The organism is Nocardioides flavescens, assembly GCF_009823805.1.
Classification (GTDB): Bacteria; Actinomycetota; Actinomycetes; order Propionibacteriales; family Nocardioidaceae; genus Nocardioides; species Nocardioides flavescens.
Genome location: NZ_WUEK01000003.1, coordinates 226,903 through 282,448 on the forward strand (window position 1 = coordinate 226,903; position 55,546 = coordinate 282,448).

Sequence of the window (55,546 nt, forward strand, 5' to 3'; positions counted from 1 at the left end):
GAGCACGAGGTTGAGGTGCTCGGGCGAGTGCGTCATGGTCAGCCCCAGCACCAGGGTGCGGAGGAACTCCGACTTGCCCGAGCCGGTGGCGCCGATCGCGAGGCCGTGGGGGCCCATGCCCTGCTGGGCGGACTCCTTGATGTCGAGGTGGACGAGCGCGCCGCCGTCGCCGGTGCCGATCGGCACCCTCAGGCGGTCGCGGGCGGGGCGACCGACCCAGGCCTGCTCGGGGTCGAAACGGCGCACGTCGCCCAGGGCGAGCAGGTCCATGAAGTCGACCTCGCCGACCGGCTCGCTGCTGCCCGTGGACTCGACGGCGCCGCTGACGGTGTGCAGCGGGGTGAGCCGGCGGGCGAACGCCTCGGCCGTGGCCAGCGAGCACTGGTCGACCTTGCCGCGGATCACCTCGTCGCGCAGGCGCTGGGCCTGGACCGGGTGGCGCCCGTCCACGGGGTCGCCGCCCTCGAACTGCAGGCGCAGACGGCTCGGGTCGACCAGCTCGTCCCAGCGCACCGGCAGGTCGAGCACGGTCACTCCGTGGACGCCGTCCGAGGGCAGCACGTGGCTGCCGGGGGGCACCTCGACGCCGTCGACGACGAAGAGGACGTGCGGGACGGCCGGGCGCTCGTCGGCGCCGAAGCGCGGGCGCTCGCTGAGCTCGCCGGGCAGCATCGCCTCGAGCTCGTCGAGCGAGGTCGAGACCATCCGCCGCGGGCCGACGGCGTCGGTCTGCTGGGCGCTCTGGGCGTGCGGCAGCCACTTCACCCAGTCCCAGTGGGCGAGGTTCTGCTCGGAGGCGAGCACCGCCACGACGAGCTGCTCCGGGGAGTGGAACGCCGTGGCCTGGCACAGCATCGCCCGCGCCGCCGAGCGGACCTCGTCCTCGGGACCGCAGACCTCGATGCGGTCGAAGGCGCGCAGGTCGACCGAGGCGGGCAGGTCCGGCTGCAGCCGATGGACGACGAGGAGCCGGTGCAGCGCGGACGCGGCGGCGGGGTCGACCTGGTCGATGGGGGCGCTCTCCGGCGGCACCAGCTCCAGCGAGAGCGGCTGGTGACACACGCCGTAGCGGACCTGGAGGAACTCGGGATCGCCCGAGCCCTGCTCCCAGATCCGGGTGCGGTCCTCGGCCAGCGCGGGGAGCGCGCTCGGCTCGGGGTGGTTCCAGGTAAGCGCGCGGCGCTGCTGGTCGGCGGCCTCGCGGGCGATCTGGCGGACGTTGGCGAGGTAGCGGAGGTACTCCGTGCGGGTGCCCGTCACCTGCTGGATGCGCTGCTTGCGCTGGCGGTCGATCTGCACGATGACGAAGCCGAGCGTCGCGAAGAGGAACATGCCCGCCGCGATGTACTGCCGTCCGCCGGTGCTGGCGCCGCTCATCGTCGCGACCAGCACGATCGAGCCGAGCGAGCCGAGCATCGGGATGGCGTTCATCAGCACGCCGCTGGCGCCCTCGGACTGCTCGATCTGCGGCGGGGGCTGCAGCTGGAGCTGGCCGCCCGGCATCTCGGGCTCGTCGAGGCGGCCGCCGCGCCGGGTCGTCACCGTGGCCGCGGAGCCCTGCAGCGCCCCCTGGCTCGAGCCGAGGGGGGCGATCCCCGGAGCGGTGCGGGGGGCGTCGGTCGTCGTCACTGCGCTCCTCGGGGCCGGACAGGGGAATCGGCTCGATGATAGGTCTGCCCCTTCGTCGGGGAACTAGTCTTCGCGAAGTCGCCTGTGGAGAGCAGCTGGACGAGCGGACGGTGTGGGGTGGACGAGGTCAGACGGGTCGCCGGCACCCTGGCGCTCACCGTGCACGGACCCTCGGGGGTCGTCGACCTCGTCGTGCCGCCCGAGGCCCAGGTCGACGACGTCGCGCGCGAGTACGCCGCGCAGTGCCGCCTGCAGTTCGCCCCGGTGCTCCACAGGCGCGACGGCGCGGAGCTCGCGGCCGACCGCTCGCTGGCCGAGCTCGGGGTGCGCGCCGGGGAGGTGCTCGCCGCGGGAGGCGCGATCCGCGGCAGCGCGCTGACCGAGCGACCGGGACCGCCCGAGGTCGTCGCGCCGGGCGCCTCGTCCGCGGCGTGGTTCTGCGCCGCCGTGGGCGTCGCCGCGCTCGCCGGCTGGTTCGCCGCCCACGAGGGTGGTCCGGACAGCCAGCAGGGGCAGCTGACCATCGGCCTGCTGGCGCTCTCGACCGTGCTGGGCGTGCTCCCGGTCGGTCGGTTCAGCGCCCACCGCACGGTCGCGGCCCCGGCGTTCGCCGCCGCGGCGGCGTTCGCGGTCCTCTACTCGCCCGAGCCGGTCCGGCTGCCGACCGTCGTCGGCGTGACCGCGCTCGTCGCCGCCGTGACCGCCGCGGTCGCCCGGGCCCTCGACGTCGAGGGTGACGAGGCACTGCGCGTGTGGATCCTGGTCGGCGTCGGGCTGTTCCTCGTCACCGGGGCGGGGGCGCTGCTGCGCGCCTCGCCCGAGCTGGTGTGGGGCGTGCTGCTGGTCGCCGCCGTGCTGGCCGCTCGCATCGTGCCCGGCCTGGCGGTCGACGTGCCCGACCAGTACCTCCTCGACATCGAGCGGCTCGCCGTCAGCGCCTGGTCGGCGCGGGAGCGACCGGTCGGGCGCCGCGGCCGGATGGTGGTGCCGCCCGGCGCCGTCGCCACCGTCGCGGGACGCGGAGCACGGATCATCACCGCCTCGTCGGCCGGCGTCTGGGCCGTCGTCGCGGTCTCCGCGCCGATGCTGCTCGCGACCGCGACCCTGCCGGTCGACCGCATCGGCGCCCGCGTCATGGTCGGCCTCGCCGGGGCGGCGCTCCTGCTGGCGGCGCGCAGCTACCGCCACCCGGCGGCCCGCACGATGCTCCGCGGCGCCGGTCTGACCTGCTGGGCCGCTCTCCTGGTCGTCGTGCTGGGGTTCGTCAGCGCGTCGTGGACCGTCGCCATCGGGCTGGTCGGCATCGTGCTCGCCGTGGTCCTCGTGGTCGTCGCGGTGGCCACCGGGCGCGGCTGGCGCTCCGCCTGGTGGGCCCGTCGGGCCGAGGTCGCGGAGGGGCTCGCGGGCGCCGGGACCATCGCCGCACTCGTCGTCGCGTCCGGTCTGTTCCGGGCCCTGTGGGAAATCAAGTTCCGCGTTTAGCGCCGATCGCCTCGGGTAGACCGCTCGTTGTCCGGATCACACGACGCCGCCGCGCGGCGTACGACGGGTCCGGCCGGCAAGCAGACAAACGACTCGGGTGGCCTCTGACGCCGCCGCGAAGGGATTGAGCGAGATGACTCAGCAGTCCGGCGAGATGAAGGCAGGCGAGGGCACACTCAAGGCCGCCGCCGAGATGGTCGACAAGGCGCGCTCCAAGTTCATGACCGACTCGGGGAAGCTCTCCAACGACATCGAGTCGCTCCAGGCCAAGTGGCAGGGCCAGGGCGGCACGGCGTTCTTCAACCTCCAGCGGGCCTGGAAGGAGAAGCACGAGAAGATCGTCGGCGCCCTCTCCGAGTTCGAGGCGTCGCTGCGCTCCACCGAGAAGGACAACGTCACGACCGACCAGTCGCAGTCGGACTACATGGCCAAGAACAACGCCCGCCTCGGCGGCGTGCAGTCGTACTGACGACGACGCACCCGCGACCACACCCAGAGACTGAGGAGACACCCTGATGAGCGGATTCGACGGACTCGTCGTCAACCACGCCGGCCTCGACGAGGCCAGCGAGCGCCTGAGCAGCGCCGTCAAGACCATCGGCTCGGACCTCGACCAGCTCGAGGCCGACCTGAAGCCCCTGCAGCACGAGTGGTCGGGTCAGGCGCAGGCTGCCTACGCCCAGGCCAAGGCCAAGTGGGACGGTGCCATCGCCGAGATGGTGCAGCTGCTGAACGACACCTCCAACACCGTGTCGCAGTCCAACCAGGACTACCACGCCGCCGACGTGCGCGGCGCGAACTCGTTCCAGATCTGAGGCCAGGTCTGAGCCTCGTCCTGACGCCCAGGACCTGAGCACCTCGAGAGGACCGGCGCACGGCGCCGGTCCTCTCTGCACGTCTTCCGCCCGGCCCTCGGGCACCGCGTCCCGGCGCTGTGCGGTTCCGCCTCGTCGCGTCGGTGCGCTGTCGTAGCATCGCGGCGCGGGCGGAGCCCTCGTCAGCCCCCTCGGACCAGCCAGGAGACCCCCATGAGCCAGGCCCCGGTGAGCGCGACGGGACTCGTCCGCGTGACGGTGTCGTCCGGCACGCGCCGCGTCGACCTGGTGCTGCCCGGGTCGGTGCCGGTCGCCGAGCTCGTGCCCGAGCTCGCCCGCTCCGTCGGCCTGCTCGACGCGTCCACCGTCTACGGCGGCTACAGGGTGGTCAGCGCCGAAGGGCGCGAGCTCGTCGCCGAGGCCGGCCTGATCAACCAGGGCATCACCGACGGCGGGCTGCTCACCGTGTCGGCGGGTGTCGACGAGGCGCCCCCGCGCGTCTACGACGACGTCGTCGAGGCGATGACCGACGTCGTCGAGCGCGACCTGCGACCGTGGGCGCCAGCCTCGGGTCGGCGTACGGCGCTCACCGCGGCGGGGCTGATGATGACCCTCGGCGCCGTCGCGCTGCTCGTGCAGTACACCTCCCTGCTCGCCGGCGTCGCTGCGTGCGTGGTCGCCGTGGCCCTCGTGGCCGGCGCCATCGTGCTCTCGCGCGCCCAGGACGAGCCCGAGGCCGCGGTGGCCGTGGCCTGGATGGGCTGCGTCTACGCCGCCCTCGGCGGGCTGATGCTGGTCCTGCGCCAGGGCGAGCCGTTCTTCGGGCTGCCGGTCGCGGCCGCCGGCGGTGCCGCCCTGCTGGCCGGGCTGGTCTGCGTGGTCGGGGTCGGGGAGGGCCGCACGCTCGCGCTGCCGCCCGCCGTGGTAGGTGCAGTGTTCCTGGCCGCCGGGCTGCTGACCCGCGCCGGCTCCCTCGACCCCGCGGTCGTGCTGACGACCGCGCTCGCCGTCGTCGTCCTGGCGGGCAGCGTCTTCCCCTGGCTCGCGCTCGGCGCGACCAGCACGCACGTCGACCAGCTCTTCGCCCCCGCTGACATCACCGCCGACCCGAGCGAGGTCGACCCGGCCCGGGTCGGCGCGGACGCCCGGGTCGCCCACCAGATCCTGGTCGCGATCAGTGCCACGGTCGGTCTGCTGCTGGTGCTGGTCTCGCCGCTCGCGGTGAGCCTGGGGCTGTCCGGCACGCTGCTCGCCATCGTCGCCTGCCTCGTCGTGATGCTGCGCACCCGGCAGTACCGCACCGGCAACGAGGTGCTCGTCGGTCTCGGCTCGGGGATCCTCGGCCTGGTCTCGGTGGCGGTGTCGCTGCTGTTCATGCACCCCGACTGGCGTCCCACCGTCGCGGTCACGCTGGCGGCCACCGGCGCGGTGCTGCTCGCGGTGACCCTCGTGCCGGGCACCCCCTCGCTGCGTCGCGGCCGCCTCGGCGACCTCGCCGAGACGCTCTCGCTGCTCGCGCTGCTGCCGCTCGTCGTGCTCGCCACCGGCATCTTCGACGCGGTCCGGAGCTGAGCGGGTGGCGACCAAGAAGGACCTCGTCGAGGCCTACGCGTTCTCGCGCCGCCGTCTCGTCACGGCGTTCCTCTCCGGCGCCCCGGGCGGACGCGAGGTCGAGCCGTCGCGCCCCGGGCGCACGGTGGTCGGCGGCCTCGCCCTGGCCGTCCTGCTCGTCGCCGGCGCGGCGATCGCCTCGGTCCTGGCCTCGCGCACCGAGGAGGACTGGAACCAGGTCGGCCTGGTCGTCAGTCGGCAGCAGGCCGCGCCCTACGTCATCCTCGAGAAGTCCTCGCAGCCCCAGCTGATCCCGGTCATCAACATCACCTCCGCCCAGCTGATCCTCGGCGCGGACCTCGCCCCGACGTACGTCGACCAGGACGTCATCGAGGACCAGACGCCCGGCGAGCCGATCGGGATCGCCGGCGCGCCGCAGACCTTGCCGCGACCGCAGCAGTTCATCGAGTCCGGGTGGACCGCGTGCACCGACGACGGTCGCGGCATCGCGGTCACGGTCTCCGAGGACCCCCACGTCACCGTCGCCGACGGCGGCGGCGTCGTGGTGCAGAGCGAGGGCCAGTTCTGGGTCGTCGCAAAGTCGTCGTCCGACTACGACCTCGACCAGGCCCGTGCCCACCGTTACCTGCTGCCGCAGAGCGAGACCAACGACCTGCTGCTCGGCGCCCTGGGGCTTCAGAGCGAGGTCGACGCCCCGACCGTGCCGCAGGAGTGGCTCGGGCTCTTCCCCGAGGGCGCCGAGCTCAGCCTCGCGTCGTTCGCCGTGGACGGCTTCGGCGAGCCCCTCGACAACCCCGACCTGCCCGCGGGCGCCAAGGTCGGCGACTACGTCGTCGACCCGTCCGGCGACGGTGGCGCCTACTTCACCGCCGACGGCAAGGCCGTGCCGCTCGATGCGTTCGCGCTGCAGGTCTACGCCAACAGCCCGGTGCCCGGGCGCCCCGACGCGGTCCCCGAGGAGCTCCAGACCGAGCGCCCACCCATCCCCAGTGCGACCCTGCCCTACCGCGACGCCCACTGGCCCAGCACCACGCTCGAGGAGGTCCGCGGTCAGGTCTGCGCCCGCCTCGACGCCCGCCACGCCGACGTGCCGCTCGTCGACCTCGCCGGAGACCCCGACGAGACCGCGGCCGTCGGCGACGACGTCGACGCCGGTCTCAAGAGCGTCGACATCGACCGCGGGCGGGGCGCCTTCGTCCGCTCGGGCGACTGGGACGAGACCACCAGCTCCTCGGCCTACGTCATCGACCCGCGCGGTCAGTCCTACGCCCTCGTCGGCGGCGACACCGTCGCCAAGCTCGGCTACGACGACACCGAGGAGTCGTTCGTGCCCGACTCGTGGCTCAAGCTGTTCTCCGAGGGGGTCGCCCTGTCGACCTCCCGCGCGCTCTGCCCACCGGCCGGCCCGGGCGATGCCGCCGCGTCGGCCGCCCCGACCCCGACCCCGTCGCCGACCGACCCGAGCGCCTCGGCCGGGCCGGTGGACAACGGCGCACCCGCCGGTTGCCAGCAGCTCGCGGAGACGCAGTGACGCGTCGGCGCCGCCTCGGCGCCGGTGCGCTCGCCGGGGCCGCCCTGACCGCAGCTCTCGGCACCGGGGCCGGCCTGGGCACCGCCGTGCCGGCGTACGCCGCGGAGGTGGAGGCCGACTGCAGCCAGCTGTCCGCCGACGTGTCCAGCACCGACACCTACGCCGCGACCCGGCCGAGCGAGCCGCTCGAGGCGATGGGCGTGCCCGAGGCGACGGCCGAGCTCGAGGCCATGGGCCGGGTGCCGGGGCAGGGGGTCACCGTCGCCGTGCTCGACTCGGGCATCCCCGACGGTCTCGGCTTCACCGTGCAGCACAGCCCCGTGCCGGGCGTGAAGCAGCCGCCGACCTATTACCACGGCACCGCCGTGGCCGGGCTGATCGCCGGTCCCGCCCGACCGGAGGAGGCCGGCGGCGCCGTCGGCATCGCGCCGGGCGCGCAGCTGCTCGACGTCCAGGTCTACGACGACCCGGCCGCGCAGGCCGAGGACGCCGACGTCTCCGGCATCACCCTGCAGAACGTCCTCGACGGCCTCGACGTCGTCATCGCGCGGGCGCGCGAGCTCAACATCAAGGTCGCGACGATCGCCCTCGCGCTGCCGTTCGACGACCGCGGGATCCAGAAGCGGATCGCGCGGCTGTGGAAGCTCGGCGTCGTCGTGGTGGCCCCGACCGGCAACCGCCCCAACGAGGACACCGACACCTCCTACCTCGTCGACGACTTCTCGGTGCACCGGCCGGGGGAGGACGCGAAGGATGTCGTCCACCCGGCCGACTTCAGGCGGGTGCTGGCGGTCAACGCCTCGATGACGGGCCTGCCGGACGGCACCGACCCCTACACCTACGTCCTCGAGAACTCCGCGACGATGATCGCCGCGCCCACCGCCGGGGCCGTCTCCTACGCCGCGGTCGGCGGCACCTGCACCCTGGAGGCGCCCGCGACGTCGTGGGCCACGGCCTCGGTGAGCGGCGCGCTCGCCCTGCTGCAGTCCTACTACGACGAGTCGCCCGGGCGGGCCGTCTCGCGGCTGCTCCACACCGCCAACGGGCGCACCGACGTCCCGAACACCCTCCTGGGGGCCGGCGAGGTCCAGGTCGACGAGGCCCTCAGCCGACCGCTCACCATGGACGAGCAGGGCACCGTGCTCGGCGACGACGGGGTCATCGAGCAGCAGCAGCAGGTCTCGGCGCCGGAGGACCCGCCGGACCTGCTCGCCTCGACCCGGGCCAACGCCGTGTGGTGGGGGCTGGTCGGCGGCGGCGCGCTGCTCCTGGCGCTGATCCTGCGCCCGGTGCTGGCCCGGCGACGGCGTACTGTCTCGGGCTTGTGACCCCAGCCCCCAGCCGCTCCAGTCGTCCCGTCCGCGCCCGCCGCGCCACCCGTCCCCGCCCGGCCGACATGGCCGCACCCGAGGGCGCCCGCGAGGTGTTCACCGACGGCGCGTGCTCGGGCAACCCCGGCCCGGGCGGCTGGGCGTGGGCGCTGTCGCAGGACGCCTTCGACTCCGGTCGCGAGGCCCCGTCGACCAACCAGCGCATGGAGGTCCGTGCCGCGCTCGAGGCGGTGCGCTCGCTCGACGGACCGCTGGTGGTCGTCTCCGACTCGACCTACGTCGTCAACTGCTTCCGCGACCGGTGGTACGCCGGCTGGCTGGCCCGCGGCTGGACCAACTCCTCGCGTCAGCCCGTCGCCAACCGCGACCTGTGGGAGCCGCTGGTGACCCTGGTCGTCGAGCGTGGCGACGTGGCGTTCCGCTGGGTCAAGGGCCACTCGGGCCACACCATGAACGACTTCGTCGACCAGCTCGCCGTCGAGGCTGCCCGCGGCTGAGGCGGGCCCTGCGTCCGGGACACGATGCGGGTCGGGCCCGCGGGCCCGTGAAGAGAGTGGCGGAGGATAGGGGATTCGAACCCCTGAGGGCTGTTAACCCAACCCGCTTTCCAAGCGAGCGCCATAGGCCACTAGGCGAATCCTCCGCCGGAGAATGTACAAGCCCCGCGCGGGCGCCGACGAATCGGGACCGGCGTTGGAGCCCGTCCACCGCCTCACCTACACTCGGGGCAACCCCCCGTGTGGCGGCACCTCACCCAACTCCCCCAGGGCCGGAAGGCAGCAAGGGTCAGTGGGCTCTGCCGGGTACGCGGGGGGCCTCTTCGTCTCCGGGGACGTGCGGGTGGGCCCGACGTCCACGCGCCTCCCGACTGTCGGAGCCGCCGACTAGGGTCGTGACCGTGGAGCCCCACCTCGCGCTGTACCGGCGCTACCGGCCCGAGACCTTCGCGGAGGTCATCGGTCAGGAGCACGTGACGGAGCCGCTGCGCGCCGCCCTCGCGGCCAACCGGGTCAACCACGCCTACCTCTTCAGCGGCCCGCGCGGGTGCGGCAAGACGACCAGTGCGCGCATCCTCGCCCGCGCGCTCAACTGCGAGCAGGCGCCGGTCTCCGACCCGTGCGGCGTCTGCGAGTCGTGCCGCGACCTGGCCCGCGGCGGGCCCGGCTCGATCGACGTCATCGAGATCGACGCGGCCTCTCACGGCGGCGTCGACGACGCCCGCGACCTGCGCGAGAAGGCGTTCTTCGCGCCGGTGCGCAGCCGCTACAAGGTCTACATCATCGACGAGGCCCACATGGTCTCGACGCAGGGCTTCAACGCGCTGCTCAAGCTGGTCGAGGAGCCCCCGGAGCACCTGCGCTTCATCTTCGCCACGACCGAGCCGGAGAAGGTCATCGCGACCATCCGCTCGCGCACCCACCACTACCCGTTCCGGCTGATCCCGCCGCGGCTGATGTCGTCCTACCTCACCGAGCTCTGCGCGAAGGAGTCGGTCGAGGTCGAGCAGGCGGCCCTGCCCCTCGTCGTACGCGCGGGAGGCGGGTCGGCGCGCGACACCCTCTCGGTCCTCGACCAGCTGATCGGCGGCGCCGGCCCGGCGGGTGTGACCCACGAGCTGGCGGCGGGGCTGCTCGGCTACACCCCCGACTCGCTGCTCGACGAGGTCGTCGACGCGTTCGCGGCCGCCGATGGTTCGGCGGTGTTCGGTGTGGTCGACAAGGTCATCGAGACCGGTCAGGACCCGCGCCGGTTCACCGAGGACCTGCTGCGGCGCCTGCGCGACCTGGTCATCGTCGCCGCGGTGCCCGGAGCCACGGGCTCGGGCCTCATCGACGTCTCCGAGGACCAGGGTGAGCGGCTGGTCGCCCAGGCGGCGCGCTTCGGTGCTGCCGACCTCAGCCGGGCCGCCGACATCCTCGCGACGGGGCTGACCGAGATGCGGGGTGCGACGGCACCGCGGCTGCTGCTCGAGCTGCTCTGCGCCCGGGTGCTGCTGCCGGGAGCCGACCACTCCTCGGAAGGGCTGGCCGCCCGGCTCGACCGGCTCGAGCGACGCGTGTCGATCACCGGCACGCCCAGCGCCGCGGCGCCGCCCGCGGTCAACCCCGCGACGCCGGCACCGCCCGCCGAGGCGCCGCCCGCGACGCCGCCCCCGGCCCAGGACCGGCCCGCGCCGGCCCGCGAGCCCGAGCCGCCCGGTCCGGTCGCACCTGCCGACGCACCGCCGGCCCGCCCGCCGGCGATGACCCGACCGGCGGCGATGTCGCGCTCGTCGTACGAGGACGAGCCGGAGGCCGCGGCGGCACCCGCTCCACCGGCTGCACCGACGCCGCCGGCCCGCCCCGAGCCGGCCCCGGAGCCCGTGCCTGCGCAGGCTCCGGCCGCGTCGTCGGCTCCGGCCGCTGCCCCCGGCGGCAGCACGCTCTCGCTCGTCGACGTGCGACGGCTGTGGCCCGACGTCGTCGAGGCGACCAAGACCCGGCGCCGGATGGCGTGGATCCACCTCACGCAGAACTGCCAGGTCATCGGCCTCGACGGCCGGGTCCTCACCCTCGGGTTCGCCAACGCCGGCGCGCGGGAGAGCTTCGCCTCGAGCGGGTGCGCCGAGGTCGTGCACCAGGCGGCCATCGACGTCGTCGGGGCCGACTGGAAGATCGAGACGGTCGTCGACCCGGGGGCCCAGCCCTCCGGGGCGCCGACGGTCACCAAGGCGGCGACCGACCCTCAGCCGCCCGCACCCGCCCCGCAGCCGCCGGAGCCGGAGCCGCGCGCACCCGCCGCACCAGCCGCCCCGCCCGCCCCGGAGCCGCCGGCGTGGGCCGACGAGTCGGCTCCCGAGCCGCCGCCCGAGCGCGAGCCCGCTCCCGCCCCGGCGCGTGAGCAGCGGGCCACGGAGCAGCCGGCGAAGGACCCGGGTGTCGCGGCGCGCGGCGCCGCCGCGGCCCGCGAGGCGATCAAGCAGGCCTCGGCGCAGGGCCCGGCCGTCGACGACCAGGGCCGCAGCGTCGCCTCGGCCGACGCCGACGCCAGCCGCGACGACCTCGACGTCGAGCAGGACGACATCGGCACCGAGGACCTCCTCGCCCGGGAGCTCGGCGCCGCGGTCATCGAGGAGATCCCCCGATCGTGACCGGCACCTCCGTTCGCACACCCCACAGGAAGGCACACGCGTGAGCCAGAACCCCTTCGAGGCCCTGGGTGGCGGTGGCTTCGACATGAACGCCCTGCTGCAGCAGGCCCAGCAGATGCAGCAGCAGCTCCAGGAGGCGCAGGAGCGCCTCCACGAGCAGGAGGTCGACGGCACCGTCGGCGCCGTGACCGTGCGCGTCAACGGCGTCGGCGAGCTGGTGCAGGTCACGATCGCGCCCGGCAGCTTCGACGGCTCCGACGCCGAGGACCTCTCCGACCTCGGCGACATGGTCGTCGCGGCCTACCGCGACGCCAAGGCGAAGGCCGACGCGGCCGCCGCCGAGGCGCTCGGCCCGCTCGCCGGTGGTCTCGGCGACATCCCCGGCGCGCCTCAGCCGGGCCAGCTCGGCTTCTGACCCCCGATGTACGAGGGCGTGGTCCAGGACCTCATCGACGAGCTCGGGCGGCTGCCCGGGATCGGGCCCAAGAGCGCCCAGCGGATCGCCTTCCACCTCCTGCAGGCGGAGGAGACCGACGTACGCCGCCTGGCCGACGTGCTCGTGCAGGTCAAGGCGCGGGTGAAGTTCTGCTCGATCTGCTTCAACGTCTCCGAGGAGGAGACCTGCCGGATCTGTCGCGACCCGCGGCGCGACCCGACGGTGCTGTGCGTGGTCGAGGAGTACAAGGACGTCGTCGCGGTCGAGCGGACCCGTGAGTTCAAGGGCCGCTACCACGTCCTGGGCGGGGCGATCAGCCCCATCGACGGCATCGGGCCCGACCAGCTGCGCATCCGCGAGCTGATGACCCGCCTCGGCGACGGCACCGTGACCGAGCTGATCCTCGCGACCGACCCCAACCTCGAGGGCGAGGCGACCGCGACCTACCTCACCCGGCTCCTCAAGGACTTCGACCTCACCGTCACCCGGTTGGCCAGCGGCCTCCCGGTCGGCGGCGACCTCGAGTACGCCGACGAGGTCACCCTCGGCCGCGCCCTCGCCGGCCGCCGCAGCGCCCGCTGACCGCTGCGGGGCCGGACCTCCCGCCCGTGAGATGACCGCAGGGTCGGACCGGGCGGGCCGTAGAATTCACGGCGGCCCGTGGAGCGTCGCGGGTCCGCACCCACCGCACCCGACACCGTGAGGACCCGACCCGTGGGCATTGTCGTGCAGAAGTACGGCGGCTCGTCCGTCGCCGACGCCGCAGGCATCAAGAGGGTCGCCCAGCGCATCGTCAACACCAAGCGCGACGGGCACGACGTCGTGGTGGTGGTGAGCGCGATGGGCGACACCACCGACGAGCTGCGCGACCTCGCCCAGCAGGTGAGCCCGCTGCCGCCGCCGCGCGAGCTCGACATGCTGCTGACCTCCGGCGAGCGCATCTCGATGGCGCTGGTCGCGATGGCGATCGCCCAGCTCGGCCACACCGCCAAGTCCTTCACCGGCTCGCAGGCGGGCGTCATCACCGACTCGGTGCACGGCCGCGCCAAGATCATCGACATCTCGCCCGGCCGCATCGAGGCGGCGATCGCCGAGGGTGCGATCGCCATCGTGGCCGGCTTCCAGGGCGTCTCGCAGGACACCAAGGACATCACCACGCTCGGACGCGGCGCGTCCGACACCACGGCCGTCGCCCTCGCGGCGGCCCTGGGTGCGGAGGTCTGCGAGATCTACAGCGACGTCGACGGCGTCTTCACCGCCGACCCGCGGATCGTGAAGACCGCCCGCAAGCTCGACAGCGTCTCCACCGAGGAGATGCTCGAGATGGCCGCCTCCGGCGCCAAGATCCTGCACCTGCGCTGCGTCGAGTACGCGCGGCGCCACCAGATGCCGGTCCACGTGCGCTCCTCCTTCTCGCAGAAGGAGGGCACCTGGATCGTGCCGACCCCCGAGGGAGAACAACCCGTGGAACAGGCCATCATCTCCGGCGTCGCCCACGACCGCAGCGAAGCCAAGATCACCGTCGTCGGCGTGCCCGACAAGGTGGGGGAGGCGGCCCGCATCTTCGAGGCCCTCGCCGCGGTCGAGGTCAACCTCGACATGGTCGTGCAGAACGTCTCGGCGGCCGCGACCGGCCTGACCGACATCTCCTTCACCCTCCCGCGCGCCGACGGCACCCAGGCGATGGCCGCGCTGGCGAAGATCCAGGACGAGGTCGGCTTCGACAAGCTCCTCTACGACGACCAGGTCGGCAAGATCTCGCTGATCGGCGCCGGCATGCGCAGCCACCCCGGCGTCACCGCGAAGTTCTTCTCGGCGCTCGCCTCGGCCGGGGTCAACATCGGCATGATCTCGACCTCCGAGATCCGCATCTCGGTGATCGTCGACGAGTCGCAGGTCGACGAGGGGGTCCGGGCGGCCCACACGGCGTTCGACCTGGACTCGACCGAGGTCGAGGCCGTCGTCTACGGCGGCACCGGCCGATGAGCGGTCCCTCGCGCCCGGTCAACATCGGGATCGTCGGCGCCACCGGACAGGTCGGCGTCGCGATGCGCCAGATCCTCGAGGAGCGCGCGTTCCCCGTCGGCGACATCCGCTTCTTCGCCTCGGCCCGCTCGGCCGGCACCGTGCTGCCCTACGCCGCGCCCGACGGCGTCCGCGAGATCACCGTCGAGGACGCCGCCACCGCGGACCCGAGCGGTCTCGACATCGCGCTGTTCTCGGCCGGGGCCACGACCTCGCGCGCCCAGGCGCCGCGCTTCGCCGAGGCAGGCGTGCTGGTCGTCGACAACTCCTCGGCGTTCCGCATGGACCCCGAGATCCCGCTCGTGGTCTCCGAGGTCAACCCCGAGGCGATCGGCGAGGCCCGCAAGGGCATCATCGCCAACCCCAACTGCACCACGATGGCCGCGATGCCGGTGCTGAAGGTGCTGCACGACGAGGCCGGCCTGACCCGCCTCATCGCCTCGACCTACCAGGCCGTATCCGGGTCCGGCGTCGCCGGTGTGAAGGAGCTCGCCGGTCAGGTCGCCGCGGCCGGCGACAAGGCCCGTGAGCTGGCCTACGACGGCTCGGCGGTCAGCTTCCCCGAGCCCGACAAGTACGTCACCACGATCGCCTACAACGTCGTGCCGCTGGCGGGCTCGATCGTCGACGACGGTCTCGACGAGACCGACGAGGAGAAGAAGCTGCGCAACGAGTCGCGCAAGATTCTCGGTCTGCCCGACCTGCGCGTCTCCGGGCTGTGCGTGCGCGTCCCGGTCTTCACCGGCCACTCGCTGGCCATCAACGCGGAGTTCGAGCGTGCCCTGACCCCCGACCGCGCCCGCGAGCTGCTCGCCGACGCCCCGGGCGTCGAGCTCGCCGACGTGCCCAACCCGCTGCTGGCCGCCGGCCGCGACCCGTCGTACGTCGGTCGCATCCGCACCGACCCGGGTGTGCCGGACGACCGCGGCCTCGCGCTGTTCATCTCCAACGACAACCTGCGCAAGGGCGCCGCCCTCAACACCGTGCAGATCGCGGAGCTGGTCGCCGCCGGGCTCTGAGAGCCCCGGGCCTCAGGCCCGGTCGCTGGAGTCGGCGTAGGTCGTGGTGACCCAGTGCGACACCAGGAACATCACCACTGACACCAGCGGGATGGCGATCGCCATCCACCACTCGAACAGCTGACCGGCGAGGAAGAGCAGCGTGACCACGCTGAGCAGCGCCACGGCCAGCACGGCCGTGCTGCCCGGCTCGGGCTCGCCCACAGCGCGCAGCAGCGCGCCTCCGGCGACCGCGGCGACGACGAGGATGGCGACGAGCAGGAAGAACCCGCCGCCCCCGCACGACGACGTGCCGCGCACGACCGAGCAGAGCCCCTGCGCGGCCAGGGTGGCGAGGACGACGAGCAGGCCGACGACCGCGCCGATGACCGCCACTACGCGGCGACCGGTGAGCCCGGGCACCTGAGGCAGCTGCAGCGAGCGGCTGCGCGGAGCCTTCTCCTCCGGCACGCGAGCCGGCTCCGCGCGCGGGACCGGCGGGCGGACGGGGGCCGGTGCGGCCACGACCGGCTGCGGCTGCGTCACCTCGACGGTCGGCTCGGGGACCGGCTCGGGCTCCGGCGTCCGCTCTGGCTCCGGCCGGGTCAGTGCGGTGGGCTCAGGACCGGGCTGAGGTTCGGGCTGGGGATCCGGCTGTGGCGCGGCAGCCGGCTTGCGGCGGCGCTTGCGGCCGAAGAGCGACGGCGCCTCGAGCGACGGCCCGGAGTCCTGCCCGGGGTCGGGCTCGGTGTCGTGTGCGTCGTCCCTCCCGCTCATGGGCGCCAGTCTCGCAGAACGCCGCGAAGATGGAGTGGGGACCCGACAGCGCTATGTTCGCCCCGACGAAGGGGTGGTACATCGTGTCACCGACACGTGGTACCCCCGTGGGTAATTGAGTGATTTCGTCTTGTATCGTTCCGAAGCGTCAAGAAGTTCAGTCCTAGGGGGGCTTGATGGACTTCAGGGTGACCTCGTGGTCATGCTCATTTTGTGGTCAGCAAGGCAGTGCCGAGACCCGTCTGGCGGGTGGCCTCGGCGCGATGATCTGCACGGACTGCCTGTCCTACTACACCTCGGCCGTCGAGGCCGCGGAGGACGGCGAGCAGCTCGTCACGCCCGGCTGGGACCGGCTCACGGACGCGGAGATGCTGGGCACGCTGCCCAAGATCGCCGCCGACGCCGCCCAGGTCGACCGGTTCCTGCGTCAGTGGGTCTCGCTCATCCGTGAGCGGCGCATCTCCTACGCCGAGATCGGCAAGGCCCTCGGCGTCTCGCGCCAGGCCGCCTGGGAGCGCTTCAGCCGGGTCGTCGACGTCCAGGACGACGACGACGCCCGCAGCGGCACCGCCTGACCCACCGATCCGACAGCACCGGGCCACCGCGAGGTGGTCCGGTGCTTCGGCGTACCCGGACGACGGGCGCGGGCCCGGGTCGGGAACGACGAACCCCCGGCCGCTCCGCGAGGAGCGACCGGGGGTCGTGGTGGTGAGGAGTCGGGCTGACAGGATTTGAACCTGCGGCCTCCTCGTCCCGAACGAGGCGCGCTACCAAGCTGCGCCACAGCCCGATGTGAGCCGGGGCTCACGAAGCCAGGAGCATACCGGAGCCCTCAGTGCCGCTCCCAATCGCCCGGCACCAGCGTCAAGAGGGTGGCCTCGGGGCGGCACGCGACGCGGATCCGGGCGTACGGCGAAGTGCCGAGACCGGCGCTGACGTGCAGCCACGACGAGGCCGGGTCACCGGGTCGGGAGTCGGCCGGGTGGCGGTGCAGGCCCCGGGCGCGGGCGGGGTCGAGGTCGCAGTTGGTGGTGAGCGCGCGGCCCCCGGGCAGGCACACCTGGCCGCCGTGGGTGTGGCCCGCGAGGACGGCGTCGTAGCCGTCGGCGGCGAACTGGTCGAGCACCCGGAGGTACGGCGCGTGCGCGACGCCCAGCCGCACGTCTGCGGCCGTCTCGGCCGGTCCTGCGACCTCGTCGAGGCGGTCGTAGGACAGGTGGGGGTCGTCGACGCCGGCGAAGGCCAGCGTGAGGTCGCCGACGCGGACGGTTGCGCGACGGTTGGTGAGGTCGACCCAGCCGGCGTCGGTGAACGTCGAGCGGAGCTCGCGCCACGGCAGCTGGGGGACGTCGGTGTGGCGCTTGCCGGTGTCGGGCAGCAGGTAGCGCACGGGGTTGCGCAGCGAGGGACGGAAGTAGTCGTTGGACCCGAAGACGAACACCCCGGGAGCGTCGAGCAGAGTGCCGAGCGCGTCGCGCACGACCGGCACGGCCTCGGCGTGCGCGAGGTTGTCGCCGGTGTCGACGACGAGGTCGGGCCGCAGCGTGGCGAGGCCCGCGAGCCACTCCTGCTTGCGCGTCTGGCCGGGCGTGAGGTGCAGGTCGCTCAGGTGCAGCACACGCAGCGGACGGGCGCCCGCGGGCAGCACCGGCACGCTCACGCGGCGCAGGGTGTACTGCCGGGCCTCCCACACGGCGTACGCCGTCAGCGCGGTCCCGAGGGCGGCTCCGGTGGCTGCGACGCCGCCCGTGAGGCGGGCGAGGGCGCGCACGGAACTCATTCGACAAGGCTGCCACAATCGAGTCCATGGCCACGCTCAAGGACCGTCTGCGCACCGACCTCACCACCGCGATGAAGGCGCGTGACGAGGTGCGCTCCTCCACACTGCGCATGGTGCTCACGGCGATCACCAACGCCGAGGTGGCCGGCAAGTCGGCCCGCGAGCTCAGCGACGACGAGGTGGTCGGCGTCCTGTCCAGCGAGGGCAAGAAGCGGCGCGAGGCGGCCACGGCGTTCGACGACGGCGGCCGTGCCGAGATGGCGGCCAAGGAGCGCGCCGAGGCGGCCGTGATCGCCGACTACCTCCCCGAGCAGCTCACCACCGAGGAGATCGCCGAGCTCGTCCGCGCCGCCGTCGAGCAGACCGGCGCCGCCGGCGAGGGCATGCGCGCCATGGGCAAGGTGATGGGCGTCGTCCAGCCCCAGGTCAAGGGCCGCGCCGACGGCGGTGCCGTCGCCGCCGAGGTACGCCGCCAGCTCGGCTGACAGGGCGTGTCCCGGGTCGTGCCCTGGCTCGCCCCGGTGGCGAGCGCGGTCCTGATGGTCATGGCCGGCGCAGCCGGCTACTCAGCCGAGTCAGGTTCACGAGCGGGCGCCGAGCCGGTCCTCGCGGCATTGCTCATCGGAGCGCCCTTCGCCGTGCTCACTCTCGTGGACTTCGCCTGCGCCATCGCCCTGAGTGTCCCGTGGTCGCGAGCGGTGCATCTCGGCGCGCTGACGCTGCAGACCCTGGCGTCGGCTGCTCTCCTCGCGGCCGTCGTCGCGCTCGACGGGACCCCCGGTCTTACTCACGAGACGGTGGTCGCCGTCCTGTTGCTGGGGCCCGCAGCCGTCACCTGGCTCTGGATCTCGTCTCACCGCCCCAGCGAGGTGTAGGGCTCCGGCGCCTCGCCGGACGCGGTGGCCGGCACGTCGAACGCCCACGACGCGTCCGCCGCGAGCTCCTTCAGCTGCTCGACGGTGAGGGGACGGCTCTGCCCCTCGGGGACGACGAGCTGAACGGTGACCCGGAGCCCGCCTTGGTGATCCGTGCGGATCGCGACCCAGGTGTCGGTGCCGATCTTGTCGTCGTCGCGGCGGCCGGCGACGAGCTCAGCCGGAGCTGACGACACCGGGACGTGCTGGACGTTGACCTCGATTCTCGCGCCTGGGACACCGTCGATGCCGATCTCTGCGTAGGTCTCGCCCGAACCGGCGGCATCGCCCTGCCCCCGACTCGCCGAAGCTGCGAGGCCCTGCGCTGCGACGGCGTCAGCGAGGAGCCCGGCGGTGGCGCGACCGTCCAGCGCGACGAGCGAGGTGTCCGCTCCGGCATGGGCCTCGTGGGCACCGGAGTCGGTCGCCACGACCGTCGACGGCATGAGCGGGGCGGGTGCGAGGGCGTGCACGGCCGTGCCGACCACGAGGGCGGCAGTGACGGCGCCGACAGCGCCGAGAGCGCGCCGTTGCCGCCGGCGGGCGAGGCCCTTGGCGCGCGCGGCGACGGCGAGGGCAGAGAGGTCGGTGTGGACGTCGCCGACGGAGTCGGCGAGCTGATCGTGGATCGTCGTCACGAGATGTCGTCCTCCGCGGTCTGAGCGAGCTCGGGGAATCGGGAGCGCAAACGTGCGAGCGCACGCGAGGAGCGCGTGCGGCAGGCTGATTCAGTGATGTCGAGCTGGGCAGAGGTCTGCGCGATCGACAGATCCTCCCAGAACCGCAGGACGACGACCGCCCGGTCGAGGTCGGGCAGCGTCGTCAGCGCCGAGAGCAGGGACAGACGCAGCGACGGGTCGATCACCTCACTGTGCATGTCGTCGACGAGCGGCACCTCGCGCACCCGGTGCCGGCGCTGCTCACGCAGGTAGAGGCGCATCATGATGGTGCGCACGTACGCTGCCGGATCGTCCGCTCTGGAGACCAGGCGCCACTTCGTGAACGCAACCGAGTAGGCGCTCTGAGCGAGGTCCTCGCCGCGCTGGTGGTCGCCGCACAGGAGGACGGCGGTCCGCAGCATCCGCGTCCCGGTCGCGTGCACCAACTCTTCGAAGGAGGTGTGGCGCTGCACGGTCGGAGGGTCCGCTGTCGTCGTCACACCCTAGAAGAGGCCGGCATCCCTGGAAATGTTGCAGACCAGGCGAAGCTAAAGCGGGCGAGGCAGTTCGCGCGGCGCGTCGCTCCGCCGGTCCCGGAACTGGCGATGGCGGAGCCGCGCCGACCAAGGCCTCGACCTCAGCGACCCCGAGGACCGCGAGGGCCTCGGCCGTCGCCACCTCGGCCGCCGTTGTTCGGCGCGGGCGGGACGTAGGGGACGGTGTCGCCGGCACCCGCCGTCGTCGGGGGTACGAAGTCCTCGTACGGGTCACCAGCCGTGATGGCCTTCAGGGCGTCGCCCCAGATCGGGGCGGCGAAGCCAGACCCGGAGGCCTCGTAGATGTAGGAGCCGCTGATGGTCTTCCCGGGGAGCTCGTCGGGAACCCCCGCCGGCGTGATGCCGGCGATGGTCGCGGCAGCGGCGTACTTGGTGGTGTAGCCGGCGAACCAGACCGCCTTCTGAGCGGAGGTGGTGCCGGTCTTCCCGGCGGCCGGCACGCTCAGCCGCTGCGCGTCGGCGAAGCCTCCCTCGATGACTCCGCGCAACACGTCGTTGACCGCGTCGGCGGTCGTCTGCTGCATGACCTGCTGGCAGTTGGAGGCGTAGTCCTTGAGGACGGTGCCGTTGGCGTCCTTGATCTGAGTGACCGGCCGCGAGTCGCAGTGCAGGCCCCGGGCTGCGAACGTCGCGTAGGCCTCGGCCATCTCGAGCGGGGAGGCGTCCGTGACGCCGAGCGTGAACGACGGGAAGCGCTCGACGGCCGGGTCCGTCAGCCGCACGCCCATGGCCTTGGCGAGCTCGAACGGCTTGCAGACACCGGTGGCTTCTTCAAGCTGCAGGAAGTAGGTGTTGATGGAGTAGCGCGTGCCGCCGTACATGTTCATGTACGAGCCGGTGGGCGTGGACGTCGAGTTGCTGACGGGGTAGGGGCCGACGAAGCCGGGCTGTCCGGGGCAGTTGGCGAAGTCTGCTTGGTCGAACGTCATCGGTGACGGCGCGTTGTACGCCGTGCTCAACGGCATCCCCATGTCCAGGGCGGCGGCGAGGGTGAAGGCCTTGAAGGTCGAGCCGGGCTGGAAGCCGTTGGAGCCGCCGTACTCGCGCGGAATGGTGTAGTTGACGAAGGTCTCGTTCTTCTTGGGATTGACCCCCATGGGGCGCGACTGAGCGAGGGCGACGACGTTCCCGGTGCCGGGCTGGACGATGGCCAGAGCCCCGATGGCCGGGTCGGACTGCTGGACATGGTTCTGCACGCCGGCGTCGGCAGCCTGCTGGTCGCTCATCGAGAGCGTGGTCTGGATGGTGAGTCCACCGGTCTTCAGCAGGTTCTCGCGCTCGTCGCGGGTCTTACCGAGGGACTCGTCGTCGAGGAGGTACTCGACGACGAAGTCGCAGAAGAACGGCGCCGTGGAGTTGAGGCAGCCGCTGCTCGTCTCGGTCACCTTGAGCCCGAGGTCCTTCTCCTTGGCCTTGTCGGCCTTCTCGCGGGGGATGACGTTGAGCTGGGCCATCCGGTCGAGGACGACGTTGCGCCGCTCGATCGCGCGGTCGGGGTAGTTGGTCGGGTCGTAGCCGGTGGGGTTCTTCACCAGGCCGGCCAGGACCGCGGACTGGCGGACGTTGAGGTCGCGGGCGTTGACGTCGAAGTAGTGCCGCGCGGCCGACTGGATGCCGTAGGCGCCGTCGCCGAAGTAGGCGGTGTTGAGGTAGCGCTCGAGGATCCAGTCCTTGGAGTGCGTCTGCTCCAGCGCGATCGCGTAGCGCAGCTCCTTGAGCTTGCGGGCGTAGGTGTCCGCCGTCGCGGCCTTGAGCTCCTCGGGCGTCTTGGCCTGGCTCTGCAGCGTCAGCTTCACCAGCTGCTGGGTGATCGAGGAGCCACCCTGGACCACGCCGTCGCTGGCCTGGTTGGTGATGAGCGCGCGCAGCGTGCCCTTCAGGTCGAGGGCGCCGTGCTGGTAGAAGCGGTAGTCCTCGATGGCGACGAGTGCCTTGACCATCGTGCGCGAGATGCCCTTGAGCGGGACCGTCACGCGGTTCTCGTCGTAGAGCGAGGCGATCCGGTTGCCGTCGGCGTCGAGGATCGTCGTGCGCTGCGACAGCGGCTGCGTCTCGAGCTCCTCGGGCAGGTCGGCCATGCCCTTGGAGACGTTGCGGGCGCCGAGCCCCGCGACCCCGGCGAACGGGACGGCGAGGCCGGCCACGACCAGGCCGAGCACGGCCGAGACCGCGACCATCAGCCCGAGGTGGGTCAGCACACGGTAGGCGGGGAGCCGCTCCTGGGGAGGCATGGACACCGCATCAGGGTACGTGAGGCGGCCCAGACCAGCGCGTTCCTCGCACCTGGCCGACCGGGCGCCAGGGGAGCCCCGGCACACCCCAGGCCGCCCCAGGGGCCGCTGGGGCCAGAGCAGACACCTGTCGCACGATCCGGGAACGACACACCCACAACCGGCCCACAAATAGGCCCTCGAACGGGGTCCAGATGCTCGCGAGATGCCCGGACGTGCCACGGCTGGGGTGCCGACTAGTCACTAATGACTAGTCATTCTGGGCTATGCAGGTCCGTCCGTACACCCGTACTCCGACTCTCAGGAAATTCGTAGTTTCTGTAGCACGGGGATTGATGGATGTGGCAGGACCCCCGGGACAGCCGCCTCACCGGCGGACAAGACCCTTTCTCGGAGAACAGCAGGTAACGACATGTGGATCGAGGACTGGACCCCCAAGGCGGCGTGCCGGCAGGCACAGCCGGATGAGCTCTTCGTCCGTGGCGCCGAGCAGAACAAGGCCAAGCAGCTGTGCACCGGCTGCCCGGTGCGCACCGAGTGCCTCGCGGAGGCGCTCGACAACCAGATCGAGTGGGGCGTGTGGGGCGGCATGACGGAGCGCGAGCGCCGTGCCCTGCTGCGTCGCAAGCCCACCTCCTCGTGGCGTCACGTCCTCGAGACGGCGCGCGTCAAGGCGATCTCGGACCACGAGATCTCCGCTTGATCACCCGCTCGAGCACCTTCGAGCCAGCACAGCAGCACCCAGACCAGCACCACCCAGACCAGCACCACCCCCACCCCACAGCTCCTGGCCGTCGTCAGGACCCGCTCGCGGCCGGTTGACGCCACCTCCTGGTGGCCTTCGACCGGCCGCCAGCGCGTGGAGGGGACTTCACTCCTCCCCGGCGACATCTCCGGCGACATCTCCGGCGACATCTCCGGCGAGCAGCCCGCCCACGACCCGCAGGCCGTCGAGGTCGTGCACGTCGCCGGCCAGTGCCGGCACCACCGCGGTCGCGATGCTCGGGTGGGCCGCGGCGAACCGCTCGCGCAGCGTCGCCTCCCGCTCCACCATCCGCGCGCGGTCGGCGTGCAGGCGCAGCAGCCCCGCCGTCACCGGCGCGGTCTCCGAGCCCGCCGACTCGCGCTTGAGCCGCGCGCTCGCGGCCATCGCCTCGTCGGCCGACAGGTCGCCCAGCGGTGCGCGCGACGCGCGGTTGACCACCAGGCCGGCCAGCGGCATCTGCTCCTGGCCCAGGCGCTCGACGAAGTACGCCGCCTCGCGCAGGGCGTCCGGCTCGGGTGCGGCGACCACGAGGAACGCCGTGCCGGGGGCCTGCAGCAGCGCGTAGGTCTGCTGCGCCCGGACCCGGAAGCCGCCGAAGACGGTGTCGATCGCGGCGATGAAGGTCTGCAGGTCGCGCAGGAAGGCCCCGCCCAGGATCTTCGACAGCGCGCTCGTGACGATGCCGAGGCCGGCGGTCATCAGCCGCGCCGGGCCGCGGGCGGGCGCGAGCAGCAGCTTGACGAAGCGGCCGTCGAGGAACGACGAGAGCCGGTCGGGCGCGTCGAGGAAGTCCAGCGCCGAGCGCGAGGGCGGGGTGTCGACAACGATGAGGTCGTAGGTGCCGTCGCGCTGGGCGTCGCGGCGCAGCTGGCCCAGCTTCTCCATCGCCATGTACTCCTGCGTGCCGGCGAAGGAGCTCGAGAGCGCGACGTAGAAGGGGTTCTCGAGGATCTGCTGCGCCTTCTCCGGCGAGGCCTGGCTCTCCACGACCTCGTCGAAGGTGCGCTTCATGTCGAGCATCATCGCGTCGAGCGAGCCCTCGCCCTCGACGCCCGCGACGGGGCGCGGGGTGTTGTCCAGGGCGGCGATGCCCATCGACTGGGCGAGGCGGCGCGCGGGGTCGATGGTCAGCACCACGACCTTGCGGCCGCGCTCGGCGGCGCGCAGCGCGAGGGCCGCCGACGTGGTCGTCTTGCCGACGCCACCGGAGCCGCAGCAGACGATGATGCCGGTCTGCGGGTCGTCGAGGAGCGCGTCGACGTCGAGCACGGGCGCGGAGCCGGGGGCAGCGGCGAGGGGGCCGACCCGGTGGTGCGGGCGGCTCACGCGAGCCCCTGCTGGCGCAGCGAGGCGGCGAGCTCGTAGAGCCCGCCGAGGTCGATGCCCTGCGGCAGCCGCGAGAGCTCGTACGACGGCACGTCGAGCTCCTTGACGAGCTTGCGCTGGCTGTCCTCGAGCGCCCGGCGCACCGCGTGCTCCTGGGCCTCGTGCAGCAGGCCGTCGACCATCGTGTCGCCGCCGGCGACGCCGACCCGCGCGAGGTCGGCGGCCACGCCGTCGCGGTCGAGCTCGCCGCGGCGGGCCACCCCGAGGTCCTTGACCCGCAGGTCGCGGGGGCGGGTGAGGTTGACGACGACACCGCCGACCGGCAGGCCGGCCGCGCGCACCTCCTCGATGCCGTCGGCGGTCTCCTGCACGGGCATCTCCTCCAGCACGGTGACGAAGTGGATCGCGGTGCGCGGCGAGCGGAAGAGCGTCATCATCGTGTCCGACTGGTTCTTGATCGGACCGACCTTGGCCAAGCCGCCGGCGACCTCGGAGACGTTGAGGAACTGGGTGATCCGGCCCGTGGGCGGGGCGTCGAGGACGACGGCGTCGTACTCGATGGCGCCCTTGTTGCGTGCGTTGCGCTGCACGGCCTCGTAGATCTTGCCGGTGAGCAGGACGTCGCGCACGCCCGGCGCGATCGTCGTCGCGAACTCCACGACGCCGAACTTGTCGAGGGCGCGGCCGGCGCGGCCGAGGCGGTAGTAGAGGGAGAGGTACTCCAGCAGCGCCGCCTCCGGGTCGATGTGCAGCGCGTGCACCGCCCCGGGGCTCGCGCCGTCGGCACCGGTGAGGCCGGCGGCGATGCGGCGCTCCTCGAAGGGCAGCGGGTCGACGTCGAACATCCGCGCGATGCCCTGACGTCCCTCCACCTCGCAGAGCAGGACGTTCTTGCCGTGGGAGGCGAGGGCGAGGGCCAGCGCCGCCGCGACGGTCGACTTGCCGGTGCCCCCCTTGCCCGTCACCACGTGCAGCCGCACCCGGGGCCAGTCACTCACGACCCCGACCCTACTGAGCAGTCACAACGCCGTCAGGGGAACGGTCGCGAGACGGTCAGCGCCGGCGCAGGGCCAGCGTCAGCGCGTGCGCCTCGTGGAGCAGCAGTCGGCCGAGCTCGTCACGGCGCTCGGTGCCGAAGCGCTGCTCGATGCCGGTGAGGCTGAGGGCCCACTGGGGGCGCTCCTGGGCGTCGAAGACGGCCGCGGCCATGCCCCAGCTGCCCGGCACGATGAGGCCGGGGTTGACGGCGTAGCCCTGCTCGCGGGTCATCTGCACCCGCGCTCGCACGACGCGTCGGCCGTGGCGCGCGCCGTGCTCGGCGGTGAGGTCGACGCGCTCGAGGTAGGCCTCGACCTCGGCGTCGGGCAGGTAGGCGAGCACCACCATCCCCGCCGAGGCGACCCCGAGCGGGAAGCGGATGCCCTCGTGCAGCACGTGCGAGCGGATCGGGAAGCTGCCGTCCTCGCGCAGCAGGCAGACCGTCTCGTCGCCGCGGCGGGCGGAGAAGAAGGCGCTCTCGCCGGTGGCCAGCGCGAGGCGGCGTACGGCGGGCTGCGCGACCGCGGTGACGTCGTAGCGCGGCTGGGCGGCCGTGCTCAGCAGGTAGAGCTCGGGCCCGAGCAGCCACCGGCCGTCGGCGTCGCGGTCGACGAGGCCCTCGGTCTGCAGCGAGGCGAGCAGGCGGTGGACGGTGGGCCGGGCGAGCCCGGCGGCACGGGCGACCCGGGAGGTGGTGCCGCCGTCGGGCTCGTGGCCAGCGACGGCGCGCAGGACGGCGCCGATGCGGCCGACGACGTCCGACGGGGTGTCCACCCAGTGAACGCTAGCGGGACCGACCGTCCGCCAGGCGACGACATCTCGGGGTGTGGTTGACCGCCCTGCGGCGCGCGGCTTGGATCGGGGCATGGACAAGGTGGTGAGCTCGGCCGCCGAGGCGGTCGCCGACCTGCAGGACGGTGCGACCCTCGCGGTCGGCGGCTTCGGGTTGTGCGGCATCCCGTCGGTGCTGATCCGGGCGGTGCTGGACGCCGGCACGAAGGACCTCGAGGCGGTCTCCAACAACGCCGGCGTCGACGGCTGGGGCCTCGGCCTGCTGCTCGAGCAGGGCCGGCTGCGGCGGATGGTGGCCTCCTACGTCGGGGAGAACAAGGAGTTCGCCCGGCAGTACCTCTCCGGGGAGCTCGAGGTCGAGCTGACCCCGCAGGGCACGCTCGCCGAGCGGATGCGGGCCGGTGGCTCCGGCATCCCGGCGTTCTTCACCGCCACCGGGGTCGGCACCCAGGTCGCCGAGGGCGGCCTGCCGTGGAAGTACGACAGCGAGGGCAACGTCGTCGTCTCGAGCCCGCCGAAGCAGACGCAGGTCTTCGACACCCCCGGTCCGGACGGGATGGTCGAGCGGCAGTTCGTGCTGGAGCGGGCGATCATCGCTGACGTCGCGCTGGTGCGGGCCTGGAAGGGCGACCGGCACGGCAACCTCGTCTACCGCGACTCCGCGCGCAACTTCAACCCGCTCGCCGCCATGTGCGGCCGGCTCACGATCGCCGAGGTCGAGGAGCTCGTCGAGCCCGGCGAGCTCGACCCCAACGAGGTCCACACCCCGGGGGCGTTCGTCCAGCGCGTGGTCGCGCTGACGCCCGAGCAGGCCGCCGAGAAGCGGATCGAGAAGCGCACTGTCCGGACCGCCGAAGGGAGCGCGTCGTGAGCTGGACCCGTGAGGAGATGGCCGCGCGGGCGGCCTCGGAGCTGACCGACGGCTCCTACGTCAACCTCGGCATCGGGCTCCCGACGCTGGTGCCCAACTACGTCGACGACGACGTCGAGCTGGTGCTGCAGTCGGAGAACGGCATCCTCGGCGTCGGGGCCTACCCGCTCGAGGGCGAGGAGGATCCCGACCTGATCAACGCCGGCAAGGAGACCGTGACCGTGCGCCGCGGGGCGTCGTTCTTCGACTCCGCGACGTCGTTCGGGATGATCCGCGGCGGCAAGATCGACGCCGCGATCCTCGGGGCGATGCAGGTCAGCCGCCACGGCGACATCGCCAACTGGATGATCCCCGGCAAGATGGTCAAGGGCATGGGCGGCGCGATGGACCTGGTCCACGGCGCCAAGCGGGTCATCGTCCTGATGGAGCACGTCGCCAAGGACGGCACCCACAAGATCGTCGAGGAGTGCTCGCTGCCCTTCACCGGCAAGGGCGTCGTCCAGCGGATCATCACCGACCTGTGCGTCATCGACGTCGAGGCCGAGGGCCTCGTGCTCGTCGAGCTCGCCCCCGGCGTCACCGAGGACGAGGTGCGCGAGAAGACCGGGCCGGAGCTGACCAGTCGACTCTGAGTGGTTTCGAGACAGGACTTCGTCCTTCCTCAACCACCGGGGCGGACGGGACTTCGTCCTTCCTCAACCACCGGGGCGGACAGGACTTCGTCCTTCCTCAACCACCGCGCGGAGGCTGCGCCGGTTGAGGAGGTCGCGCAGCGACCGTCTCGAAACCGCGCGAGTAGGGTGCCGAGCATGACCAAGTGGGAGTACCTGACGGCGCCGATCCTCACGCACGCCGCCAAGCAGATCCTGGACAACTTCGGCGCCGACGGCTGGGAGCTCGTGCAGATCGCGCCGGGGATGAACCCGGAGAACCTCGTCGGCTACTTCAAGCGGCCGGTCCAGGCGTGACCTCCCCCGAGGAGCGGCTCGCCGAGCTCGGGCTCGCGGTCCCGGAGGTCGCCAAGCCCGTCGCGGCGTACGTCCCCGCGGTGCGCAGCGGCGCCCAGGTCTTCACCTCCGGTCAGCTGCCGATGCGCTCGGGTGAGCTGATCGCCACCGGCAAGGTCGGCGCCGGCGTCACCGAGGAGGAGGCCTACGCCTGCGCGCAGCAGTGCGCCCTCAACGCCATCGCCGCGATCAAGGCCGAGGTCGGCGACCTGTCGGCGATCACCCGCATCGTCAAGGTCGTGGTGTTCGTGGCCTCGAGCCCGGAGTTCACCGGTCAGCCGCGGGTCGCCAACGGCGCCTCCGAGCTGTTCGGCGACGTCTTCGGCGACGCCGGCGTGCACGCCCGCTCCGCGGTCGGCGTGGCCGTGCTGCCGCTGGACGCGCCCGTCGAGGTCGAGGTGCTGGTGGAGCTCGGCTCCGCCTCGTGAGGCCGGACCAGTGAGGATCCCGACCCCGCCGGCGGCGCTGCCGCCCGAGGTCGTCGCGCTCGCCCGGGAGTACGCCGACGGCACGCGCGAGCCGGCCGAGCCGCGGGACGCGGCCACCGTCCTGCTGCTCGGCGGGTCGGGCGAGCTGCGCACCTACTACCTGCGCCGCCACACCGCGATGGCCTTCGCCGGCGGCATGTGCGTCTACCCCGGCGGCGGGGTGGACCCGCGCGACTTCGACACCGAGGTCGCCTGGGCCGGGCCACCGCCGTCGGAGTGGGCCCGGCGCCTGGGCTGCGACGGGGACCTGGCGCGGGCGCTGGTCTGCGCGGCGGTGCGCGAGACGTTCGAGGAGTCCGGGGTGCTGCTCGCCGGGTCGAGTGCCGGCGAGGTCGTGCCCGACACGAGCGGTGACGACTGGGAGGCCGACCGCGCCGCGCTCGAGTCGCGCGAGCTGGCGATGACCGACTTCCTGCGCCGGCGCGACCTGGTGCTGCGCACCGACCTGCTCGGCGCCTGGGACGCCTGGACGACGCCGGTCTTCGAGCCGCGGCGCTTCCGCACGTGGTTCTTCGTCGCCCGGCTGCCCGAGGGCCAGCGCACCCGCGACATCTCGGGGGAGTCCGACGCCGTCGCGTGGCTGGCGCCGCTCGACGCGGTCGCCCGGGCCGACCGGGGCGAGATCATGCTGATGCCCCCGACGTACCTCACCTCGCTGGAGGTCGGCGAGCACGCCGGCGCCGACGAGGTCCTCGAGGCCGCCCGGGAGCGGACCGTGGCGATGCACACGCCGAGCCTGGAGCCGCGCGGCGAGGAGTGGGTGCTGTCCACCCCGCCGCACCTCGTGCCGGTCCTCGAGCGGCACCTGGAGACGCGGTGAGCGAACCCTGGCTCGGCGGGTCGTACGGCGAGCGCGGGCGCTGCCTGCTCGCCCCCAACCCCTCGCCGATGACCCTCGACGGCACCAACACCTGGGTGCTGCGCGAGCCCGGTGCGTCCCGCTCGGTGGTGGTCGACCCCGGCCCGCGCGCCGACGGCCACCTCGACCCGCTCACCGAGGGGACCGACGAGGTCGGTCTGGTGCTGCTCACCCACCACCACCACGACCACGCCGAGGTGGCGGTCGACTTCGCGCGGCGCAAGGGCTGCGCCGTCCGGGCCCTCGACCCGGCGCTGTGCGTCGACGCCGACCCGCTGGTCGACGGCGAGACGCTCACCGTCGACGGCCTCGAGCTGCGGGTGCTGACCACGCCGGGTCACACGGCCGACTCGGTGTCGTTCGTGCTGCCGGGTGACGGCGCGCTGCTCACCGGTGACACCGTGCTCGGGCGCGGCACCACCGTGGTCGCCCACCCCGACGGCCAGCTCGGCCCCTACCTCGACTCGCTCGACCGGCTGCGTCGCGAGGTGCTCGGCGGCGAGGTCCGCACGCTGTGGCCGGCCCACGGGCCCGTCCTCGACGACGCGCTGGGCGTCCTCGACCACTACCTCGCCCATCGGCGCGACCGCCTCGCGCAGGTCGAGGCCGCGCTGCGCGAGCTCGGGGTCCGGCCCGGGCCCGAGCTGGCGGAGGACCCCGACCTCCCGCGCCGGGTCGTCGAGGTGGTCTACGCCGAGGTGGACCGCTCGGTCTGGGACGCCGCCGAGCTCTCGGTGCGGGCCCAGCTCGCCTACCTCGCGGCCGGCCGCTGACACACGTCTGAACGATCCGGGTCGCTCGTGCGTTGTCCCTGCATGGGGGGCACGGCGTGAGGGCCTGGGCGGGGCTGGTCGCCGGCACCCTGCTGCTCGCGGCCTGCGACGGCGGCGCGCGTGAGGCGACCTCGCCCGAGCGGCGTACGACGGCCAGCCCCTCGGCGTCCCCCGCGGCGGTCGAGGAGGACCCGGCGACGCTGACGCTGGCCTTCGCGGGAGACGTCCACTTCGAGGGCGGGTTCACCGGCCTGCCCGGCTGGGACCGCGCGACGCTCGGGCCGATGTCGCCGGTGCTGCGCGACGCCGACCTCGCGATGGTCAACCTCGAGGCGGCGCTCACCGACGCGGGCCGCCCCACCCGCAAGGAGCGCGAGGTGCCGGGCAACCGCTACTGGTTCCGCGCGCCCGCCTCGGCGCTCGACCTGCTCGATCGCTCCGGCGTCGACGTCGTGACCGTCGCCAACAACCACGGCGCCGACTACGGCCCGGCCGGCCTGCAGCGCACGATCGAGATCGCCGCGCAGGCGCCCATCGGGGTCGTCGGCGTGGGACCGGACGCCGAGGCGGCGTTCACCCCCTTCCGCACGACGGTGCGCGGCACCGACGTCGCCGTGCTCGCCGCCGACGCCTCACCGCGCGAGAGCGCCGACGCGATCTGGGCTGCGCGCGCCGGCACCGGCCCCGGGCTGGCCTCGGCGCGCGGCGAGGACCGCGACCAGCTCGTCGCGGCGGTGCGGGCGGCCGCGGCCGTCGACGACCTGGTCGTCGTCTACCTGCACTGGGGCGAGGAGGGGGAGACCTGCCCGACCGGACAGCAGGAGGCGCTGGCCGCCGCGCTGGCCGAGGCCGGGGCCGACGTGGTCGTCGGCACCCACGCGCACCGTCTCCAGGGAACCGGGCTCGTCGACGCCCCGGCCGGCGGGTCGACGTACGTCGCCTACGGGCTCGGCAACTTCTTCTGGTACCACGGCCTCGAGGAGGACACCGGCGTCCTCAAGCTGCGCGTGCGCGACGGCGAGGTGCTGACCGACACCTGGGTGCCCGGGCGCATCCGGCCCGCCGGCGGCAACCCGCAGCCGCTCACCGGGCGCGACCGGACACTCGCCGAGGGGGAGTTCCGCGGGCTGCGCTCGTGCACGTCGCTGGCGCCGGGCCCGACCGAGGCCACGGCGCAGCCCGAGCCCGCGGCGCTCCCCGAGTTCGAGTCCACCGTGCGCCCGATCGGCGACGCGCTCGCCGCGCGGATGCGGGGCACGAGCATCCGGCCCGGCTGCCCGGTGCCGCTCGCCGACCTGCGCCACCTCACGCTGTCCTACGTCGACGTGGACGGCGCGGCTCGCACGGGCGGGATGGTCGTGGCGGCCGACGTCGCCGACGACGTGGTGAGGGTCTTCGAGCGGTTGTACGACGCGCGGTTCCCGATCGCCCGGATGCGGACCATCGAGGCCTACGGCGGTGACGACGACCGGTCGATGGCCGCCAACAACTCCTCGGCGTTCAACTGCCGCACCGTCGCGGGCAGCAGCACCCTCTCCGACCACGCCCTGGGTCGCGCCGTCGACCTCAACCCGGTGCAGAACCCCTACGTCACGGCGGCCGGGGTGCTCCCGCCCGCCGGCCGGACGTGGACCGACCGCGACCGGGTCGCCGACGACCCGCGGGTGGTGAGCGCGGACGACGTGGTCGTGCGGGCCTTCGCCGAGGTCGGGTGGGAGTGGGGCGGCACCTGGGGCGAGCCCGACTACCAGCACTTCTACGCGCCCTGACCCCCGGCCCGGACGCGTGTCGGCGTCTGGTCGAACCAGCGTCGGCACGCGCGGGTCAGCACCGCCTGCTCGGCGAACCCCACCGAGCGTGCGACCTGCGCCAGCGGCAGGTCGGTGCCGACCAGCAGCCGGTGGGCGGCGGCACGACGGGCCTCGTCGAGCACCTCGGCGAACGTCGAGCCCTCCGCGGCGAGGCGACGCTGCAGCGTGCGCGGGTGCAGCCCGAAGAGCCGCGCCACCGAGACCACGTCGGGCGCGGAGCTGTCGAGGAGCTGGCGGACGGCGCCGCGCACCTGGTGGGTGAACGGCCGGTCGTCGGTGTCGTCGTCGGGCTGGTCATCGGCGGGCCTCTGGCGGGAGAGGAAGTCGAGGGCGAGGCGCCGCACGGTCTCGTCGCGTCCGGTGAGCGGCAGCGACCCGAGGCTGCTCGGCAGCCGCAGACGCGCCGCGGGGCGCCCGAAGCGCACCCGGACGCCGAAGAACTCCTCGTAGACCGCGACCGGGGCGAGCGGGGAGTACGGCAGGTCGACGCTCCGCAGCCCGTAGGTCCCGCCGACCAGGGCGCGGATGCTGCGGTGCAGGGAACCGAGGCTGAGGTCGGTGCCCTGACGCGGCGGGGCGACACCCGGCGGGGCGACGTCGTACCTCAGCGCCTCGACGCCGGGGACGCCGTCGGGATCGGGCTCGGCGGAGATGCGCATCGCCGGGGCGTGGACGAAGAGGTAGCGCGAGGTGCACTCGAGGGCGTCGGCGACGGTGGGGGAGTTCTCGATGGCCAGGGCCAGCGGGCCGAGGAGGGAGAGGTCCTGGCGCGCGGCCACCCGCAGCCCGAGGTCGGGGCGTCCGAGCTCAGCGGCGGCGAGCTCCAGCACGCCGGCCATCGCGGTGTCGGGCACCAGCACGTCGTCGGCGTCGAGGGCGGCCACCGGGAGGCCGGCGCGAGCGGCGAGGTCCTCGGCGTCGCCGCCCAGCGACTCCACCTCGGCGCGGAACCCGCGCAGCCCCGCCGACCGGATCACCGACACGACCGCCAGTCTCGACCCGGTGTCGCGTAGGATCAAGGGTCTGTCGCGTCGGATCAAGCGCGGCCCGGGCCGCGCGGGGCATGCTGGGAGCATGAGCACCCCTCTCCCGCAGCACGTCGACGTCGTGGTGGTCGGAGCCGGTCTCTCCGGCATCGGGGCGGGCTACCGGCTGCAGACCGAGTGCCCCGAGCGCAGCTACCTGATCCTCGAGGCGCGCGAGTCGATGGGCGGCACCTGGGACCTCTTCCGCTACCCCGGGGTGCGCTCGGACTCCGACATGTTCACCCTCGGCTACCAGTTCAAGCCGTGGCGCGGCGACAGGACGCTGGCCGACGGCGCCTCGATCCTCAGCTACATCGAGGAGACCGCCGCGGAGTTCGGCATCGACGAGCACGTGCGCTACTCGACCAAGGTCGTCGGGGCCGACTTCGACACGGCCGCGGCCCGCTGGACCCTCACGCTCGAGCGGTCCGGTGAGACCACGACGATGACCTGCGACTTCCTCTACTCGTGCGCGGGCTACTACGACTACGACCAGCCCTACGCGCCGCACTTCGAGGGTGTCGAGGACTTCGAAGGGCGGCTCGTGCACCCGCAGTTCTGGCCCGAGGACCTCGACTACAGCAGCCAGCGGGTCGTGGTCATCGGCAGCGGCGCCACCGCCGTCACCCTCGTGCCGTCGATGACGGCCGGCGACGACCGCGCCGCCCACGTCACCATGCTGCAGCGCAGCCCGACGTGGATCGCTGCCGTCCCCAGCCGGGACAAGCAGGCCGACTGGCTGCGCGCCCACCTGCCCGCCGGCCTCGCCCACACCCTCGCGCGGGCCAAGAGCATCGCCTTCGGCACGGCGTTCTACCAGTACTGCCAGCGCCGGCCGCAGCAGGCGCGGGCACTGCTGACCAAGATGACCACCAAGATCCTCGGCGACGAGCAGATGGTCGCCGACCACTTCACCCCGTCGTACGACCCGTGGGACCAGCGCCTGTGCGCCGTGCCCAGCGCCGACCTGTTCAAGGCCATCAAGGCGTGCGACGCCGAGGTCGTCACCGACACCATCGACCGCTTCGTGCCCGAGGGCATCCGGCTCAGCTCGGGGCGTGTGCTCGAGGCCGACCTGGTCGTCACCGCAACCGGCCTGCAGCTCAAGGCGTTCGGTGGCATCGCGCCGAGCGTCGACGGCACCGAGGTCGAGCTGTCGGAGCAGTTCGTCTGGCAGGGGGCGATGATCAGCGGGGTGCCGAACTTCGCGCTCTGCATCGGCTACACCAACGCCTCCTGGACGCTGCGCGCCGACCTCACCCACCGCCTCGTCTGCAAGGTGTTGAACTGGATGGATCGTCGCGACGCCGCCGCGGTCGTCCCGCGCCCCGACGAGGGGCTCGAGGAGCGGCCGCTGCTCGACCTCGCCGCGGGCTACGTCCAGCGCTCGATCGCGAGCTTCCCGCGCCAGGGTGACCGCGCGCCGTGGCGGGTGCGGCAGAACTACGTGCTCGACTCGCTCACCACCCTGCGCACCGATCTCGCCAGGACGCTCGAGGTCACCCCGCGTTCCGCCGTACGCCGCGACGCGGGCGAGCGGGTGGCCTCGTGAGCGCCGCCATCCCCGAGACCATGCGCGCCCAGCGCCTCGACACCCGGACGCTGACCTTCGAGGTCACCGACGTGCCGGTCCCGACGCCGGGGCCGGGCGAGGTGCTGATCCGGGTCGCGTTCTGCGGGATCTGCCACTCCGACCTGTCCCTGCTCGACGGCACCTTCCCGGCGATGGGCCCGGCGGTCATCACCCAGGGCCACGAGGCGTCGGGCACGATCGCCGCGCTCGGCGAGGGCGTCGTGGGCTGGGAGGTCGGCGACCGCGTCGTGCCCGCCGCGGGGCGTCCGTGCGGGCGCTGCCCGCACTGCCTGCGCGCCGACTACGGCCACTGCACCGCGCTGCAGCTGATGGCGTTCGCCTACGACGGCGCCTGGGCGGAGTACACCCTCGCCCAGGCGCTGGGCCTCACCCGGATCCCGGACAACGTCTCGATGGAGCAGGCCGCGATCCTCGCCGACGCCGTCTCCACGCCGTACGGCGCGGTGGTGCACACCGCCGAGCTGAAGGTTGGTGAGTCCGTCGGCGTGTGGGGCGCCGGAGGCGTCGGCACCCACGTCGTGCAGCTCGCCCGGCTCGTGGGCGCCACCCCGATCGTCGCGGTCGACCTCGACGAGACCGTGCGCCAGCGGGCGCTCGACCTGGGTGCCGACCTCGCGCTCGACTCCCGCGACCCCGAGCTGCCCGCGAAGATCCGCGAGATCACCGGTGGCCTCGGCCTCGACGCGGCGTTCGACGCCGTCGGGCTGGCGGTGACCTTCGAGCAGGCGCTCGCCTCGCTCGGCAACGGCGGGCGGCTGGTCGGCGTCGGGATGAGCGCCGAGGAGCTGCGGCTCGGCCCGAGCATGATGTTCAACCTCAGCCGCGCGCAGGTGCGCGGCCACCTCGGCTACGAGGTCGCCGACATCGGCGTCCTGGCCCGGCTGGTCTCCACCGGCCGGCTCGACCTCTCGCGCTCGATCAGCGGCGTCGTCCCGCTCGAGGACGTCGGCGAGGGGATCCGGCGGCTCCAGGAGCGCGACGGGAGTCCGGTGCGGATCCTGGTGCAGCCGTGAGGGTGGAGTGGTTTCGAGACGGTCGCTAGCGCGACCTCCTCAACCACCGGGGTGAACGGTCGCTGGCGCGACCTCCTCAACCACCGGGGTGAACGGTCGCTGGCGCGACCTCCTCAACCACCGGGGTGAACGGTCGCTGGCGCGACCTCCTCAACCACCGGCTGCGGCGGTGGTTGAGGAGGGCCGCTAGGCCCGTCTCGAAACCACCTCGGTGAGCGAGCTCAGCGCGCTCGGCGCGCCAAGCGCTCGACGTCCATGATCACGACCGAGCGGGGCTCGAGGCGCAGCCAGCCGCGCGAGGCGAAGTCGGCGAGGGCCTTGTTGACCGTCTCGCGGGAGGCGCCGACCAGCTGGGCGAGCTCCTCCTGGGTGAGGTCGTGGTGCACGTGGACGCCGTCGTCGGCGGTGCGGCCGAAGCGGTCGGCGAGGTCGAGCAGCGCCTTGGCGACCCGACCGGGGACGTCGGAGAAGACCAGGTCGGCGACGACGTCGTTGGCCTTGCGGAGGCGACCGGCGAGCTGGGCGAGCAGGCCGCGGGCGACGACCGGGCGGCCCTCGAGCCAGCGCAGCAGGTCCTCGTGGGAGAGCGAGGCGAAGCTGGTGTCGGTCACCGCGGTGACGGTCGCCGAGCGCGGACCGGGGTCGAAGAGCGAGAGCTCGCCGAACATCGAGCCGGGGCCGAGGATGGCGAGGAGGTTCTCCCGGCCGTCGGAGGAGGTGCGGCCGAGCTTCACCTTGCCGTCGAGGACGACGTAGAGCTTGTCGCCGGAGTCGCCCTCGTGGAAGAGCACGTCGCCGCGGCGCAGCCGGGTCTCGCCCATCGAGGATCGCAGGGCGGTGGCCGCCTCGTCGTCGAGCGCGCTGAAGAGGGGCGCCTGCCGGAGCACGTCGTTGTCCACAAGATCCTCCGCTCCCCGGACACGCGGAGGCCCGGGATCGCTCAGAATCCTAGCCAGTGGTGAGTCTCACAGTCACACAGGTCCCGTCCCGGGCGCGCCCCGGGCCGCGCACCGGCGCTGGGGGTGGGCGCACCTATCCTGGTGCGGTGCCCGCCGAGGAGACCCGCACCGCGCTCGTGCGGCGCGCGCGCAAGATCGACCGGGTCCTCGCCGAGACCTACCCCGACGCGCGGTGCGAGCTCGACTTCGACGACCCGTTCCAGCTGCTCGTCGTGACGGTGCTGAGCGCCCAGACGACCGACAAGCGGGTCAACGCCGTGCGCCCGACCCTCTTCGCGGCCTACCCCGATCCGGCGAGCATGGCCGCCGCCGAGCGCGAGGACCTCGAGCGCATCGTGGGCCCGCTCGGCTTCTTCCGGGCCAAGACCGAGTCGCTGCTCAAGCTCAGCGCCGCGCTGGTCGAGGACCACGGCGGACAGGTGCCGGCCAAGCTCGAGCAGCTGGTCAAGCTGCCCGGGGTGGGGCGCAAGACCGCCAACGTCGTGCTCGGCAACGCCTTCGGCGTCCCGGGCATCACCGTCGACACCCACTTCGGGCGACTCTCGCGCCGCTTCGGGTTCACCGAGCAGACCGACCCGGTCAAGGCCGAGCACGAGGTCGGAGCGCTGTTCCCGAAGAAGGACTGGGTGATGCTCAGCCACCACCTGATCTGGCACGGGCGCCGCTGCTGCCACGCCCAGAAGCCCGCCTGCGGCGCCTGCCCGGTCGCTCGCTGGTGCCCGTCGTACGGCGAGGGCCCGACCGACCCCGAGGCGGCCGCCAAGCTCCTGCGCACCGAGGGCCGCGCGTGAGGCGCGCGCTCGCCGCGGGGGCCGCTCTGCTGCTGACGCTGGCCCTGTCGGCCTGCGACGACGACGACCGCGAGGAGGCCCGCTCGGCCGGTGGCGAGGTCGTGGCCCAGTCCAGCGTCGCCGTCGACACCCCCGAGCTGCAGGACCTGCGGAGCCAGACGGGCATGGGCGACTGCGAGCCCGGCCCCGGCGGCGGCGCGCTGCCCGAGCTGACCCTTCCGTGCCTCGGCGGCGGCACCGCCGTCGACCTCGCCTCGCTCAAGGGTCCGATGGTGCTCAACTTCTGGGCCTCGTGGTGCACCGAGTGCTCGGTCGAGATGCCAGCGCTCGAGGGCTTCTACCAGGAGCACGGCGAGCAGGTCCCGGTGCTGGGGGTCGACTGGCAGGACACCTACCCCGCCTCGGCCCTCGCGCAGGTGACGAAGCGAGGAGTGACCTACCCCTCGGTGGCCGACCCGGGTGGCGAGACGTCGCAGTTCGCCGAGTTCGCCAAGATGCCCGGCATGCCGATGACCTTCTTCCTCGACGAGGACGGGAAGATCGCCTACGTGCAGGCGGGCGGACTCGACTCGGCGGAGCAGATCGCCGACCTGGTGCGCGAGCACCTGGGCGTCGCCCTGTGACGACCGGACCGGCGCTGCCGGACTGGCTGCGCCCGGTCGAGGAGGCCGCCCGCACGATCACCGTGCACGAGCTGACCCGGTTCATGCCGCCGGAGGACGCCGACCCGCGCGTCGGCGCGGTGCTGATGCTCTTCGGCGAGGGGCCCGCCGGGCCTGACCTGCTGCTCACCGAGCGCAGCCACACGATGCGCTCACACCCCGGCCAGGTGTCGTTCCCGGGCGGCTCGCTCGACCCGGGTGAGACCGTGCGCGAGGCCGCCCTGCGCGAGGCGTGGGAGGAGGTCGGGCTCGACGCCTCCGGCGTCGACGTCTTCGCCGAGCTGCCTCCGCTCTGGCTGCCGCCGAGCAACTTCGCCGTGACCCCGGTCCTCGCCTGGTGGCGCGAGCCGGGTGCGGTCTCGGTCGTCTCCCCCGAGGAGGTGCACGCGGTCTACCGCGTGCCGCTGAGCGAGCTGCAGGACCCGACGCACCGGATCACCGTGCGGGGCCCGAGCGGCTGGGTGAGCCCGGGCTTCCTCATCGGCGAGCAGCACGACGTCATCCTCTGGGGCTTCACCGCCGGCATCATCTCGCGGCTCTTCGAGCACCTCGGCTGGCTGGAGGACCTCCCCGACGCCCCCGAGGTCGACCTGCCCGACTACATGCTGGCCTGGGACCGGCGTCTGCCCGACGTCGTCCCCAACACCGAGTTCGAGCAGAGGCGGCGCCGGTGAACCTCCTGGACTGGCTGCTGCTCGTCCTCGTCCTCGCCTACGCCCTCTCGGGCTACTGGCAGGGCTTCGTGACCGGCGCCTTCGCGACCGCCGGCCTGCTGCTCGGCGGCCTTCTCGGCGTCTGGCTCGCCCCGATCGCGCTCGGCGACGCCAACCCCTCGCTGCTGGTCTCGCTCGGCGCGCTGTTCATCGTCATCCTCGCGGCCTCGCTCGGCCAGGGCCTCATGCAGTACGCCGGCGCGCGGATCCGCGACCGCATCACCTGGCAGCCGGTGCGTGCCGTCGACGCGATCGGCGGCGCGGCGCTCAGCGCGGCGGCGGTGCTCGTCGTGTCGTGGGCCCTCGGGGTCGCGGTCTCCGGCTCGCGCATCGAGGGGGTCACCCCGCTCGTGCGCTCGTCGTTCATCCTCGGCAAGGTCGACCAGGTGCTGCCCGCGCGCGCCGACGGGCTGCTCGACCAGTTCAACGACGTGGTGGGGGCGAGCTTCTTCCCGCGCTACCTCGAGCCGTTCTCGCCCGAGCGGATCGTCGAGGTGCGCGCGGGTGACCGGCGGATGCTCGAGGACCCCGACGTCGTCCGGGCCGGGGCCGCCGTGCTCAAGATCCGCGGTCAGAACGCCTGCGGCCGGGGCATCGAGGGCAGCGGTTTCGTCTACGCCCCCGACCGGCTGATGACCAACGCTCACGTGGTCGCCGGCGTCGACGACCCGACCGTCGAGATCGGCGACGCGACCCTCGACGCCCGCGTCGTCTACTACAACCCGCAGCTCGACGTCGCCGTGCTCGACGTCGACACGAGCTCGGTGCGGGCGCTGAAGTTCACCCCCGACGGCGAGCCCGGCCAGGCGCGCGACGCGGTCGCGATCCTCGGCTACCCGCAGGACGGTCCCTTCGACGTCGAGACCGGCCGCATCCGGGCCCAGCAGACGCTGCGCTCGCCCGACATCTACGGCCGCGGCGCGGTGATCCGCGACGTCTACTCCGTGCGCGGCTCGGTGCGCCCCGGCAACTCCGGCGGCCCCGTCGTCGACTCCTCGGGTCGGGTCGTCGGCGTCGTCTTCGCCGCCTCCGTCACCGACGACGACACCGGCTACGCGCTGACCGCCGACCAGGTCTCCGACGCCGCGGCGAGCGGGCTCGCCTCCGACGCCACCGCGGACACGCAGGGGTGCGCGGGCTAGTTTCGACCGTATGCGGGAGACCACGACGACGCTGCCCACCGACGACGGCCTCGAGCTGCAGGTCTGGCGCTGGTGGCCCGAGGGCGAGCCGCGTGGCGTCGTCCAGGTGCAGCACGGTCTGGCCGAGCACGCCGCGCGCTATCGGCGCCTCGCCAAGGCGCTCACCGCGGCCGGGTACGCCGTCTACGCCCCCGACGGTCGCGGCTCGGGCCGCAGCGCCGAGGTCGCCGGTGACGGTTACGGCGCCTGGGGCCCGGCGGGCTGGCCGGGCTGGGTCGCCGACCTGGTCAGCCTCAACCAACGCATCCGTGCCGAGCACCCGGGGCTGCCGCTGCTGCACCTCGGCCACAGCATGGGCTCCTTCGCCACCCAACAGTTCCTGCTGGAGCACTCCGCCGACGTCGACGCCGTCGTGCTGTCGGGCACCACCGAGGTCGGTGGGCTCGTGCCCGTCCTGGCCTCGGAGGAGCCCGCGGACCTGAGCGGGTTCAACGCCGGCTTCGAGCCGCGCACCGGCTACGAGTGGCTGAGCCGCGACGAGGCCGAGGTCGACGCCTACGTCGCCGACCCGGCGTGCGGCTGGACCGCGCCGCCGCTGCCCGGCATCGAGACCCTCCTGGCCGCGGCCGACCCGGAGCGGCTGACCGCCGTCCGCGACGACCTGCCGGTGCTGCTGGTCTCGGGCGACGCGGACCCGCTGGCCGGCGGCGGCACCGCCATCGAGCTGGTGGCGCAGCGCTACCGCGACGCGGGGCTCGCCGACGTCACGGTGCGGCTCTACCCCGGTGGGCGCCACGAGGTCTTCAACGAGACCAACCGCGACGAGGTGACCGCGGACGTGCTGGCGTTCTTCGACCGGGTCGTCGCCGGCCGCTGAGGCGGGGCGGGCTCAGCGCTTGGAGCTCTGACCCTTCAACGCCTGCGGGATGGCCTTGCCCTGCTCGATGGCCTTCTCGGGCGGGCCGACCTGCTTGAGCTTCTTGATGCCGATGAGCCCGAAGATCGCCACCAGCAGGAACCAGAAGCCGGTCACGATCAGGAACGCCCAGTGCAGGTCGAGACCCGAGCCGTTCCAGTTGATGAAGAACGCAATCGTGATCGACAGCATGATCACGCCGAGGATCGCGAGGAACGCTGCGGCCGCGAGGAGACCGGCGCCGAGGCCGCCGGCCTTGACGCTGACCTTGAGCTCGGACTTGGCGAGCGCGATCTCCTTGGAGACCAGGGTCGAGACGTCGCGCGAGGCGTCGGCGACCAGCTTGCCGATCGTCGGCTCGTCCCGCGACGGCGGGCGGTTCACGGAGCGGTCGATCGACATGGCTCGACCCTACAAGGACGCGCTGGGGTTCGGGACGAGGCTGCCGCGGTCGACGGCGCCGAGGTCGGGCGCGCCGCTGAGCGCCATCGTCAGGTCGAGCTCGGCGAGGACGTTGGCGACGACCTCCTCGACCCCGCGCTGACCGGCGAGGGCGAGGCCGTACATGTGCGGCCGACCCAGGAGCACGGCGTCCGCCCCGAGGGCCAGCGCGGTGAAGACGTCGGCTCCGGTGCGGATGCCGCTGTCGAGCAGCACGGTCGGATCGGGGCCGAGCTCCTCGCGCACGGCGACGAGCGCGTCGAGGGAGGCGATGGCGCCGTCGACCTGGCGTCCGCCGTGGTTGGAGACGACGATCGCGTCCGCCCCCACGTCGTACGCGCGGCGGGCGTCGTCGGGGTGCAGGACCCCCTTCAGCACGACCGGGAGCCGGGTGCGCGAGCGCAGCGTCTCGAGGTGCTCCCAGCTCAGCCCGGGGTTGGAGTAGATGTCGAGGAAGGTCTCGACCGCCGCCCGTGGCTCGGGGGAGCGGAGGTTGTCGAGGAACCGGCCCGGGAACTCCCGGGTGATCGACAGCAGCGAGCGGACGGCGCCCAGCGTGACCTGGACGTCGGGGCGGGCGGCGGCGCCGGAGGCCACGGCGGCCACCCGCTCGCGGACGAGGCCGAGGAACCGTGGGTCAGAGGTGTACTGCGCGATGCCGAGTCCCTGCGCGAACGGCAGCGAGCCGAGGTTGAGGTCCTGCGGTCGCCAGCCGAGCGTGGTGGTGTCGAGCGTGACGACCAGTGCGCTCGCCCCGGCGTCCTCGGCGCGGCCGATCAGGCTGTCGACCAGGGCCTCGTCGGTGCTCCAGTAGAGCTGGAACCACCACGGCGTCGACCCCATCGCGGCCGCGGTCTGCTCGAGCGGGTTGCACCCCTGGTTGGAGAATACGTACGGCGTGCCGGTGGCTGCGGCGGCCCGCGCGATCTGCACGTCGCTGTCGCGACCCATCAGGGCACCGGCGCCGACGGGCGCGAGCAGCACGGGCGAGTCGTAGCGACGACCGAGCAGCTCGACCGCGAGGTCGCGGGTCGCGTGTCCGTGGGCCATCCGCGGCACGATCGCCCACCGGTCGAACGCCGCCCGGTTGTTGCGCATCGTCCGGCCCTCGCCGGCCCCGCCGGCGACGTAGGCCCACGCCGTCGGGCTCGACGCCCGCCGCGCCCGGCGTTCGAGCTCGGCGAAGTCGGTGGGCACGGTAGGGCGACGCCCGAGCACCCCGGCGCGGTAGACGGCGTCCTGGCGGGCGCGGCCGACGCCGCGGGCGGGACCCGTGCTGGCTGCGGTGGGCTGGGCGGTCACCACGTCAGACTAGGCACGTGGACTTCGGCGACTTCCTGCGCGTGACCCTCGTGGTGATGGGTGTGCTGGTCGTGCTGGTGCTCGCCGGGATCGGGTTCGCGATGTGGCGCTACCGCATCCCGCCGCGCGGGCTGGTGGCGATGTTCGCGGCGCTGGGCTACCTCGTCTTCCCGGTCGACGTCGTCCCGGAGGCGCTGCTCGGCCCGCTCGGCCTCGCCGACGATGCCGGGGTGCTGGCCCTCGTCGCGGTCTGGGTGTGGCGGCTGACCAGGGCCCGCAACCGGCTCGTCGAGGGCGGGATCATCGGGCCGGACGGCCGGCTCGGTCATCGCCGGCGACCTCGTGACACTGACCAGGTGTGACGACCGACCACGACCGACTCGTCGGGCTCTTCGACGACTGCGCCCCGCGGCTCTACGCCTACGCCCGTCGTCATGCCGCTCCCTCGGACGCCGAGGACCTCGTCGCCTCGGCATTCGAGGTCGCCGTACGCCGACCCGAGGCCGTGCCTGCCGAGGCGCACCTCGCCTTCGCGTGGCTGGTCGGGACCGTGCGGAGGCTGGCCGCCAACCAGCACCGGCGTCGCGCCACCCGGGAGCGCTGGTGGCGCGACGCCGTCCGCGAGACCTGGCACGCCGCGTCCCCCGAGGAGGCCGTGGCCGAGCGGGAGGAGTCGATCGCCGCGCTGTCCGCCTTGTCGGAGGCCGACCGCGAGGTCGTGCTGCTCGTCGCCTGGGACGGACTGACCACCGAGCAGGCCGCCGACGTGCTCGGCGTCAGCCGCAACACCTTCTCGGCCCGGCTCTCGCGCGCCCGCCGGCGCCTGCGCGACGACCCACCGCCGATCGCCACCCTCACCGTCTGCCCCGAAGGGACCGCCCGATGAACGACGCACCCGACCTGCTGGACCGCCTCGCCGACCACCGGCCCACCGACGCCGCGCTCGACCGGCTCTGGAGCCCGGAGCGCCGTGCCGCCCTGCGCGAGCGGCTGACCGAGCCGCGGCCCGTCGTACGACGCCGCCCGCGGCGCGTGCTCCTCGCCGCGGCCGCCGCGCTGGTCGTCGCCGTGCCGGTCGTCCACGAGGTCGTGGCGCCGGACGCCGCGCAGGCCCGCGCCGACCTCACGGCCCTCGCCGCCACCGCGGCCGCCGACGACGGGCCGGTGCTCGCGCCGGGGCAGTACCTCCACGTCCGCACGCACTCCGAGCAGCACAACCGCTGGCCGCGCGAGGGCGGCGAGACCTACATCAACGATCGGGACGCCTGGATCGGGTGGGACGGGAGCTACACAGCCGTTGAGACCCGGCCGACGCGCGACGAGATCGCCGAGTGGTTCCGGAACGAGGACACCGGCAAGCCGAGCATCCACGACCCCACGCCGGCGTTCGCGGCCACGCTGCCGACGGATGCGGAGGCGTTCCGCGCCTATCTCGAACCTCGGGTCAGCGGCTCGAACTCCCACGAGGAGGCCCTCTACAGCGCGGTCACCAGTCTGATCCGGTCGCAGTACCTCCCGCCCGACACCCTCGCCGCCGCCCTCGGTGCGCTGGCCGACGTCGACGGGGTGCGCACCGAGGACGTGACCGTCGAGGGACGCGAGGCGGTGCGGATCAGCTACGACCGCTTCGTCGTGTCGTGGGTCAGCGAGGACTCAGTGACCGTCGACCGGGCCACCGCCCAGCCGCTGCGCGATGAGAACCGCTCGTTGCAGGGCAGCTACCGCTCCGACGTGCTCGAGCGCGAGGTCGTCGACGCCCTGCCCGCCGAGGTGACCGCGGTGTTCGCGGCGCACCCCGACGGCGTCCTGCTCTGCCCGGACGGCAGCGAGGCTGTGGGGGGCGGCGACGTCCCGCACTGCTGACCACGTCCTGGGGAGGACCCACCATGGCCCGTTCGGGTCATCACGGTGGACGCACGGCGGGCCTGGCGTCGGACGATGCAGAAGCGCACCCTCGCCGTCGCCGCCGTCGCCGCCGTGGTCCTCGCCCTCGCCTCCGGGGGAGGAGGTGCCGTCGCCGCCGGCAAGATCACCGGCAGGGACATCAAGAACAGCTCCGTCACGGGTAAGGACCTCAAGGACGGCAGTGTCACCGGTGCGGACGTGGCTGACGCCGGTCTCAGCGGCGCAGATCTGCTGGACGGCTCGGTCACCGAGGCCGACGTGGCGCCCGGCGGCCTCAGTGGTGCGTCGGTGAAGGACGGGAGCATCAGCGCCTCCGACCTGGCCCCCGGCGCGGCGGGGCTGCGCGGACTCCAACGGGTGAGCCTCGAGCGGGCCGTCACGGCTTCGGCTGACTTCTACGGGTCGACGTTCGCCACCGTGCCCTGCCCCACCGGCAAGGTCGTCGTGTCCGGCGGGTACGTCATCCCGTCGTCGTCCTTCGACGTCTCGGTCTTCCGCAACGCGCCCACGGCCGACCTGACCGGCTGGGAGGTGGCGGTGCGCGCCGGCAGCGGCAGTCCCTTCATCGCCACGTTCTACGCGCTCTGCGCGACGGCCTGAGAGCCAGGCCGCCGCGCGGAGCGGCGTACGAGAAGGACTCAGTCCTCGGCCTTGCCGCCCTTGAGCCCGTCCTGGATCAGGTTCATCACCGAGGAGTCGGCCAGCGTGGTGACGTCGCCGACCTCGCGGTTCTCGGCGACGTCGCGCAGCAGGCGGCGCATGATCTTGCCCGAGCGGGTCTTGGGGAGCTCGGGGACGATCATGATCTGGCGCGGGGTGGCGATCGGGCCGATCTCCTTGCGCACGTGCGTGCGGAGCTCCTGCACGATGTCGTCCCCGCCGTCGCCGGCCTCGTCGCGCAGGATGACGAACGCGCAGACCGCCTGGCCGGTGTCCTCGTCCTTGGCGCCGACGACCGCGGCCTCGGCCACCTTGGGGTGCGAGACGAGCGCCGACTCGATCTCGGTGGTCGAGAGCCGGTGGCCGGACACGTTCATGACGTCGTCGACGCGGCCCAGCACCCACAGGTCGCCGTCGTCGTCCTTCTTGGCCCCGTCGCCGGCGAAGTACCACCCCTGCTGGGCGTACTTCGACCAGTAGGTGTCCTTGAACCGCTCGTCATCGCCCCAGATCGTGCGCAGCATCGAGGGCCAGGGAGCGGTGAGCACGAGGTAGCCGCCGGAGCCGTTGGGAACCGACTCGCCCTCCTCGGTCACCACGTCGGCGGAGACGCCCGGGATCGGGATCATCGCCGAGCCCGGCTTGCCGGCGGTGACGCCCGGCAGCGGGCTGATCATGATCGCGCCGGTCTCGGTCTGCCACCACGTGTCGACCACGGGGGCGCGGTCGCCGCCGATGACCGAGCGGTACCACACGTAGGCCTCCGGGTTGATCGGCTCACCGACCGAGCCGAGCACCCGCAGCGAGGACATGTCGTAGCGGTCGGGGATCTCGCGGCCCTGCTTCATGAAGGACCGGATCGCGGTGGGGGCGGTGTAGAAGATCGTGACGCCGTACTCCTCGATGATCTTCCACCAGCGGCCCTTCTCCGGGCTGTCGGGTGTGCCCTCGTAGAGCACCTGGGTGGCGCCGTTGGCGAGCGGGCCGTAGACGAGGTAGGAGTGGCCGGTCACCCAGCCGACGTCGGCGGTGCACCAGTAGACGTCGGTCTCGGGCTTGAGGTCGAAGACCGCCCAGTGGGTGTAGGCCGCGCCGGTGAGGTAGCCGCCGGTGGTGTGCAGGATGCCCTTCGGCTTGCCGGTGGTGCCGGAGGTGTACATGACGTAGAGCGGGTGCTCGGAGTCGAAGAACTCGACCTGGTGCTCGGTCGAGGCGCCTCCGACCGCGTCGTGCCACCACACGTCGACGGCGTCGTCCCACTCGACCTCCTGGCCGGTGCGTCGGACGACCAGCACCTTCTCGACCTCGAAGCCGTCGCGCTCGGAGGCCTTGGCGCGCGCCTCGTCGACGGCCGGCTTGAGCGCCGAGGGGTTGCCGCGGCGGTAGCCGCCGTCGGACGTGATGACGACCTTGGCCCCGCAGTCGACGATGCGCGTCGCGAGCGCGTCGGAGGAGAACCCGCCGAAGACCACGGTGTGCGGCGCGCCGATGCGGGCGCAGGCCAGCATCGCCACGACGGTCTCGAGCAGCATCGGCATGTAGATGGCGACGCGGTCGCCCTTCTGCACCCCGAGCTCGACCAGGGCGTTGGCGGCCTGGCTGACCTCGTCGCGCAGCTCGGCGTAGGTCACCGACCGGGTGTCGCCCTCGGGCTCGCCGACCCAGTGGATCGCGGTGCGGTCGCCGCGGCCCTCGTCGACGTGGCGGTCGAGGCAGTTGTAGGCGGCGTTGATGGTGCCGCCGACGAACCACTTCGCGAAGGGCGGGTCGTCCCAGTCGAGGACGCGCTCCCACTTCTGGTCCCAGTGCAGCCGCTCGGCCTGCTCGGCCCAGAACGCCTCGCGGTCGCGCTCGGCGCGCTCGTAGGCCTCGGCCTTGAGGTTGGCCCCGGCCGCCAGCGCCTCCGGCGGATCGAACCGGCGCTCCTCCTTGGACAGGTTGGACAGGGTCTCGTCGGTGCTGCTCACGCGGCCACTCCTCGTCTCCTATGACGCCACTCACACCCAAACTAGTGCGCGCCACCAGGGTGGTCGCCGCGGGTTGGGGCGAGGTTGCGACGAGCGGGCCGCTGGGTGCGGCGAGCGGTCAGCCCTGCCGCTGGTCGAGCCGCTCGAGGTCCCGGACGGTGGGCTGCAGCGGGAGCCCGAGCGCCGCCGCGTCGAGGCTCTCCTCGCCGGGGGTGCGCGCGCTGAGGTAGACGACGACCTTGGCGGCGTCGTCGCCGAGCTCAGCGCGCAGCGCGTCGCGGGCCGTGACCAGCGCGGCGGCGTACGCCGGGAGGTCGGGGAGCGCGAGGGTGCCGCTGAGCGCGCCCGCGCCGTACTGCAGGTGGTTGTAGGCCACCGGCTGGCCGACGGCCGCGCTGACCGCGGCGGCGACCTCCGCCTCGTCGGGGCGCCGTCGTCCGAAGAGCCTCACCCGGTCAGTGTGGACTCAGCGGCGGGAGAGTCAGCGGCGCGGGTCGCGGCTGACCGGCACGTCGATCGCGGTGGCCGTGCCGCCCGGCGCGACGAGGAACGGCGTGAGCCCGGCCTGGTAGTCGCGCAGCGCCCGACCCTGCGCGGTGTCGGCGCCGAGGGCCTCGCGGACGGAGTGCGAGTAGTTGACGTAGCTGTGGTTGTCGCCGAAGGCGAACATCCCGCCGGGGCTCGAGAGCGTCACTCCGGGGGCGTGGTGGGGCACCGGCGGCCAACCGGCACGCACGCCGCCCAGGTCGAGCTTGGGCACCACGTCGTTGCCGTGCGCCACCTGCATGACCTTCACCGACGGGTCGATGTCCACGTGGTCGATCGGGGAGCCGTAGGTCATGACGTTGGTGACGCCGTACTTCTCGACGAAGGCGTGGTCGGAGGCCAGCTGGGCCGCGACGATGCCGCCCTGGCTGTGGCCGACGAGCATCACCGGCGAGCCGGGCGGGATGCCGGCGCGGTCCATCGCGCGCTGCACGGTGTCGGTGGCAGCCGACGGGTTGCCCGCGACGACCTCGATGTTGCTGGTGAGGTCGTGGGCGTTGTGGCCGGCGCTCGGCGACCACGACTCGGTGCCGGGGATGCTGACGACGTACGCCGGTGTGCCGGTGCCGTTGTCGATGCGGGTGATCCGCACGTCGCCGGTCGAGCCCGGTGCGGAGCCGACCTGGTAGGCGTCGGTGACGCCCTGCATGAGCGAGGGCAGGTCGGTCGGCCTCGTGAGGACCGGGCGGAACTGGCTCGCCTGCGACGGGTCGGTGGGCACGGCCACGGGAGCACCGGACAGGCCCGCGGCGTCGTCGAACCACCCCTGCTCGGCGCCCTTGACGCCACCGACGACCGCGCCGACCCCCGAGCCGACCGTGCCGATCGCGCTGGCGGCCAGCGCCGAGACCGACCACGCCTTCTCGCCGGTGAGGACGTCGCCGATCTTGCCCAGGTAGTCGGCGTACTTCTCTCCGGTGCGGGCCATCCCGCGCAGGAAGGTGCCGACGTGGCGGTCGAGCCAGCCGAACAGCCCGCCCCCCTGCTGGGTGGCGGGGGCGCCGACGACCGGGCCGCCGGTGGAGGCGGCCTCGCCCGAGGCGGTGTCCTGGGCGTCGGCCTCGCCGCGGATCAGCGTCGCGACCGCGGCCAGCGCCTGCGAGGTCGCGTCGAGCTGGGCGCGCTGGTGGCTCGACCAGTGCGCGCGGTAGGCCTCCGCGTCGCTGCCGAACCACTCGAACGTCGTCATCACCGTGTCGAGGCGCGCCGCGAGGTCGGCGATCTGCTGCGAACCCGACGCGATCGTCTCGCCGACCTGGCGGCCGGCGACGGTGTCCATCCCGAGCATGGTCACGACGCCACGCCCTCCGCGCGGCGCACGAGCACCTCGAGGGCGCCGGTGACGTCCCACACGAGCGTGTCGGCGAGCGCGCCGAGCGGCTCCTCGCGGACGTCGGTGCCCTGGGGCGTCGGGGTCGCCGACCAGAGCGCCTCGCCGCCGGTGCTCTCGCCGGTCGCGAACCAGCTGCGGGTCACGACCTCGGGGTCGGTGGTCGCCGTGCCCTGCGGAGCAGCCGCCGTCGCGATCGTCACCGCGGCCACGCACTGCTGGGCCCAGCCCTCGCCCGGGCGCCTGGGCTGCTGGGGTGCGCGTCGACCGGCCGGGTCGGCCCGCATGACGTCCAGCGGCGGCAGCAGCTCCTGCACGAACGGCCACAGCTGCGCGGTCTCGAACTCCGTCGCCCCGCCGTCCTCCAGCGCCACCGCCCGGCTCCCGGTCAGCTGCAGGTCCACCCGCCGCACCTGCTCGCCCTGCGGTGCGTCGTACTGCGCGACGATCCGGATCGCCACCATCGGCGGCGACGTCGGCGGGGAGACGGGCGTGGAGAGGGGAGCGGCCATGCGCCGCACGCTAGGCGGGCCTCCTGGCGTGTCGGGAGGTGGAAGTTTCCGGCTCGGTCGGTCGACCCAGGCTGGTTGAGGAAGGACGAAGTCCTGTCTTGAAACCACTCGTGACGAGCCCCAAGAAATCGTTCTGCCGACCGTCTCGGATGCTGGTCGACCACGGCCTCGACGGGGTCTGATTGTCGGTGGTCATCTCTAGCATTTGACCCATGTCGGATCACCTCGATCACGCGCTCGCGCAGGCCGTGCTGGCCTCCGCGACCCGGGTCGTGCGTGCCCGTCGTCTGGTCGAGGTCGAGGACCTCGAGACCCTCGCCGCGTGGGCGGACCTGCACACCGGTCCGGCTGCCGGACGCTGGGACGCACTGGCGCAGCTCGGTGGCCAGGGCACGCCGAAGGTCCGTGATCACTGCCTCGGTGAGATCGCGATCGCCCGCGGCACCGGCGTCGTGGCCACGTCGAACGCTCTGGCCGATGTGCTCGACCTACGGCACCGGCTCCCGCTGACCTGGGCGGTCGTTCGGTCCGGTGAGGCGGAGGTGAGCGTCGCCCGCCGCGTCGCGAAGCTGTCACGGCACCTGCCGCTCGACTGTGTCGGGACCGTCGATCTAGCGGTCGCCCGGGTCATCGCCCGCGAGGCCGGCGGCCGGGTCCTCGCGGTCGCCGAAGCGAAGATCATCGAGGCGGACCTCGTCCTCCACGAAGAACGCGTCGAGGTAGAACGCCGCCGCAGGTATGTCGGGATGTCCCGCACCGATGAGCACGGGCTGCGCACGATCATCGCGAGGGTCGAGGCCGGTGACGCGCACTGGGTCGATGCCACCCTCGCCCGGGTCGTCGAGCTCATCGCCCCGCGGCACCCCGACGCCGGCGCCCAGGAGCTCAGGTCGATCGCGTTCGGGTGGCTCGCTCGCCCCGCCGAGCTCTTCGAGTTGTTGGTCGAGCACCAGCAGCCCGCGCTGTTCGACAGCGCGACGGACGAGGCAGAGCCGTCCAGGGTCATGGCGATGCCCGCCGACCTCCTCGACGCGCTGCGCGACCTCGACCTCGAACCGCTGCGCCCCCGCACCGTGCTGTACGTCCACCTCCACGAGGCCGCGCTCCACGGCACCCCCGCCGTCGCCCGCGTCGAAGGCCTCGGACCGAGCACGCTCAACGGGGTCACCGGCCTCCTCGCCGGCTGCAAAGTCACCGTGAAGCCGGTCGTCGACCTCGCCGACCGCGTCCGGACCACGGCCTACGAGCATCCCGAGGCGTTGAAGGAACGGGTGCACCTCACCACCGGCGGCGACTACTGGCCCTACGCGGTCAACGTCAGCAGACGCGTCGACTACGACCATCCCACGCCGTACACAGCGCAAGGTCCGCCCGGGCAGACCGGCACCCACAACTCCGGCCCCCTCGGCCGCCGACACCACAGGTGGAAGACCCACGCCGGCTACCAAGCACGACAATCAGGCCAAGGCCGCTACGCCTGGCTCACACCCCACGGCCTCGGCTACCTCGTCGACCACGAAGGCACCCGACCCATCCCGGAGAAGCACGCCCGGATGATCATCGACGCCCCCGCCGGCCTCGACCTCTACCCCGGCGTCGAGATCGACCTCGGTCCGGACTGGGCGCGAGACAGTCGACAGTCGTGAAAGAAGGCCCGCGAGTGGTTACGCGCTGAGCATTCCGACGAGAAGGCGCACTCCCGTGCGTGCCCGATCTGCGGGGTCATCCCGCCCGGAGCTTGTCGAAACGAGCGGGGCGAGAAGTTGCTGTGGCCGAGCGCTCACGAGTGGATCGTTCCGCCCGGTCAGGCCAGCAACTACAACGCGGTCCCCCTGGCTCGCAGCCCCCGGCTCCCTCGACGTCTGCCCCGGCATCGAGATCGACCTCGACCGGCGCTGATGGCTCAGCGATGAACGGGCACGTCGACCGTGAGCACGACGTGGTCGTCCTCGAGCAGCTCGACGCGCAGGGTTCGGGCAGGAGCCGGCGGCCGTGGCCCGAAGGAGCGGACGTCGCGGCCGTCCGTGTCGGACCTCCCGCTCACGCTCGAGTACGACGTGCCGACGTCGTCGGTGACCCGCACCGTCGCCCGGTCCACGCCGTCGCCGACGAGGGTCACGTGCACGAGGGCGTCGACCGTGACCACCTCGAGCGGTCCGGTGGGGGTGTCCGGGCGCCACTGCCACCTCGGGACCTCCTCGAGGGTGACGACGTAGACCCGGTCGTCGAGTCCCAGGTCGCAGTAGACCGTCGCCGTCGGCGCGCCCAGGTCCAGACGTTGCGCGACACGAGAGACGTCCGGGTCCCGCGCGGGAGGGGCGAAGAGCCGTCTGACCAACGCCTCGACCTCCCGCAGCACGAGGCGAACCTACGCGCTGGGGGAGGCCGTGGCGGGTGGACGACGGACTAGTGCGAGACCGCCTTCTCGGAGCCGGCGCCGGTCAGGGCGCGGACCTCGAGCTCGGTGTAGCGCTCCTCGGCGGAGGGCTCGCGCTTGCTGATGGTGCCGAGGTAGCCGAGGAGGAAGCCGAGCGGGATGGAGACGATGCCGGGGTTCTCCAGCGGGAACCACGAGATGTCGATGCTGGTGGGCAGCAGGGACAGGTTCTTGCCGGTGGGGTCGAGACCCTTGCCGGAGACGACCGGCGAGAAGATCACGAGGCCGACCGAGGAGATCAGGCCGCCGTAGATCGACCACAGCGCGCCGCGGGTGTTGAAGCGGCGCCAGAACATGTTGTAGACGATCGCGGGCAGGTTGGCCGACGCGGCGACCGCGAAGGCGAGGCCGACGAGGAACGCGACGTTGAGGTTCTTGGCCGGGATGGCCAGCACGATCGCGACGATGCCGATGGCGACCGCGGCGAGGCGGGCCACCTTGAGCTCGTCCTTCTCCGTGGCCTGGCCGCGCTTGATGACGGAGTTGTAGATGTCGTGCGCGACCGAGGTCGAGGAGGCCAGCGTCAGGCCGGCGACCACGGCGAGGATCGTCGCGAACGCCACCGCCGCGATCAGCGCCAGCAGCACCGCGCCGCCGACCGAGCCGTCGCCGCCGCCGACGGCCTCGGCGAGGAGGGGCGAGGCGAGGTTGCCGCCGGAGGCCGCGACGTCGGCGTACTTCTCCGAGCTCAGCAGCGCCGCCGCACCGAAGCCGAGCACCAGCGTGAACAGGTAGAAGACGCCGATCAGGCCGATGGCCCACAGCACCGACTTCCGGGCGTCACGGGCGGTCGGCACGGTGTAGAAGCGGATCAGGATGTGCGGCAGGCCCGCGGTGCCGAGCACCAGCGCGATGCCGAGCGAGAGGAAGTCGAGCTTGCTGGTCTCGCTGATGCCGTACTTGAGCCCCGGCTCGAGGAACGCCTGGCCCTTGCCGCTGTTGGACGCCGCGGTGCCGAGCAGGTCGGAGAGGTTGAAGTCGAACTTCGCGAGCACCAGCACCACGATCAGCGCGGAGCCGACCATGAGGAGGAAGGCCTTGACGATCTGGACGTACGTCGTGCCCTTCATCCCGCCGACGGTCACGTAGAAGACCATGAGCAGGCCGACGCCGAGGATGGTGATGTTCTTGGCCGCGTCGCCCGAGACGCCGAGCAGCAGCCCGACGAGGGCGCCCGCACCGACCATCTGGGCGAGCAGGTAGAAGATCGAGACGACCACGGTCGAGATCGCGGCCGCCTGGCGCACGGGCCGCTGGCGCATCCGGTAGGCGAGCTGGTCGGCCATCGTGTAGCGACCGGAGTTGCGCAGCATCTCGGCGACGAGCAGCAGCGCGACCAGCCAGGCCACGAGGAACCCGATCGAGTAGAGGAACCCGTCGTAGCCGCTCAGCGCGATGATGCCGGAGATGCCGAGGAACGACGCGGCGGACATGTAGTCGCCGCCGATGGCCAGACCGTTCTGGAAGCCGCTGAAGCCGCGACCGCCGGCGTAGAAGTCGGCCGCGCCCGAGCTCTGACGGCTCGCCCAGACGACGAGGACGACGGTCAGCGCGACGACCGCGAGGAACAGGACGGCGGTGAGCACCTGGTGGTCCACGTCAGCGTCCCTTCTCCGCGGTGTACTCCGCCTCGAGGCGCTCGGCGAGTGGGTCGAGCCTGGCCGAGGAGAAGCGGCTGTAGAGGTAGGCGAGCAGGAACGTCGTCACGAACTGCAGCAGCCCGATCACGAGCGCGATGTTGACGTTGCCGACGACCTGGGTGCTCATGAAGCCGGGCGCCCAGTTGGAGAGCACGACGTAGAGCAGGTACCACACCAGGAACGCGACGGTCGCCGGCAGCACGAAGCCGCGGTAGCGCCGGCGCAGCTCGATGAAGTCCGCGGACTCGGCCATCCGGTCGTAGACCGGGTCGTGCCTCTCCGTGCGGTCGGGGCTGGTGTCCGTCATCGCCTCACCTCTCGTCCGTCGAGCGTCACGTGACGCGCGTCACGTCGCACGCTAGGCAGGACCGTCGTACGCCGGAACGACCGCGTGCGCGGGCTGCGCCCGGCGGGACGGCGGCGTCGGCGAACGGTCGGTCGGGAGCGACGAGCGGTCAGCCCCGGTCCAACGGCACGACCTCGGGCGTGTGCAGCCGCACCATGAACCGCCGGGTGTGGACGGGCACGCGGTGGCGGGTGACCCGGGAGACGCCGAGCATCGTGGCGAAGGCGAGCGGCACGCTCCACGCGGCGGGCTGGGCGAGCAGGGTGTCGGTCCAGCCGCCCTCGGTGCCGTCGGCCACCGCCCACACGACCCCCGCGGCCGAGCCGAGGCCGCCGACGACGAGACCGGCGACGGCGCCGTGGCCGGTCAGGCCGCGCCACCAGATGCCGAGGAGCAGCAGCGGGCAGAACGTCGAGGCCGCGACCGCGAAGGCGAGCCCCACCGCGCGCGCCACCGACAGGTCGGGAGCGAGCACGGCGGCGGCCAGGGGCACGGCGACCGCGACGCTCGCGCCGACCCGGAAGGCGGCGACGCCCGACAGCCCGCCGGCGGAGCGGCCGGTCAGCACGTCCTGGGCGAGCACCCCGGTCACGGCCAGCGCGAGGCCCGACGAGGTCGACAGGAACGCCGCGAACGCCCCCGCCGTGACCAGGCCGGTCAGCACGTCGCCGAGCGGGCCGTCGACGACGAGCCGCGGCAGCTCGAGCACGAGTGTGTCGTCCGGGGCGGCGCCGTACGCCCGGCCGAGGACGGCGTAGACCGGCGGCAGCAGGTAGAACGCGCCCAGCAGCCCGAGCACCACGAGCGTCGTACGGCGCGCGGCCCGGCCGTCGGGGTTGGTGTAGAAGCGCACGACGACGTGCGGCAGCCCCATCGTGCCGAGGAACGTCGCCAGCACCAGGGAGTACGTCGTGTAGAGGCCGCGCTCGCCCGCCCCGAGCGGCATCGACCAGCCGTCGCCCACGGCTCCGACACCCGGTGCGCCGTCGCCGCGCCACACGACGAGCAGCACGACCGCGGGGAGCAGGAGCGCTGTGAGCTTGAGCCAGTACTGGAACGCCTGCACGAGGGTCACGCTGCGCATGCCGCCCCCGCCCACCCCGACCACGACCACGAGGCCGACGACGACGGCACCGACCCAGGCCGGGGCGCCGACGGCGGCGGCGAGCGTCAGCCCCGCACCCTGGAACTGCGGCAGGAGGTAGAGCCACCCGATCGCGACCACGAGCACCGAGCAGAGCGCGCGGACCCGGCGCGAGTCGAGCCGCGCCTCGGCGAAGTCGGGCAGGGTGTAGGCGCCGCTGCGACGCAGGGGAGCGGCCACGAGCACGAGCAGGACGAGGTAGCCCGCGGTCCAGCCGACCGGGTACCACAGCATCTGCGCGCCGCTGGTCAGCACGAGGGCGGCGACGCCGAGGAACGACGCGGCGGAGAGGTACTCCCCGCCGATCGCGCTGGCGTTGAGCCCCGGGCGCACCGAGCGCGAGGCGACGTAGAAGTCGCTCGTGGTGCGCGACAGGCGCAGGCCGTAGGAGCCGATGGCCAGCGTCGCCAGACTGACCGCGACGAGCGCCACCAGCCCGGGGACGCCCTGCATGCTCACGTCTCGGTGTCCATGTCGGAGTCCATCTGAAGCAGCAGCACGAAGTCGCGCTCGTTGCGCTCGGCGCGACGCACGTAGCGCCAGCCGAGCAGCAACAGCCACGGGTGCACGAGTCCGCCGAGCAGCACCCAGGCGAGCGGCAGCCCGAGCAGGCGTACGCCGGCGAGCCCGGGCGCGAGGTGGAACAGCAGCGGCAGCGAGCCGACGGTCAGCGCCAGCACGGCGAGCACGCGCAGCGCCAGCGCGAGCTGCTCGCGCAGCAGGCTGTCGAGGTAGACGCTGCCGAGCGCGGTCTGCTCGTCGATGTCGCCGGTGCGGGCGGTCGGGGCGTGGCGCCGGCGGGGTGGGCCGGTGACCCGCACCCGCGGCGGTCGCGGCTCGCTCACCGGCCGCGGCCCAGCAGCTCGCGCAGCTCGCGGGTGTGGCGTCGGCTGACCTGGAGCG

General features: G+C 73.1%; 58 protein-coding genes, 2 tRNA genes and 1 other RNA gene (2 of these 61 running past the window's edge). 36 read left to right on the plus strand and 25 right to left on the minus strand.

Translation table 11 applies throughout. The annotated features are described in order from the left end of the window. Positions 1 to 1,629 carry the 5' portion of a type VII secretion protein EccCa gene (gene eccCa, locus GRQ65_RS06200; protein ID WP_337191526.1) on the minus strand. Its footprint begins 2,466 nt before the window's first position, so 1,629 of the gene's 4,095 nt are visible here — the first part of the coding sequence; it begins with the start codon at positions 1,627 to 1,629; its stop codon lies off the left edge, out of view. Between the two features lie 117 nt (positions 1,630 to 1,746). Here eccCa and GRQ65_RS06205 point away from each other — a divergent pair, with 117 nt between their 5' ends. The 7 genes from GRQ65_RS06205 (at position 1,747) to GRQ65_RS06235 (ending at position 8,857) form a co-directional block, all read left to right on the plus strand. Then, entirely contained in the window at positions 1,747 to 3,111 is a 1,365-nt protein-coding gene (locus GRQ65_RS06205) for a ubiquitin family protein (RefSeq protein ID WP_160876263.1), read from the plus strand. 133 nt (positions 3,112 to 3,244) lie between these two features. After that, entirely contained in the window at positions 3,245 to 3,580 is a 336-nt protein-coding gene (locus GRQ65_RS06210; protein ID WP_160876265.1) for a WXG100 family type VII secretion target, read from the plus strand. A gap of 46 nt (positions 3,581 to 3,626) precedes the next feature. Continuing rightward, a complete protein-coding gene (locus GRQ65_RS06215) occupies positions 3,627 to 3,926 on the plus strand; it encodes a WXG100 family type VII secretion target (RefSeq protein ID WP_160876267.1) in 300 nt (99 codons plus the stop codon). A 213-nt stretch (positions 3,927 to 4,139) separates the two neighbouring features. Continuing rightward, positions 4,140 to 5,498, plus strand: a complete 1,359-nt coding sequence (gene eccD, locus GRQ65_RS06220) for a type VII secretion integral membrane protein EccD (RefSeq protein WP_160876269.1) — start codon at positions 4,140 to 4,142, stop codon at positions 5,496 to 5,498. Between the two features lie 4 nt (positions 5,499 to 5,502). Beyond that, entirely contained in the window at positions 5,503 to 7,029 is a 1,527-nt protein-coding gene (gene eccB, locus GRQ65_RS06225) for a type VII secretion protein EccB (RefSeq protein WP_160876271.1), read from the plus strand. After that, complete coding sequence (locus tag GRQ65_RS06230) at positions 7,026 to 8,357, plus strand: S8 family serine peptidase (protein WP_160876273.1); 1,332 nt, start codon at positions 7,026 to 7,028, stop codon at positions 8,355 to 8,357. Before eccB ends, GRQ65_RS06230 begins: the two co-directional genes overlap by 4 nt. Next, complete coding sequence (locus tag GRQ65_RS06235; RefSeq protein ID WP_337191527.1) at positions 8,354 to 8,857, plus strand: ribonuclease H family protein; 504 nt, start codon at positions 8,354 to 8,356, stop codon at positions 8,855 to 8,857. The genes GRQ65_RS06230 and GRQ65_RS06235 overlap by 4 nt, the downstream gene beginning before the upstream one ends. Before the next feature lie 57 nt (positions 8,858 to 8,914). On the opposite strand, the gene GRQ65_RS06240 is transcribed toward GRQ65_RS06235, so the two are convergent. Further along, positions 8,915 to 9,003: transfer RNA gene (locus tag GRQ65_RS06240), tRNA-Ser, on the minus strand. An 86-nt stretch (positions 9,004 to 9,089) separates the two neighbouring features. Between GRQ65_RS06240 and ffs the strand changes: the two genes are divergently transcribed. The 6 genes from ffs (at position 9,090) to GRQ65_RS06270 (ending at position 14,970) form a co-directional block, all read left to right on the plus strand. After that, positions 9,090 to 9,180, plus strand: an RNA gene (gene ffs / locus GRQ65_RS06245) — signal recognition particle sRNA small type. 78 nt (positions 9,181 to 9,258) lie between these two features. Then, positions 9,259 to 11,490 (plus strand): DNA polymerase III subunit gamma and tau, encoded by a 2,232-nt coding sequence (locus GRQ65_RS06250; protein ID WP_160876275.1) that lies wholly within the window; start codon positions 9,259 to 9,261, stop codon positions 11,488 to 11,490. A 40-nt stretch (positions 11,491 to 11,530) separates the two neighbouring features. After that, positions 11,531 to 11,905 carry a YbaB/EbfC family nucleoid-associated protein gene (locus GRQ65_RS06255; protein WP_337191528.1) on the plus strand — a complete coding sequence of 125 codons (375 nt, stop codon included), beginning with the start codon at positions 11,531 to 11,533 and terminating at the stop codon, positions 11,903 to 11,905. Between the two features lie 6 nt (positions 11,906 to 11,911). Next, entirely contained in the window at positions 11,912 to 12,508 is a 597-nt protein-coding gene (gene recR / locus GRQ65_RS06260) for a recombination mediator RecR (RefSeq protein WP_160876278.1), read from the plus strand. Between the two features lie 132 nt (positions 12,509 to 12,640). Next, positions 12,641 to 13,912: an aspartate kinase gene (locus GRQ65_RS06265; RefSeq protein ID WP_160876280.1), complete on the plus strand. Its 1,272-nt coding sequence runs from the start codon at positions 12,641 to 12,643 to the stop codon at positions 13,910 to 13,912. Next, positions 13,909 to 14,970, plus strand: a complete 1,062-nt coding sequence (locus tag GRQ65_RS06270) for an aspartate-semialdehyde dehydrogenase (protein WP_160876282.1) — start codon at positions 13,909 to 13,911, stop codon at positions 14,968 to 14,970. The genes GRQ65_RS06265 and GRQ65_RS06270 overlap by 4 nt, the downstream gene beginning before the upstream one ends. Before the next feature lie 12 nt (positions 14,971 to 14,982). On the opposite strand, the gene GRQ65_RS06275 is transcribed toward GRQ65_RS06270, so the two are convergent. Further along, on the minus strand, positions 14,983 to 15,726 hold the full coding sequence (locus GRQ65_RS06275; protein WP_160876284.1) for a hypothetical protein: 744 nt from the start codon (positions 15,724 to 15,726) through the stop codon (positions 14,983 to 14,985). Between the two features lie 263 nt (positions 15,727 to 15,989). On the opposite strand from GRQ65_RS06275, the gene GRQ65_RS06280 reads away from it, so the two are divergent. Then, on the plus strand, positions 15,990 to 16,301 hold the full coding sequence (locus tag GRQ65_RS06280) for an Lrp/AsnC family transcriptional regulator (RefSeq protein ID WP_237447796.1): 312 nt from the start codon (positions 15,990 to 15,992) through the stop codon (positions 16,299 to 16,301). A gap of 141 nt (positions 16,302 to 16,442) precedes the next feature. Here GRQ65_RS06280 and GRQ65_RS06285 read toward each other — a convergent pair. Beyond that, a tRNA-Pro gene (locus tag GRQ65_RS06285) sits at positions 16,443 to 16,516 on the minus strand. Between the two features lie 42 nt (positions 16,517 to 16,558). Continuing rightward, positions 16,559 to 17,506, minus strand: coding sequence for a metallophosphoesterase (locus GRQ65_RS06290; protein ID WP_160876288.1), 948 nt, complete (start codon positions 17,504 to 17,506; stop codon positions 16,559 to 16,561). 26 nt (positions 17,507 to 17,532) lie between these two features. On the opposite strand from GRQ65_RS06290, the gene GRQ65_RS06295 reads away from it, so the two are divergent. Together GRQ65_RS06295 and GRQ65_RS06300 are read left to right on the plus strand one after the other, a co-directional pair. Further along, the gene (locus GRQ65_RS06295) at positions 17,533 to 17,991 is read left to right on the plus strand and encodes a GatB/YqeY domain-containing protein (protein WP_160876290.1); all 459 of its coding nucleotides are present in this window, start codon (positions 17,533 to 17,535) and stop codon (positions 17,989 to 17,991) included. Between the two features lie 6 nt (positions 17,992 to 17,997). Then, entirely contained in the window at positions 17,998 to 18,381 is a 384-nt protein-coding gene (locus GRQ65_RS06300; RefSeq protein ID WP_160876292.1) for a hypothetical protein, read from the plus strand. Here GRQ65_RS06300 and GRQ65_RS06305 read toward each other — a convergent pair. From GRQ65_RS06305 to GRQ65_RS06315, 3 genes are all read right to left on the minus strand, one after another. Further along, entirely contained in the window at positions 18,360 to 19,058 is a 699-nt protein-coding gene (locus GRQ65_RS06305; protein ID WP_160876294.1) for a hypothetical protein, read from the minus strand. The genes GRQ65_RS06300 and GRQ65_RS06305 overlap by 22 nt on opposite strands. Further along, on the minus strand, positions 19,055 to 19,552 hold the full coding sequence (locus GRQ65_RS06310; protein ID WP_160876296.1) for a sigma-70 family RNA polymerase sigma factor: 498 nt from the start codon (positions 19,550 to 19,552) through the stop codon (positions 19,055 to 19,057). The genes GRQ65_RS06305 and GRQ65_RS06310 overlap by 4 nt, the downstream gene beginning before the upstream one ends. Positions 19,553 to 19,716: 164 nt before the next feature. Continuing rightward, entirely contained in the window at positions 19,717 to 21,867 is a 2,151-nt protein-coding gene (locus GRQ65_RS06315) for a transglycosylase domain-containing protein (RefSeq protein ID WP_202387743.1), read from the minus strand. Between the two features lie 412 nt (positions 21,868 to 22,279). On the opposite strand from GRQ65_RS06315, the gene GRQ65_RS06320 reads away from it, so the two are divergent. Next, positions 22,280 to 22,570: a WhiB family transcriptional regulator gene (locus GRQ65_RS06320; protein ID WP_160876300.1), complete on the plus strand. Its 291-nt coding sequence runs from the start codon at positions 22,280 to 22,282 to the stop codon at positions 22,568 to 22,570. A gap of 168 nt (positions 22,571 to 22,738) precedes the next feature. On the opposite strand, the gene bagB is transcribed toward GRQ65_RS06320, so the two are convergent. The 3 genes from bagB to GRQ65_RS06335 are packed head-to-tail and all read right to left on the minus strand — an operon-like array spanning position 22,739 to position 25,771. Beyond that, the gene (gene bagB / locus GRQ65_RS06325; RefSeq protein WP_337191529.1) at positions 22,739 to 23,959 is read right to left on the minus strand and encodes an ArsA family ATPase; all 1,221 of its coding nucleotides are present in this window, start codon (positions 23,957 to 23,959) and stop codon (positions 22,739 to 22,741) included. Continuing rightward, positions 23,956 to 24,957 carry an ATPase BagA gene (bagA, locus tag GRQ65_RS06330; protein WP_160876302.1) on the minus strand — a complete coding sequence of 334 codons (1,002 nt, stop codon included), beginning with the start codon at positions 24,955 to 24,957 and terminating at the stop codon, positions 23,956 to 23,958. The genes bagB and bagA overlap by 4 nt, the downstream gene beginning before the upstream one ends. 55 nt (positions 24,958 to 25,012) lie before the next feature. Then, a complete protein-coding gene (locus GRQ65_RS06335; RefSeq protein WP_337191530.1) occupies positions 25,013 to 25,771 on the minus strand; it encodes an IclR family transcriptional regulator in 759 nt (252 codons plus the stop codon). Between the two features lie 91 nt (positions 25,772 to 25,862). Between GRQ65_RS06335 and GRQ65_RS06340 the strand changes: the two genes are divergently transcribed. From GRQ65_RS06340 to GRQ65_RS06370, 7 genes are all read left to right on the plus strand, one after another. After that, positions 25,863 to 26,660, plus strand: coding sequence for a CoA transferase subunit A (locus GRQ65_RS06340; RefSeq protein ID WP_160876306.1), 798 nt, complete (start codon positions 25,863 to 25,865; stop codon positions 26,658 to 26,660). After that, complete coding sequence (locus tag GRQ65_RS06345; protein WP_160876308.1) at positions 26,657 to 27,292, plus strand: 3-oxoacid CoA-transferase subunit B; 636 nt, start codon at positions 26,657 to 26,659, stop codon at positions 27,290 to 27,292. The genes GRQ65_RS06340 and GRQ65_RS06345 overlap by 4 nt, the downstream gene beginning before the upstream one ends. Positions 27,293 to 27,469: 177 nt before the next feature. Continuing rightward, positions 27,470 to 27,628, plus strand: coding sequence for a Sp36 family protein (gene sp36, locus GRQ65_RS06350; RefSeq protein ID WP_155992272.1), 159 nt, complete (start codon positions 27,470 to 27,472; stop codon positions 27,626 to 27,628). Continuing rightward, complete coding sequence (locus GRQ65_RS06355) at positions 27,625 to 28,095, plus strand: Atu1372/SO_1960 family protein (RefSeq protein ID WP_160876310.1); 471 nt, start codon at positions 27,625 to 27,627, stop codon at positions 28,093 to 28,095. Before sp36 ends, GRQ65_RS06355 begins: the two co-directional genes overlap by 4 nt. A 10-nt stretch (positions 28,096 to 28,105) precedes the next feature. Further along, positions 28,106 to 28,975, plus strand: a complete 870-nt coding sequence (locus GRQ65_RS06360) for an NUDIX hydrolase (RefSeq protein WP_160876312.1) — start codon at positions 28,106 to 28,108, stop codon at positions 28,973 to 28,975. Then, the gene (locus tag GRQ65_RS06365; RefSeq protein WP_337191531.1) at positions 28,972 to 29,787 is read left to right on the plus strand and encodes an MBL fold metallo-hydrolase; all 816 of its coding nucleotides are present in this window, start codon (positions 28,972 to 28,974) and stop codon (positions 29,785 to 29,787) included. The genes GRQ65_RS06360 and GRQ65_RS06365 overlap by 4 nt, the downstream gene beginning before the upstream one ends. Positions 29,788 to 29,843: 56 nt before the next feature. Continuing rightward, positions 29,844 to 31,556, plus strand: coding sequence for a CapA family protein (locus GRQ65_RS06370; RefSeq protein ID WP_160876314.1), 1,713 nt, complete (start codon positions 29,844 to 29,846; stop codon positions 31,554 to 31,556). Here the strand turns inward: GRQ65_RS06370 and GRQ65_RS06375 are convergent. Then, the gene (locus GRQ65_RS06375; RefSeq protein ID WP_160876316.1) at positions 31,544 to 32,581 is read right to left on the minus strand and encodes an AraC family transcriptional regulator ligand-binding domain-containing protein; all 1,038 of its coding nucleotides are present in this window, start codon (positions 32,579 to 32,581) and stop codon (positions 31,544 to 31,546) included. The two genes, GRQ65_RS06370 and GRQ65_RS06375, sit on opposite strands and share 13 nt — an antisense overlap. Before the next feature lie 91 nt (positions 32,582 to 32,672). On the opposite strand from GRQ65_RS06375, the gene GRQ65_RS06380 reads away from it, so the two are divergent. Together GRQ65_RS06380 and GRQ65_RS06385 are read left to right on the plus strand one after the other, a co-directional pair. Beyond that, positions 32,673 to 34,175: a flavin-containing monooxygenase gene (locus GRQ65_RS06380; RefSeq protein ID WP_160876318.1), complete on the plus strand. Its 1,503-nt coding sequence runs from the start codon at positions 32,673 to 32,675 to the stop codon at positions 34,173 to 34,175. A gap of 8 nt (positions 34,176 to 34,183) precedes the next feature. Then, positions 34,184 to 35,230, plus strand: coding sequence for a zinc-binding dehydrogenase (locus tag GRQ65_RS06385; RefSeq protein WP_439331848.1), 1,047 nt, complete (start codon positions 34,184 to 34,186; stop codon positions 35,228 to 35,230). Positions 35,231 to 35,451: 221 nt separating this feature from the next. On the opposite strand, the gene GRQ65_RS06390 is transcribed toward GRQ65_RS06385, so the two are convergent. Next, complete coding sequence (locus GRQ65_RS06390) at positions 35,452 to 36,129, minus strand: cyclic nucleotide-binding domain-containing protein (protein ID WP_160876320.1); 678 nt, start codon at positions 36,127 to 36,129, stop codon at positions 35,452 to 35,454. 146 nt (positions 36,130 to 36,275) lie between these two features. Between GRQ65_RS06390 and nth the strand changes: the two genes are divergently transcribed. The 5 genes from nth to GRQ65_RS06415 are packed head-to-tail and all read left to right on the plus strand — an operon-like array spanning position 36,276 to position 40,374. Continuing rightward, a complete protein-coding gene (gene nth, locus GRQ65_RS06395) occupies positions 36,276 to 36,980 on the plus strand; it encodes an endonuclease III (protein ID WP_337191532.1) in 705 nt (234 codons plus the stop codon). Further along, positions 36,977 to 37,603, plus strand: a complete 627-nt coding sequence (locus tag GRQ65_RS06400) for a redoxin domain-containing protein (RefSeq protein WP_160876324.1) — start codon at positions 36,977 to 36,979, stop codon at positions 37,601 to 37,603. The genes nth and GRQ65_RS06400 overlap by 4 nt, the downstream gene beginning before the upstream one ends. Continuing rightward, positions 37,600 to 38,316: an NUDIX hydrolase gene (locus tag GRQ65_RS06405; protein ID WP_337191533.1), complete on the plus strand. Its 717-nt coding sequence runs from the start codon at positions 37,600 to 37,602 to the stop codon at positions 38,314 to 38,316. Before GRQ65_RS06400 ends, GRQ65_RS06405 begins: the two co-directional genes overlap by 4 nt. Next, positions 38,313 to 39,497, plus strand: coding sequence for a MarP family serine protease (locus GRQ65_RS06410; RefSeq protein WP_160876326.1), 1,185 nt, complete (start codon positions 38,313 to 38,315; stop codon positions 39,495 to 39,497). The genes GRQ65_RS06405 and GRQ65_RS06410 overlap by 4 nt, the downstream gene beginning before the upstream one ends. A 10-nt stretch (positions 39,498 to 39,507) precedes the next feature. Next, positions 39,508 to 40,374, plus strand: coding sequence for an alpha/beta fold hydrolase (locus tag GRQ65_RS06415; RefSeq protein WP_160876328.1), 867 nt, complete (start codon positions 39,508 to 39,510; stop codon positions 40,372 to 40,374). Between the two features lie 12 nt (positions 40,375 to 40,386). On the opposite strand, the gene GRQ65_RS06420 is transcribed toward GRQ65_RS06415, so the two are convergent. Beyond that, a complete protein-coding gene (locus GRQ65_RS06420) occupies positions 40,387 to 40,815 on the minus strand; it encodes a phage holin family protein (protein ID WP_160876330.1) in 429 nt (142 codons plus the stop codon). 9 nt (positions 40,816 to 40,824) lie between these two features. After that, entirely contained in the window at positions 40,825 to 42,156 is a 1,332-nt protein-coding gene (locus GRQ65_RS06425; RefSeq protein WP_160876332.1) for an alpha-hydroxy-acid oxidizing protein, read from the minus strand. Between the two features lie 17 nt (positions 42,157 to 42,173). Between GRQ65_RS06425 and GRQ65_RS23865 the strand changes: the two genes are divergently transcribed. From GRQ65_RS23865 to GRQ65_RS06445, 4 genes are all read left to right on the plus strand, one after another. Continuing rightward, complete coding sequence (locus GRQ65_RS23865; protein WP_202387674.1) at positions 42,174 to 42,518, plus strand: DUF1232 domain-containing protein; 345 nt, start codon at positions 42,174 to 42,176, stop codon at positions 42,516 to 42,518. Further along, on the plus strand, positions 42,515 to 43,042 hold the full coding sequence (locus tag GRQ65_RS06435; protein WP_160876334.1) for a sigma-70 family RNA polymerase sigma factor: 528 nt from the start codon (positions 42,515 to 42,517) through the stop codon (positions 43,040 to 43,042). The genes GRQ65_RS23865 and GRQ65_RS06435 overlap by 4 nt, the downstream gene beginning before the upstream one ends. After that, entirely contained in the window at positions 43,039 to 44,019 is a 981-nt protein-coding gene (locus GRQ65_RS06440; protein WP_160876336.1) for a CU044_5270 family protein, read from the plus strand. The genes GRQ65_RS06435 and GRQ65_RS06440 overlap by 4 nt, the downstream gene beginning before the upstream one ends. Positions 44,020 to 44,094: 75 nt before the next feature. Further along, positions 44,095 to 44,661, plus strand: a complete 567-nt coding sequence (locus GRQ65_RS06445; RefSeq protein WP_160876338.1) for a hypothetical protein — start codon at positions 44,095 to 44,097, stop codon at positions 44,659 to 44,661. A 38-nt stretch (positions 44,662 to 44,699) separates the two neighbouring features. Here GRQ65_RS06445 and acs read toward each other — a convergent pair whose 3' ends face one another. The 4 genes from acs to GRQ65_RS06465 form a co-directional block, all read right to left on the minus strand. After that, positions 44,700 to 46,688: an acetate--CoA ligase gene (gene acs / locus GRQ65_RS06450; RefSeq protein ID WP_160876340.1), complete on the minus strand. Its 1,989-nt coding sequence runs from the start codon at positions 46,686 to 46,688 to the stop codon at positions 44,700 to 44,702. Positions 46,689 to 46,806: 118 nt separating this feature from the next. Further along, positions 46,807 to 47,139 carry a hypothetical protein gene (locus tag GRQ65_RS06455; protein WP_160876341.1) on the minus strand — a complete coding sequence of 111 codons (333 nt, stop codon included), beginning with the start codon at positions 47,137 to 47,139 and terminating at the stop codon, positions 46,807 to 46,809. Positions 47,140 to 47,169: 30 nt separating this feature from the next. Then, positions 47,170 to 48,513, minus strand: a complete 1,344-nt coding sequence (locus tag GRQ65_RS06460) for a hypothetical protein (protein ID WP_160876343.1) — start codon at positions 48,511 to 48,513, stop codon at positions 47,170 to 47,172. A gap of 11 nt (positions 48,514 to 48,524) precedes the next feature. Then, positions 48,525 to 49,076: a hypothetical protein gene (locus GRQ65_RS06465; RefSeq protein ID WP_160876345.1), complete on the minus strand. Its 552-nt coding sequence runs from the start codon at positions 49,074 to 49,076 to the stop codon at positions 48,525 to 48,527. Positions 49,077 to 49,288: 212 nt separating this feature from the next. On the opposite strand from GRQ65_RS06465, the gene GRQ65_RS06470 reads away from it, so the two are divergent. After that, positions 49,289 to 50,722: a hypothetical protein gene (locus GRQ65_RS06470; protein WP_160876347.1), complete on the plus strand. Its 1,434-nt coding sequence runs from the start codon at positions 49,289 to 49,291 to the stop codon at positions 50,720 to 50,722. A gap of 257 nt (positions 50,723 to 50,979) precedes the next feature. Here the strand turns inward: GRQ65_RS06470 and GRQ65_RS06475 are convergent, their stop codons facing one another. From GRQ65_RS06475 to GRQ65_RS06500, 6 genes are all read right to left on the minus strand, one after another. Next, a complete protein-coding gene (locus GRQ65_RS06475; RefSeq protein ID WP_160876349.1) occupies positions 50,980 to 51,435 on the minus strand; it encodes a hypothetical protein in 456 nt (151 codons plus the stop codon). Between the two features lie 47 nt (positions 51,436 to 51,482). Beyond that, a complete protein-coding gene (locus tag GRQ65_RS06480) occupies positions 51,483 to 53,111 on the minus strand; it encodes a monocarboxylic acid transporter (RefSeq protein ID WP_160876351.1) in 1,629 nt (542 codons plus the stop codon). Between the two features lies 1 nt (position 53,112). Further along, positions 53,113 to 53,460 carry a DUF485 domain-containing protein gene (locus GRQ65_RS06485; protein WP_160876353.1) on the minus strand — a complete coding sequence of 116 codons (348 nt, stop codon included), beginning with the start codon at positions 53,458 to 53,460 and terminating at the stop codon, positions 53,113 to 53,115. Positions 53,461 to 53,608: 148 nt separating this feature from the next. Continuing rightward, on the minus strand, positions 53,609 to 55,096 hold the full coding sequence (locus GRQ65_RS06490; RefSeq protein ID WP_160876631.1) for a sodium/solute symporter: 1,488 nt from the start codon (positions 55,094 to 55,096) through the stop codon (positions 53,609 to 53,611). Positions 55,097 to 55,098: 2 nt separating this feature from the next. Beyond that, complete coding sequence (locus GRQ65_RS06495) at positions 55,099 to 55,488, minus strand: hypothetical protein (RefSeq protein WP_160876355.1); 390 nt, start codon at positions 55,486 to 55,488, stop codon at positions 55,099 to 55,101. Continuing rightward, positions 55,485 to 55,546: the 3' portion of a response regulator gene (locus GRQ65_RS06500; protein WP_160876357.1), read on the minus strand. It continues 661 nt past the right edge of the window; the window shows 62 of its 723 coding nt (coding positions 662-723); the start codon falls outside the window, past its right edge; the stop codon is at positions 55,485 to 55,487. Before GRQ65_RS06500 ends, GRQ65_RS06495 begins: the two co-directional genes overlap by 4 nt.

Bases quoted from the DNA above. Each gene is read 5' to 3' on its own strand.
- GRQ65_RS06320 (WP_160876300.1), top strand. From the start codon at position 22,280: ATGTGGATCGAGGACTGGACCCCCAAGGCGGCGTGCCGGCAGGCACAG.
- GRQ65_RS06440 (WP_160876336.1), top strand. From the start codon at position 43,039: ATGAACGACGCACCCGACCTGCTGGACCGCCTCGCCGACCACCGGCCC.
- GRQ65_RS06210 (WP_160876265.1), top strand. From the start codon at position 3,245: ATGACTCAGCAGTCCGGCGAGATGAAGGCAGGCGAGGGCACACTCAAG.
- GRQ65_RS06415 (WP_160876328.1), top strand. From the start codon at position 39,508: ATGCGGGAGACCACGACGACGCTGCCCACCGACGACGGCCTCGAGCTG.
- recR (WP_160876278.1), top strand. From the start codon at position 11,912: ATGTACGAGGGCGTGGTCCAGGACCTCATCGACGAGCTCGGGCGGCTG.
- GRQ65_RS06490 (WP_160876631.1), bottom strand. From the start codon at position 55,096: ATGCAGGGCGTCCCCGGGCTGGTGGCGCTCGTCGCGGTCAGTCTGGCG.
- GRQ65_RS06270 (WP_160876282.1), top strand. From the start codon at position 13,909: ATGAGCGGTCCCTCGCGCCCGGTCAACATCGGGATCGTCGGCGCCACC.
- GRQ65_RS06280 (WP_237447796.1), top strand. From the start codon at position 15,990: ATGATCTGCACGGACTGCCTGTCCTACTACACCTCGGCCGTCGAGGCC.
- eccD (WP_160876269.1), top strand. From the start codon at position 4,140: ATGAGCCAGGCCCCGGTGAGCGCGACGGGACTCGTCCGCGTGACGGTG.
- GRQ65_RS06485 (WP_160876353.1), bottom strand. From the start codon at position 53,460: ATGACGGACACCAGCCCCGACCGCACGGAGAGGCACGACCCGGTCTAC.
- GRQ65_RS06420 (WP_160876330.1), bottom strand. From the start codon at position 40,815: ATGTCGATCGACCGCTCCGTGAACCGCCCGCCGTCGCGGGACGAGCCG.
- GRQ65_RS06470 (WP_160876347.1), top strand. From the start codon at position 49,289: ATGTCGGATCACCTCGATCACGCGCTCGCGCAGGCCGTGCTGGCCTCC.
- sp36 (WP_155992272.1), top strand. From the start codon at position 27,470: ATGACCAAGTGGGAGTACCTGACGGCGCCGATCCTCACGCACGCCGCC.
- GRQ65_RS06315 (WP_202387743.1), bottom strand. From the start codon at position 21,867: ATGCCTCCCCAGGAGCGGCTCCCCGCCTACCGTGTGCTGACCCACCTC.
- GRQ65_RS06340 (WP_160876306.1), top strand. From the start codon at position 25,863: ATGGACAAGGTGGTGAGCTCGGCCGCCGAGGCGGTCGCCGACCTGCAG.
- GRQ65_RS06290 (WP_160876288.1), bottom strand. From the start codon at position 17,506: ATGAGTTCCGTGCGCGCCCTCGCCCGCCTCACGGGCGGCGTCGCAGCC.
- GRQ65_RS06380 (WP_160876318.1), top strand. From the start codon at position 32,673: ATGAGCACCCCTCTCCCGCAGCACGTCGACGTCGTGGTGGTCGGAGCC.
- GRQ65_RS06445 (WP_160876338.1), top strand. From the start codon at position 44,095: ATGCAGAAGCGCACCCTCGCCGTCGCCGCCGTCGCCGCCGTGGTCCTC.
- GRQ65_RS06465 (WP_160876345.1), bottom strand. From the start codon at position 49,076: ATGGCCGCTCCCCTCTCCACGCCCGTCTCCCCGCCGACGTCGCCGCCG.
- GRQ65_RS06215 (WP_160876267.1), top strand. From the start codon at position 3,627: ATGAGCGGATTCGACGGACTCGTCGTCAACCACGCCGGCCTCGACGAG.
- GRQ65_RS06295 (WP_160876290.1), top strand. From the start codon at position 17,533: ATGGCCACGCTCAAGGACCGTCTGCGCACCGACCTCACCACCGCGATG.
- GRQ65_RS06460 (WP_160876343.1), bottom strand. From the start codon at position 48,513: ATGGACACCGTCGCCGGCCGCCAGGTCGGCGAGACGATCGCGTCGGGT.
- GRQ65_RS06275 (WP_160876284.1), bottom strand. From the start codon at position 15,726: ATGAGCGGGAGGGACGACGCACACGACACCGAGCCCGACCCCGGGCAG.